General features: G+C 72.7%; 55 protein-coding genes (2 of these 55 cut by a window edge). 13 read left to right on the forward strand and 42 right to left on the reverse strand.

Features of this window, described 5'->3' with window-relative positions; genetic code table 11:
- The 4 genes from ACZ7BZ_RS18995 to ACZ7BZ_RS19010 all read right to left on the reverse strand — a co-directional run.
- Positions 1 to 561, reverse strand: partial view of a DUF2510 domain-containing protein gene (locus tag ACZ7BZ_RS18995; RefSeq protein WP_470359271.1) — the 5' end (the start) only. It extends 609 nt beyond the left edge of the window; only the first 561 of its 1,170 coding nucleotides appear in the window; the start codon lies at positions 559 to 561; its stop codon lies beyond the left edge, outside the window.
- Between the two features lie 120 nt (positions 562 to 681).
- A complete protein-coding gene (locus tag ACZ7BZ_RS19000; protein ID WP_470359272.1) occupies positions 682 to 1,470 on the reverse strand; it encodes a 3-oxoacyl-ACP reductase in 789 nt (262 codons plus the stop codon).
- Positions 1,471 to 1,474: 4 nt separating this feature from the next.
- Complete coding sequence (locus ACZ7BZ_RS19005; RefSeq protein ID WP_470359273.1) at positions 1,475 to 2,842, reverse strand: aldehyde dehydrogenase family protein; 1,368 nt, start codon at positions 2,840 to 2,842, stop codon at positions 1,475 to 1,477.
- A gap of 3 nt (positions 2,843 to 2,845) precedes the next feature.
- Positions 2,846 to 4,246, reverse strand: a complete 1,401-nt coding sequence (locus tag ACZ7BZ_RS19010) for a glutamine synthetase family protein (protein WP_470359274.1) — start codon at positions 4,244 to 4,246, stop codon at positions 2,846 to 2,848.
- Positions 4,247 to 4,412: 166 nt separating this feature from the next.
- Between ACZ7BZ_RS19010 and ACZ7BZ_RS19015 the strand changes: the two genes are divergently transcribed.
- From ACZ7BZ_RS19015 to ACZ7BZ_RS19030, 4 genes are all read left to right on the forward strand, one after another.
- Positions 4,413 to 5,141, forward strand: a complete 729-nt coding sequence (locus tag ACZ7BZ_RS19015; RefSeq protein WP_380456504.1) for a gamma-glutamyl-gamma-aminobutyrate hydrolase family protein — start codon at positions 4,413 to 4,415, stop codon at positions 5,139 to 5,141.
- A 542-nt stretch (positions 5,142 to 5,683) separates the two neighbouring features.
- Positions 5,684 to 6,763, forward strand: coding sequence for a cation diffusion facilitator family transporter (locus ACZ7BZ_RS19020; RefSeq protein WP_470359275.1), 1,080 nt, complete (start codon positions 5,684 to 5,686; stop codon positions 6,761 to 6,763).
- 56 nt (positions 6,764 to 6,819) lie between these two features.
- A complete protein-coding gene (locus ACZ7BZ_RS19025) occupies positions 6,820 to 7,731 on the forward strand; it encodes a 5'-3' exonuclease (protein ID WP_470359322.1) in 912 nt (303 codons plus the stop codon).
- 106 nt (positions 7,732 to 7,837) lie between these two features.
- Positions 7,838 to 8,212 carry a peptidoglycan-binding domain-containing protein gene (locus ACZ7BZ_RS19030; protein WP_380456527.1) on the forward strand — a complete coding sequence of 125 codons (375 nt, stop codon included), beginning with the start codon at positions 7,838 to 7,840 and terminating at the stop codon, positions 8,210 to 8,212.
- Between the two features lie 70 nt (positions 8,213 to 8,282).
- Here ACZ7BZ_RS19030 and ACZ7BZ_RS19035 read toward each other — a convergent pair whose 3' ends face one another.
- On the reverse strand, positions 8,283 to 11,138 hold the full coding sequence (locus tag ACZ7BZ_RS19035; protein WP_470359323.1) for a DEAD/DEAH box helicase: 2,856 nt from the start codon (positions 11,136 to 11,138) through the stop codon (positions 8,283 to 8,285).
- Positions 11,139 to 11,381: 243 nt separating this feature from the next.
- Here ACZ7BZ_RS19035 and ACZ7BZ_RS19040 point away from each other — a divergent pair, with 243 nt between their 5' ends.
- Entirely contained in the window at positions 11,382 to 11,756 is a 375-nt protein-coding gene (locus tag ACZ7BZ_RS19040) for a hypothetical protein (protein WP_470359276.1), read from the forward strand.
- A gap of 51 nt (positions 11,757 to 11,807) precedes the next feature.
- Positions 11,808 to 12,161 carry an ArsR/SmtB family transcription factor gene (locus ACZ7BZ_RS19045; RefSeq protein ID WP_470359277.1) on the forward strand — a complete coding sequence of 118 codons (354 nt, stop codon included), beginning with the start codon at positions 11,808 to 11,810 and terminating at the stop codon, positions 12,159 to 12,161.
- Here the strand turns inward: ACZ7BZ_RS19045 and ACZ7BZ_RS19050 are convergent.
- The gene (locus ACZ7BZ_RS19050) at positions 12,158 to 13,330 is read right to left on the reverse strand and encodes an aminotransferase class V-fold PLP-dependent enzyme (protein ID WP_470359278.1); all 1,173 of its coding nucleotides are present in this window, start codon (positions 13,328 to 13,330) and stop codon (positions 12,158 to 12,160) included. The two genes, ACZ7BZ_RS19045 and ACZ7BZ_RS19050, sit on opposite strands and share 4 nt — an antisense overlap.
- 200 nt (positions 13,331 to 13,530) lie before the next feature.
- Here ACZ7BZ_RS19050 and ACZ7BZ_RS19055 point away from each other — a divergent pair, with 200 nt between their 5' ends.
- Positions 13,531 to 13,908 (forward strand): YrdB family protein, encoded by a 378-nt coding sequence (locus tag ACZ7BZ_RS19055; RefSeq protein WP_470359279.1) that lies wholly within the window; start codon positions 13,531 to 13,533, stop codon positions 13,906 to 13,908.
- 152 nt (positions 13,909 to 14,060) lie between these two features.
- A complete protein-coding gene (soxR, locus tag ACZ7BZ_RS19060) occupies positions 14,061 to 14,522 on the forward strand; it encodes a redox-sensitive transcriptional activator SoxR (protein WP_470359280.1) in 462 nt (153 codons plus the stop codon).
- A 105-nt stretch (positions 14,523 to 14,627) separates the two neighbouring features.
- Here soxR and ACZ7BZ_RS19065 read toward each other — a convergent pair whose 3' ends face one another.
- Genes ACZ7BZ_RS19065 through ACZ7BZ_RS19085 form a run of 5 tightly spaced genes read right to left on the reverse strand, consistent with a single transcriptional unit; the run spans position 14,628 to position 20,311 of the window.
- Entirely contained in the window at positions 14,628 to 15,617 is a 990-nt protein-coding gene (locus ACZ7BZ_RS19065) for an ABC transporter ATP-binding protein (RefSeq protein WP_380456537.1), read from the reverse strand.
- On the reverse strand, positions 15,617 to 16,624 hold the full coding sequence (locus ACZ7BZ_RS19070) for an ABC transporter ATP-binding protein (RefSeq protein WP_470359281.1): 1,008 nt from the start codon (positions 16,622 to 16,624) through the stop codon (positions 15,617 to 15,619). The genes ACZ7BZ_RS19065 and ACZ7BZ_RS19070 overlap by 1 nt, the downstream gene beginning before the upstream one ends.
- Positions 16,624 to 17,610 carry an ABC transporter permease gene (locus ACZ7BZ_RS19075; protein WP_470359282.1) on the reverse strand — a complete coding sequence of 329 codons (987 nt, stop codon included), beginning with the start codon at positions 17,608 to 17,610 and terminating at the stop codon, positions 16,624 to 16,626. The genes ACZ7BZ_RS19070 and ACZ7BZ_RS19075 overlap by 1 nt, the downstream gene beginning before the upstream one ends.
- Positions 17,607 to 18,557: an ABC transporter permease gene (locus ACZ7BZ_RS19080; protein WP_465744527.1), complete on the reverse strand. Its 951-nt coding sequence runs from the start codon at positions 18,555 to 18,557 to the stop codon at positions 17,607 to 17,609. The genes ACZ7BZ_RS19075 and ACZ7BZ_RS19080 overlap by 4 nt, the downstream gene beginning before the upstream one ends.
- Before the next feature lie 2 nt (positions 18,558 to 18,559).
- Positions 18,560 to 20,311: an ABC transporter substrate-binding protein gene (locus ACZ7BZ_RS19085; protein ID WP_470359283.1), complete on the reverse strand. Its 1,752-nt coding sequence runs from the start codon at positions 20,309 to 20,311 to the stop codon at positions 18,560 to 18,562.
- Between the two features lie 174 nt (positions 20,312 to 20,485).
- On the opposite strand from ACZ7BZ_RS19085, the gene ACZ7BZ_RS19090 reads away from it, so the two are divergent.
- Positions 20,486 to 21,937: an aminopeptidase P family protein gene (locus ACZ7BZ_RS19090; RefSeq protein WP_470359284.1), complete on the forward strand. Its 1,452-nt coding sequence runs from the start codon at positions 20,486 to 20,488 to the stop codon at positions 21,935 to 21,937.
- A gap of 1 nt (position 21,938) precedes the next feature.
- On the opposite strand, the gene ACZ7BZ_RS19095 is transcribed toward ACZ7BZ_RS19090, so the two are convergent.
- The 3 genes from ACZ7BZ_RS19095 to ACZ7BZ_RS19105 form a co-directional block, all read right to left on the reverse strand.
- A complete protein-coding gene (locus ACZ7BZ_RS19095; RefSeq protein WP_470359285.1) occupies positions 21,939 to 22,991 on the reverse strand; it encodes a nitronate monooxygenase in 1,053 nt (350 codons plus the stop codon).
- A 67-nt stretch (positions 22,992 to 23,058) separates the two neighbouring features.
- Positions 23,059 to 23,685, reverse strand: coding sequence for a response regulator transcription factor (locus ACZ7BZ_RS19100; RefSeq protein WP_350507111.1), 627 nt, complete (start codon positions 23,683 to 23,685; stop codon positions 23,059 to 23,061).
- On the reverse strand, positions 23,682 to 24,887 hold the full coding sequence (locus ACZ7BZ_RS19105) for a sensor histidine kinase (protein ID WP_470359286.1): 1,206 nt from the start codon (positions 24,885 to 24,887) through the stop codon (positions 23,682 to 23,684). Before ACZ7BZ_RS19105 ends, ACZ7BZ_RS19100 begins: the two co-directional genes overlap by 4 nt.
- 219 nt (positions 24,888 to 25,106) lie before the next feature.
- Between ACZ7BZ_RS19105 and ACZ7BZ_RS19110 the strand changes: the two genes are divergently transcribed.
- On the forward strand, positions 25,107 to 26,183 hold the full coding sequence (locus ACZ7BZ_RS19110) for an ABC transporter permease (RefSeq protein ID WP_470359287.1): 1,077 nt from the start codon (positions 25,107 to 25,109) through the stop codon (positions 26,181 to 26,183).
- A complete protein-coding gene (locus tag ACZ7BZ_RS19115; protein ID WP_470359288.1) occupies positions 26,180 to 26,863 on the forward strand; it encodes an ABC transporter ATP-binding protein in 684 nt (227 codons plus the stop codon). The genes ACZ7BZ_RS19110 and ACZ7BZ_RS19115 overlap by 4 nt, the downstream gene beginning before the upstream one ends.
- Before the next feature lies 1 nt (position 26,864).
- On the opposite strand, the gene ACZ7BZ_RS19120 is transcribed toward ACZ7BZ_RS19115, so the two are convergent.
- The 25 genes from ACZ7BZ_RS19120 to arc all read right to left on the reverse strand — a co-directional run bounded on the left by ACZ7BZ_RS19120 (position 26,865) and on the right by arc (position 51,633).
- Complete coding sequence (locus ACZ7BZ_RS19120; protein WP_470359289.1) at positions 26,865 to 27,074, reverse strand: Uma2 family endonuclease; 210 nt, start codon at positions 27,072 to 27,074, stop codon at positions 26,865 to 26,867.
- 222 nt (positions 27,075 to 27,296) lie between these two features.
- Positions 27,297 to 28,001 carry a GntR family transcriptional regulator gene (locus ACZ7BZ_RS19125; protein WP_470359290.1) on the reverse strand — a complete coding sequence of 235 codons (705 nt, stop codon included), beginning with the start codon at positions 27,999 to 28,001 and terminating at the stop codon, positions 27,297 to 27,299.
- A gap of 160 nt (positions 28,002 to 28,161) precedes the next feature.
- A complete protein-coding gene (locus tag ACZ7BZ_RS19130; protein WP_470359291.1) occupies positions 28,162 to 29,121 on the reverse strand; it encodes an ornithine cyclodeaminase family protein in 960 nt (319 codons plus the stop codon).
- A complete protein-coding gene (locus tag ACZ7BZ_RS19135; protein WP_470359292.1) occupies positions 29,118 to 30,155 on the reverse strand; it encodes a proline racemase family protein in 1,038 nt (345 codons plus the stop codon). The genes ACZ7BZ_RS19130 and ACZ7BZ_RS19135 overlap by 4 nt, the downstream gene beginning before the upstream one ends.
- On the reverse strand, positions 30,155 to 31,519 hold the full coding sequence (locus tag ACZ7BZ_RS19140; RefSeq protein WP_470359324.1) for an aldehyde dehydrogenase family protein: 1,365 nt from the start codon (positions 31,517 to 31,519) through the stop codon (positions 30,155 to 30,157). The genes ACZ7BZ_RS19135 and ACZ7BZ_RS19140 overlap by 1 nt, the downstream gene beginning before the upstream one ends.
- Positions 31,520 to 31,567: 48 nt before the next feature.
- Entirely contained in the window at positions 31,568 to 32,572 is a 1,005-nt protein-coding gene (locus ACZ7BZ_RS19145) for a proline racemase family protein (RefSeq protein WP_470359293.1), read from the reverse strand.
- Between the two features lie 132 nt (positions 32,573 to 32,704).
- A complete protein-coding gene (locus ACZ7BZ_RS19150) occupies positions 32,705 to 33,640 on the reverse strand; it encodes a dihydrodipicolinate synthase family protein (RefSeq protein WP_470359294.1) in 936 nt (311 codons plus the stop codon).
- Positions 33,641 to 33,694: 54 nt separating this feature from the next.
- On the reverse strand, positions 33,695 to 35,131 hold the full coding sequence (locus ACZ7BZ_RS19155) for an FAD/NAD(P)-dependent oxidoreductase (RefSeq protein WP_470359295.1): 1,437 nt from the start codon (positions 35,129 to 35,131) through the stop codon (positions 33,695 to 33,697).
- An 88-nt stretch (positions 35,132 to 35,219) separates the two neighbouring features.
- Positions 35,220 to 35,540 carry a (2Fe-2S)-binding protein gene (locus ACZ7BZ_RS19160; RefSeq protein WP_470359296.1) on the reverse strand — a complete coding sequence of 107 codons (321 nt, stop codon included), beginning with the start codon at positions 35,538 to 35,540 and terminating at the stop codon, positions 35,220 to 35,222.
- A 34-nt stretch (positions 35,541 to 35,574) separates the two neighbouring features.
- Complete coding sequence (locus ACZ7BZ_RS19165; protein WP_470359325.1) at positions 35,575 to 36,732, reverse strand: NAD(P)/FAD-dependent oxidoreductase; 1,158 nt, start codon at positions 36,730 to 36,732, stop codon at positions 35,575 to 35,577.
- Positions 36,733 to 36,853: 121 nt separating this feature from the next.
- On the reverse strand, positions 36,854 to 37,747 hold the full coding sequence (tatC, locus tag ACZ7BZ_RS19170; RefSeq protein WP_470359326.1) for a twin-arginine translocase subunit TatC: 894 nt from the start codon (positions 37,745 to 37,747) through the stop codon (positions 36,854 to 36,856).
- Positions 37,748 to 37,940: 193 nt separating this feature from the next.
- On the reverse strand, positions 37,941 to 38,243 hold the full coding sequence (gene tatA / locus ACZ7BZ_RS19175; RefSeq protein ID WP_380456570.1) for a Sec-independent protein translocase subunit TatA: 303 nt from the start codon (positions 38,241 to 38,243) through the stop codon (positions 37,941 to 37,943).
- Between the two features lie 248 nt (positions 38,244 to 38,491).
- Positions 38,492 to 38,668, reverse strand: a complete 177-nt coding sequence (locus ACZ7BZ_RS19180; RefSeq protein ID WP_465744495.1) for a hypothetical protein — start codon at positions 38,666 to 38,668, stop codon at positions 38,492 to 38,494.
- Positions 38,669 to 38,716: 48 nt separating this feature from the next.
- On the reverse strand, positions 38,717 to 38,923 hold the full coding sequence (locus tag ACZ7BZ_RS19185; protein WP_380456574.1) for a hypothetical protein: 207 nt from the start codon (positions 38,921 to 38,923) through the stop codon (positions 38,717 to 38,719).
- Positions 38,924 to 38,950: 27 nt separating this feature from the next.
- Positions 38,951 to 39,907 (reverse strand): helix-turn-helix transcriptional regulator, encoded by a 957-nt coding sequence (locus ACZ7BZ_RS19190; RefSeq protein WP_316520336.1) that lies wholly within the window; start codon positions 39,905 to 39,907, stop codon positions 38,951 to 38,953.
- A 64-nt stretch (positions 39,908 to 39,971) separates the two neighbouring features.
- Positions 39,972 to 40,946, reverse strand: coding sequence for a helix-turn-helix transcriptional regulator (locus tag ACZ7BZ_RS19195; protein ID WP_380456576.1), 975 nt, complete (start codon positions 40,944 to 40,946; stop codon positions 39,972 to 39,974).
- A gap of 271 nt (positions 40,947 to 41,217) precedes the next feature.
- A complete protein-coding gene (locus ACZ7BZ_RS19200; protein ID WP_470359297.1) occupies positions 41,218 to 41,601 on the reverse strand; it encodes an FKBP-type peptidyl-prolyl cis-trans isomerase in 384 nt (127 codons plus the stop codon).
- 176 nt (positions 41,602 to 41,777) lie between these two features.
- On the reverse strand, positions 41,778 to 43,097 hold the full coding sequence (locus ACZ7BZ_RS19205) for an FKBP-type peptidyl-prolyl cis-trans isomerase (protein WP_380456580.1): 1,320 nt from the start codon (positions 43,095 to 43,097) through the stop codon (positions 41,778 to 41,780).
- Positions 43,098 to 43,314: 217 nt separating this feature from the next.
- On the reverse strand, positions 43,315 to 44,304 hold the full coding sequence (locus ACZ7BZ_RS19210) for an FKBP-type peptidyl-prolyl cis-trans isomerase (protein ID WP_470359298.1): 990 nt from the start codon (positions 44,302 to 44,304) through the stop codon (positions 43,315 to 43,317).
- 143 nt (positions 44,305 to 44,447) lie between these two features.
- Entirely contained in the window at positions 44,448 to 45,809 is a 1,362-nt protein-coding gene (pafA, locus tag ACZ7BZ_RS19215) for a Pup--protein ligase (RefSeq protein WP_380456583.1), read from the reverse strand.
- Positions 45,810 to 45,926: 117 nt separating this feature from the next.
- Positions 45,927 to 46,688 carry a proteasome subunit alpha gene (prcA, locus tag ACZ7BZ_RS19220; RefSeq protein WP_380456585.1) on the reverse strand — a complete coding sequence of 254 codons (762 nt, stop codon included), beginning with the start codon at positions 46,686 to 46,688 and terminating at the stop codon, positions 45,927 to 45,929.
- Positions 46,689 to 46,719: 31 nt separating this feature from the next.
- Positions 46,720 to 47,562 (reverse strand): proteasome subunit beta, encoded by an 843-nt coding sequence (gene prcB, locus ACZ7BZ_RS19225; protein WP_380456587.1) that lies wholly within the window; start codon positions 47,560 to 47,562, stop codon positions 46,720 to 46,722.
- 162 nt (positions 47,563 to 47,724) lie between these two features.
- Positions 47,725 to 47,943, reverse strand: a complete 219-nt coding sequence (locus ACZ7BZ_RS19230) for a ubiquitin-like protein Pup (RefSeq protein ID WP_470359299.1) — start codon at positions 47,941 to 47,943, stop codon at positions 47,725 to 47,727.
- Positions 47,944 to 48,126: 183 nt separating this feature from the next.
- Entirely contained in the window at positions 48,127 to 49,638 is a 1,512-nt protein-coding gene (dop, locus tag ACZ7BZ_RS19235) for a depupylase/deamidase Dop (protein WP_470359300.1), read from the reverse strand.
- A gap of 228 nt (positions 49,639 to 49,866) precedes the next feature.
- Positions 49,867 to 51,633 carry a proteasome ATPase gene (gene arc, locus ACZ7BZ_RS19240; protein ID WP_380456591.1) on the reverse strand — a complete coding sequence of 589 codons (1,767 nt, stop codon included), beginning with the start codon at positions 51,631 to 51,633 and terminating at the stop codon, positions 49,867 to 49,869.
- Between the two features lie 284 nt (positions 51,634 to 51,917).
- On the opposite strand from arc, the gene ACZ7BZ_RS19245 reads away from it, so the two are divergent.
- Positions 51,918 to 52,223, forward strand: a complete 306-nt coding sequence (locus ACZ7BZ_RS19245; protein WP_380456593.1) for a ferredoxin — start codon at positions 51,918 to 51,920, stop codon at positions 52,221 to 52,223.
- 4 nt (positions 52,224 to 52,227) lie between these two features.
- Here ACZ7BZ_RS19245 and ACZ7BZ_RS19250 read toward each other — a convergent pair whose 3' ends face one another.
- From ACZ7BZ_RS19250 to ACZ7BZ_RS19260, 3 genes are all read right to left on the reverse strand, one after another.
- Positions 52,228 to 52,842, reverse strand: a complete 615-nt coding sequence (locus ACZ7BZ_RS19250; RefSeq protein WP_470359301.1) for a hypothetical protein — start codon at positions 52,840 to 52,842, stop codon at positions 52,228 to 52,230.
- Between the two features lie 208 nt (positions 52,843 to 53,050).
- Positions 53,051 to 54,010, reverse strand: coding sequence for a tRNA (adenine-N1)-methyltransferase (locus tag ACZ7BZ_RS19255; protein WP_470359302.1), 960 nt, complete (start codon positions 54,008 to 54,010; stop codon positions 53,051 to 53,053).
- A gap of 48 nt (positions 54,011 to 54,058) precedes the next feature.
- Positions 54,059 to 55,270 (reverse strand): site-2 protease family protein, encoded by a 1,212-nt coding sequence (locus ACZ7BZ_RS19260; RefSeq protein ID WP_470359303.1) that lies wholly within the window; start codon positions 55,268 to 55,270, stop codon positions 54,059 to 54,061.
- Positions 55,271 to 55,499: 229 nt separating this feature from the next.
- Between ACZ7BZ_RS19260 and ACZ7BZ_RS19265 the strand changes: the two genes are divergently transcribed.
- Positions 55,500 to 55,577 carry the beginning of a RecB family exonuclease gene (locus tag ACZ7BZ_RS19265; RefSeq protein ID WP_470359304.1) on the forward strand. 843 nt of this gene lie beyond the right edge of the window, so 78 of the gene's 921 nt are visible here — the first part of the coding sequence; the start codon lies at positions 55,500 to 55,502; the stop codon falls past the right edge of the window.

Here is a 55,577-nt window from a genome sequence, read left to right on the forward strand (position 1 = left end):
GGCACCCGGCTTGGACTTCCCGCTGCCCTTGCCGCTGCCGCCACCGCTGCCGTTGCCGCCACCGCCGTTGCCACCGTTGCCGTCACCGAGGCCGGGGAAGCCGAACAGCCCCCCGTCCCCGTTCGGGGCCGGCTGGGCGCGGGCGGCGCTGCGCTGCGCCCGGTTGTCGCCGTGGCCGTCCATCGCCAGGTAGGTGATCCCCGAGCCCGCGCCCAGGCCGAGCACGGCGGCGACCACGGTGGCCACGACCAGCTTGGACGGCTTGCGCCGGGCCTTGCCGGGCGGCTCGGCGGGGGCGCCGTAGGCGGTGCCGAAGGGCGGCGGCTCCGGGTAGCGGACCGTCGGCCCGCTCTCCAGCACCTCGCCCTCCAGCACGGTGGGACGGTCCGCCGCTCCCGGCCCCGGAGCCGCGGCGGCCGGGGGCTCCGGCTGCGGGGCGTCCGAGGGTGCGGGCCGGGTGTCGGCCGTCCAGCCCTTGCCGTCCCACCAGCGCTGCGGTCTCGGGTCGCTGGTGGTGTCCTTCGGGTCCGGGTACCACCCGGCGGGAATCTGCTCACTCACAGCAAAGAATCTAAAGGTAGCCGGATAAACGCGAAATCAGCGCAGCCGGGAATTCCGGAGGTTTTCGATGAGATTACGGTGAGAAGCCCCACCGGACCGGCCGGACCGGCGCTCCGGGCCCTACAGCGGGGTGACGTACGCCCCGGAGATGCCGCCGTCCACCAGGAACTCGCTCGCGGTGACGAACGAGGAGTCGTCGCTGGCCAGGAAGGCCACCGCGGCGGCGATCTCCTCGGCCCGGGCGAACCGACCGAGCGGGATGTGCACCAGCCGGCGGGCCGCCCGCTCCGGGTCCGCGGCGAACAGCTCGCGCAGCAGCGGGGTGTCCACCGGCCCGGGCGACAGCGCGTTCACCCGGATCCCCTCCCGGGCGAACTGCACGCCCAGCTCCCGGGACATCGCCAGCACCCCGCCCTTGGAGGCGGTGTACGAGATCTGCGAGGTGGCGGCGCCCATCCGGGCCACGAAGCTGGCGGTGTTGATGATCGAGCCGCGCCCGTGCCGGCGCATGTACGGCAGCGCGGCCTTGCAGCAGAGGTAGACCGAGGTCAGGTTGACCTCCTGGACCTTGCGCCAGGCGTCCAGCCCGGTGGTCAGGATCGAGTCGTCCTCCGGCGGCGAGATGCCCGCGTTGTTGAAGGCGACGTCCACGCTGCCGTAGGTCTCGTACGCCTCGTCGAACAGCGCCTCGACCATGTACGGGTCGGTGACGTCGGTGTGCACGAACAGCCCGCCGACCTCCTTGGCGGCCGCCCGCCCGGTCTGCTCGTCCAGGTCCGCGCAGACCACCTCGGCGCCCTCGGAGGCGAGCCGGCGGGCGGCGGCCAGGCCGATCCCGCTGCCCGCGCCGGTGACCACGGCGGTACGGCCGACCAGCCGGCGGCAGACGGTGGCGTCCTGCTCGGGCATGGATTCACTCCTCGCTGTGGATGAAGACGTTCTTGGTCTCGGTGAAGTGGCGCAGCGCGTCCGGCCCCAGCTCGCGGCCCACCCCCGAATCGCCGAAGCCGCCGAAGGGCGTCCAGTAGCGCACCGAGGAGTGCGAGTTGACGGACAGGTTGCCCGCCCGCACGCCCCGGGCCAGGCGCAGCGCCCGGCCGACGTCCCTGGTCCAGATCGAGCCGGAGAGGCCGTAGCGGGTGGCGTTGGCCAGGCGCAGCGCGTCGGTCTCGTCGGTGAACGGCAGGACGGCGGCGACCGGGCCGAAGATCTCCTCGGTGACCGCCGGGACCTCCGGGTCGGCGGGCGCCAGCAGCGTCGGCGGGTACCAGTAGCCGGGCCCGTCGGGCACCTCGCCGCGGGCCAGCACGGGCAGGTCGGGGGTCACGTAGGAGGTGACCCGGCGGACCTGGGCGGCCGAGATCAGCGGGCCGAGCTGGGTGGCCGGGTCGGTGGGGTCGCCGGTGCGCAGCGCCTCGACGGCGGGCACCAGCAGCGCCAGGAAGTCGTCGTAGACCTCGCGCTGGACCAGGATCCGGCTGCGGGCGCAGCAGTCCTGGCCGCTGTTGTCGGCGAAGGACATCGGGTCGGCGGCGCGGGCGAGGTCGGCGTCGGCGAAGACGACGCTGGGGCTCTTGCCGCCGAGCTCCAGGGTGACCCGTTTGGCCCGGGCCGCGCAGCGGGCGGCGACCTCCTTGCCGACCACGGTCGACCCGGTGAACACGATCTTGCGCACCGCCGGGTGGTCCACCAGCGCCCGCCCGGTGGTGCCGCCGGCCCCCGGGACGACCTGGAGCAGCCCCTCGGGAAGCCCTGCGGCCAGGGCCAGTTCGGCCAGCCGCAGCGCGGTCAGCGGGGTCGCCTCGGCGGGCTTGAGGAGCACCGCGTTGCCGGCCGCCAGGGCCGGGGCGAAGCCCCAGGCGGCGATCGGCATCGGGAAGTTCCACGGCGCGATCACCCCGACCACGCCGATCGGCTCGTGGACGGTCACGTCCAGGCCGCCGGCCACCGGGATCTGCCGGCCGGTCAGCCGCTCCACGCCCCCGGCCGCGTACTCCAGGAGGTCCCGGACGTTGCCGGCCTCCCAGCGGGCGTTGCCCACGGTGTGCCCGGCCTCGCTCACCTCCAGCGCGGCCAGCTCCGGGACGTGCACCTCGACCTGGTCGGCGAACCGGCGCAGCAGCCGGGCCCGGTCACCGGGCGCCAGCGCCGCCCAGCCCGACTGGGCCTTCAGAGCCCGCTGGACCGCCGCGTCCAACTGCTCGGCGGTGGTGTCCGGGACGGTGGCGAGCAGCTCGCCGGTGGCGGGGTCGCGGACGGTGCTCGTACTGGGCTCGGTCACGGATCACATCCGTTCGAAGGATCGGTAGCGCTCCCAGTCGGTGACGGCGCCGTCGTAGGCGGCCTGCTCGACCCGGGCCATGTTCAGGTAGTGCTCGACCACGTCGTCCCCGAAGGCCGTCCGGGCCAGTTCGCTCTCCGCCCACAACCCGGCCGCCTCGCGCAGCGATCCGGGCACCCGGGCGTACTCCTCCACCGCGTAGGCGTTGCCCAGGCAGGGCGTCGGCAGGTCCAGCTTGCGCTGGATCCCGTGCAGGCCGGCCGCGATCATCCCGGCCACCGCGAGGTACGGGTTGACGTCCCCGCCGGGCACCCGGTTCTCCATCCGCAGCCCCGGACCGTGCCCCACCACGCGGTAGGCGCAGGTGCGGTTGTCCCGGCCCCAGGCGACGGCCGTCGGGGCGAAGGAGCCCGGGCGGTAGCGCTTGTAGGAGTTGATGTTCGGCGCGTACAGCACGCTGAACTCGCGCAGCGCGACGAGCTGCCCGGCCAGGAAGTGCCGCATGGTGTCGGTCATCCGGCCGTCCCGGTCGGCGAAGGCGGGCGCGCCGACCGCGTCGCGCAGCGACAGGTGGATGTGGCAGCTGTTGCCCTCGCGCTCGTCGTACTTGGCCATGAAGGTGAGCGCGCAGCCCTGTTGGGCGGCGATCTCCTTGGCTCCGGTCTTGTAGACGCTGTGCTGGTCGCAGGTGGTGAGGGCGTCCGCGTAGCGGAACGCGATCTCGTGCTGGCCCAGGTTGCACTCGCCCTTGGCGGACTCCACGGTCAGCCCGGCGCCCGCCATCTCATTGCGGATCCGGGAGAGCAGCGGCTCGACCCGGGCGGTGCCCAGCATCGAGTAGTCCACGTTGTAGAGGTTCGCCGGGGTCAGCCCGCGGTAACCGCCCAGCCAGGCCTGCTCGTAGGTGTCGCGGAAGACCAGGAACTCCAGCTCGGTGCCGATGTCCGCGGTCAGCCCGTACTCGGCGAGCCGGGCGATCTGGCGGCGCAGCAACTGGCGCGGGGCCGCGTCCACCGGGTGGCCGCCGTGCCGGGCCAGGTCGGCGGTGACCTGGGCGGTGCCGGGCTGCCAGGGGGTCAGCCGCAGGGTGGCGAGGTCGGGGCGCATCGCGAAGTCGCCGTAGCCGGTGGCCCAGGAGGAGAAGGCGTAGCCGTCCACCGTGTTCAGGTCGACGTCCACGGCCAGCAGGTAGTCGCAGGCCTCGGCGCCGTGCTCCGCCACCTCGTCGAGGAAGAACCGGGCGGCGAACCGTTTGCCCTGCAGTCTGCCCTGCATGTCGGTGAAGGAGAGCGCGACGGTGTGCACCTCGCCCGCGTCCACCAGGACGCGCAGCTCGTCCAGGGTCAGTGGCGGCCGGGGCCGCGAACCCGCCGGGGCGTTCTCGGGCATGGCGTTCTCGGGCATGCCGGAACCCTTCTCCTCGATCACTCTTCGATCACTCTTCGAGATCGAGCGGTCACAGCGAACCGTACGGCCTGCGGCTCACGGCGCGGAAGAGGGCGGGCGCGTGTGGCGCGCCGGGACGCGTGGTTGACGAGGTACCGGACGGTACGGGAGGAGAATGCCCGCCATGGATCGCAGGCCTTTCATCGGCGTCAGCACCTACCTGGTGGACGCGAGTTGGAGCGACTGGCGCGGCCGTCGCGTCGCCCTGGTGCCGGAGCGGTACACCGCGTACGTGCAGAACTCCGGCGGCATCGCCGTCCTCCTGCCGCCCGACGCCCCCGACCGCGCACCCGAGGTGCTCGCCCGGCTCGACGCCCTCGTCATCGCCGGCGGCCCGGACATCGACCCGGCCTACTACGGGGAGCCCGCCCACCCGTTGACGGACGTCGACTCCCCGGAACGCGACGCCTGGGAAGTCGCCCTGCTGCGCGGCGCCCTGGCGGCCGGCATGCCGGTGCTGGGGATCTGCCGGGGGATGCAGGTGCTCAACGTGGTGTGCGGCGGGACGCTCATCCAACACCTCCCGGACGTGGTGGAGATGGACGTCCACGCGGGCTCGCCGGGGTGCTACGGCGCCCATGTCGTCCGGCCGGTGCCGGGCACCCTGGTCGGCGGCCTGCTCCCGGAGAGCGAGTTGGAGGTGCCGACCTTCCACCACCAGGCCGTCGACCGCCTCGGCACCGGCCTGCGCGTCAGCGCCCTCGCCCCGGACGGGACGGTGGAGGCGGTCGAGGGCCCCGGCTTCATGGTTGGCGTCCAGTGGCACCCCGAACAGGGCACCGACCTCCGCCTCATGCAGGCCCTCGTCCGCGCGGCCACGGCCGCCTCGCTGGACGCGGTCGCGCTGGGCTGAAAGTGCGACAACCACGTCGACCCCGGCGGTGCTACCACCACCCCGGGGGTCGGCACCAGGAGCGATGCCTCCCGATGCGCGTCCAACGTACCCACGACGCACGTCAGTTCACCGTGCTGCCGCAACAACGGCCCAGCGTCCCCCTCGACTCGTGGCAGATCCGACGATGTCGCTGGACGCAGCCGGGTCGCATCACCTCGTGATCGGCCACCAGCACGAAAGGGGAGGCGACGGGTGGGGGACTCAGGGGGCGGCCGGGACCGGGAGCGGGAGAGGAAGCGGGCGGCGGCGGTGAGGAGGGTGGGGAGCATGCGGGTGGCGTGGGTGGCGTAGCCGTGCGGGGAGGGGTGGTGGCCGATCCAGCGGGCCGGGGCACGGACACCCCGCCCGCCACCCCTCCCGCCACCCGTCCGGACCACCACCGGACGGCAACGACAACGGTCACCAGTTCAGCCTTTGGATCTTTGTCGATTCTGCGGTTCACTTCGAGTGCGGGCGATCGCACCCCGTCACCCCCACCCGTACGTCCAGAGAGGACTTCGATGGCCGGGCACGAGCATTCCCACGATGATCATGCGCATGACCACCAGAACTCACAGGGCCACGGCCACGGAGGTCACGGCAGCCACGCGCACGGCCACGGGGGCCACGGCGGGCACTCCCACGGCGTCGCCGCCGACGCCGACCGCCGCTGGTTGGTCAGCGCCCTCACCCTGATCGTCGTCTTCATGGCCGGCGAGGTCGTGGTCGGCTTCGCCGCCCAGTCGCTGGCCCTGATCTCCGACGCGGCGCACATGCTCACCGACGCCGCCTCGATCGTGCTGGCCCTGATCGCCATGCGGCTCTCCGCCCGCCCGGCCCGTGGCGGCTACACCTACGGGCTCAAGCGCGCCGAGATCCTCTCCGCACAGGCCAACGGCGTCACCCTGCTCGTCCTGTCCGCCTGGCTGGGCTACGAGGCGGTCACCCGGCTGATCACACCGCCGGACGTCACCGGCTCGCTGGTACTGATCACCGCGCTGATCGGCATCGTGGTCAACCTGGCCGCCACCTGGTGCATGTCGAAGGCCAACCGCAGCTCGCTGAACGTCGAGGGCGCCTTCCAGCACGTGCTCACCGACCTGTACGCGTTCATCGCCACCGCCGTGGCCGGCCTGATCGTGCTGACCACGGGCTTCGTCCGCGCCGACGCGATCGCCTCGCTGATCGTGGTCGCCCTGATGCTCAAGGCGGGCATCGGCCTGGTCCGGGACTCCGGGCGGATCTTCCTGGAGGCCGCCCCGGCCGGGATCGACCCGGACGCGGTGGCCGACCGGCTGGTCACCGAGCCGCTGGTCGAGGAGATCCACGACCTGCACATCTGGGAGATCACCTCCAACCAGCCCGCCCTGTCGGCGCACATCCTGGTCACCCCCGGCGGCGACTGCCACGCCGTCCGGCGCGAACTCCAGCGCCGGCTCTCGACGGAGTACGGCATCACCCACAGCACCCTCCAGGTCGACCACGTCGGCGAGGACGAGGCGGGCGCCCTGCTGCAGATCGCCGGCCCCGGCGAGTCGCCCGCCGAGCACTGCGCCGACGCCCACGGCCCGGTCCACCGTGCCGGGCCGCACGAGCACTGAGCCCGCTGTTGTCCTCACGGTGCGGCATGATCTGAGTCGTGACCGCACCGCGACTGATGCTCCTCGACTCCGCCAGCCTGTACTTCCGGGCCTACTACGGCGTACCGGACACCCTGCGCTCGCCGCAGGGTGAGCCGGTCAACGCCGTCCGCGGCCTGCTGGACTTCATCGCCCGGCTGGTCCACGACCACCGGCCCGACGAACTCGTCGCCTGCATGGACGCCGACTGGCGCCCCCAGTGGCGGGTGGACCTCATCCCCTCCTACAAGACCCACCGGGTCGCCGAGGAGCCGGCCGCGGCCGAGGCCGGCGAGGAGGAGGTGCCGGACACCCTCGCCCCGCAGGTCCCCGTGATCGAGCAGGTGCTGGACGCCCTCGGCATCGCCCGGATCGGCTCCCCCGGCTACGAGGCCGACGACGTCATCGGCACCCTCACCGCCCGCGCCAAGGGCCCGGTGCAGATCGTCACCGGTGACCGGGATCTCTTCCAACTCGTCGACGACGCACGGCAGATCACCGTGCTCTATCCGGTCAAGGGCATGGGCAACCTGCAGGTCACCGACGACGCGCTGCTGCTGGAGAAGTACGGCGTGCGCGGCGCCCAGTACGCCGACATGGCGGCCCTGCGCGGCGACCCGTCCGACGGCCTGCCCGGCGTCAAGGGCGTCGGCGAGAAGACCGCCGCCCAGCTGATCAACGAGTACGGCGACCTCCCCGCCATCCGCGCCGCCGCCCTCGACCTCGGCTCCGGACTCACCCCGGCCCGCCGCCGCAACATCGTCGAGGGCGCCGCCTACCTGGACGTAGCCCCCAAGGTCGTCCGCGTCGCCGACGACGCCCCCCTCCCCGCCTTCGACCCGGCCCTCCCCCACGAGCCCCTCGACCCGATGACCCTCGAACACCTCGCCACCCGCTGGGGCCTCGGCACCTCCCTGGACCGCGTCCTGGAGGCCCTCGCCACCCACTGACCCCACTCCCCGCCGGTCGGTCGCCGGCCCCCCGGCGGCCTGTCGGTGGGCGGCCGTATAGTTCGGGGAACTGATGATCAGTTCTGTTCCGAAATCGGGGGTCTCCTTGAACAGCATCTCCATCAAGCGGCGCGGCGCGTTCGTGCTCGCGGCCGCCGCCCTGGCCACGGTCGGGGTCGCGGGTACGGCCCAGGCCGTGCCCAACTCCGGCTCGCTGTGGGTCGGCTACGGCAAGAGCAACACCTACGCCAGCGTCAAGTGTGTCCAGCTGATATCCAACAGCCTGCAGTACCAGACCGGTTACCACACGGTCACGGTGGACGGCGCGTTCGGACCGGACACCTACGGGGCGGTCGTCGCCCTCCAGAAGTGGGCGCACCTGGACCCTGACGGCGTCGTCGGCCCGAGGACGGGCGACGTCATGATCGAGGCGACCAAGGACTACTACGGCTGCTACTCCTACCTGCCCACGCTCAAGTAGGGGCCGGCGCACAGCACGACAGGGGCCCGCACGTTCGCTTCGAACGTGCGGGCCCCTTCGGGTACCCGGCTCAGCCCACCGAGGAGTAGGCGATGATGCCGCGGCGCAGGCCGTCGACGGCCTTGCGGGCGGTCTTGCGGAGTTCGGCGTCCCCGCCGGCCGCGTCCTGGATCTGGCCGAGGACGTCGATCAGCTGCTTGGTCCAGCGGACGAAGTCGCCGGCCGGCATGTCGGCGTCGCGCAGGACCTGGTCGAGGCTGTGGCCGAGGGCCCAGCGGTAGGCGGCCCAGGCGAAGCCGAGGTCGGGTTCGCGCTGGCCGACGCCCTCGGCGGTGTTGATCCGGTGCTGCTCCTCCAGGGCGTCCAGATGGCCCCAGATCCGGACCATCTTGCCGAGTGCGTCCTTGGCCGCACCCTCCGGCACCCGGGGCGCACCGGCGTCGTCGGACTGGCGCGACTCGTAAACCAACGCCGAAGCGCAAGCGGCGAGTTCGGCGGCGGCGAGGCCGCTCCAGACGCCCTCGCGGATGCACTCGGAGGCGAGCAGGTCGAGTTCGCCGTAGAGCCGGCCGAGCCGCTTGCCGTCGTCGGTGACGGTGTCGCCCTGGAGGTAGCCGAGGTCGGTGAGCAGGCCGCAGACCCGGTCGAAGGTGCGGGCGATGGTGTGGGTGCGGGAGCGCATCCGGCGTTCGAGCAGTTCGGTGTCGCGGTGCAGCCGGTGGTAGCGCTCGGCCCAGCGGGCGTGGTCCTCGCGGTCGGAGCAGCCGTGGCACGGGTGCTGGCGCAGTTCGATGCGCAGCCGGGTGATCTCCGGGTCGTCGGCGGCGGCCGCGCGGCCGCGCCGGAACCGCTCGGGTTCGAGGTGGCCGGCCTTGGTGCGCAGGGCGGAGGCGAGGTCGCGGCGGGACTGGGGGCTGCGCGGGTTGAAGGACTTGGGGATACGCACCCGCTCGACGGCGACGACGGGGTACGGGAAGTCGATCATCGCGAGCCGCTTGACCTGCCGTTCGGCGGTGAGCACCACCGGGCGCGGGCCGTCCTGGTAGTCGGGGTGGCGCGGGCCGCCCCGGCCGGAGCGGCTGACCGGCGGCAGGCCCGGGTCGAGGACCAGGGCGAGGCCGGCGAACTTGCCGGTGGGGACGTGGATGACGTCGCCCGGCTTGAGCTGCTCGATGGACTCGACGGCGGCGGCACGGCGCTGGCTGGTGCCCTCGCGGGCCAGTTCGTTCTCGCGGTCCTTGAGCCGGCGGCGCAGCTCCATGTACTCGTCGAAGTCGCCGAGGTGGCAGGTCATCGACTCGCGGTAGCCGTCCAGCCCCTCCTCGTTGCGCTGCACCTGGCGGGCGATGCCGACGACCGAGCGGTCCGCCTGGAACTGGGCGAAGGAGGTCTCCAGCAGTTCGCGGGAGCGGTGCCGGCCGAACTGGGAGACCAGGTTGACGGCCATGTTGTACGAGGGCCGGAACGAGGACTTCAGCGGGTACGTACGGGTGCCGGCCAGGCCGGCCAGCGCCTCCGGGTCGAGGCCGCGCTGCCAGAGCACCACGGCGTGGCCCTCGACGTCGATGCCGCGCCGCCCGGCCCGACCGGTGAGCTGGGTGTACTCGCCGGGGGTGATGTCGGCGTGGGTCTCGCCGTTCCACTTGACCAGCTTCTCCATGACCACCGAGCGGGCGGGCATGTTGATGCCGAGCGCCAGGGTCTCGGTCGCGAAGACGGCCTTGACCAGGCCCTTCACGAAGAGCTCCTCGACGACCTCCTTGAACCGGGGCAGCATCCCGGCGTGGTGGGCGGCGATGCCGCGCTCCAGCCCGTCCAACCACTCGAAGTAGCCGAGGACGTGCAGGTCCTCGTCGGGGATGTCGGCGCAGCGCTCCTCGACGACGGCCCGCACCAGGGCGCGGTCGGAGTCCTTGTTGAGCCGCAGCCCGGAGCTGAGGCACTGCTGGACGGCGGCCTCGCAGCCGGCCCGGCTGAAGATGAAGGTGATCGCGGGCAGCAGGCCCTCGGCGTCGAGGCGGTCGATGACGTCGACCCGGCCCGGGGTCCAGACCCGGCCGGGGCGGCCGTTGGGCATGGAGCGGCCCCGGCCGCGGCCGAAGCGGTCCCGCGGGTTGCGGTCGAGCTCGGAGCGGGCGAGCCGGACGAGTTCGGGGTTGACCAGCTTGCCGGGGTGGCGCGGCCCCGCCTTGGGGCGGCCGTCCCGGTCGGGGTCGGCGAACAGGTCGTACATCCGGTTGCCGGCCATCACGTGCTGCCACAGCGGCACCGGGCGGGTCTCGGAGACGATGACCTTGGTGCCGCCGCGGACGGTGTCCAGCCAGTCGCCGAACTCCTCGGCGTTGGAGACGGTCGCGGAGAGCGAGACGAGGGTGACCGACTCGGGCAGGTGGATGATGACCTCCTCCCAGACGGCGCCGCGGAAGCGGTCGGCGAGGTAGTGCACCTCGTCCATGACGACGTAGCCGAGGCCGTCGAGGGTGCTGGAGCCCGCGTAGAGCATGTTGCGCAGCACCTCGGTGGTCATGACCACCACGGGGGCGTCGCCGTTGACGGTGTTGTCGCCGGTGAGCAGGCCGACCTTGGCGGCACCGTAGCGCTTGACCAGGTCCCCGTACTTCTGGTTGGAGAGCGCCTTGATCGGCGTGGTGTAGAAGCACTTCCGGCCGGCCTGGAGGGCCAGGTGCACGGCGAACTCGCCGACGATGGTCTTCCCAGAACCGGTGGGGGCGGCGACCAGGACCCCTGAGCCGGCCTCCAGCGTCTCGCAGGCCTCCAGCTGGAAGTCGTCCAGCGGGAAGTCGTAGAGCTGCTGGAAGCCGTACAGGGCGGTGGCCTGCTCCTGGGCCCGGCGACGGCTGGCCGCGTACGCCTCGGCGGGGCTGAGCTCCTGGTCGTCCTGGGGCTCTGGATCGGGGGTGTTCATCGCCGTCCGGGTGTGGTTGGTGTGATCTCGCATCTCAGCGAGAGGTTACCCGGGTGGAGTGACATCGATAGCACCGTTTTCCGTGCGAGGAGATCACTCCTCTCCCACATCCATAGTTGCAAATGTCTTCAAGCGATCAGGAGTGGATCAGATCCGGACGTCTGCGGTCATCCGCGGTGGAGTGCGGGAGTTGCTGCCTACCTTCGGGAGCCACAGCCACCAACTCACGGGAGGACCGCCACGATGGCGAACCTGGAGACGTCCCTCAAGGACGCCATGTCGATCGACGGCGCGATCGGCGTCGCCCTGGTCGACTACGGCAGCGGCATGGCCCTCGGCACCCTCGGCGACGGCGGCGAGTTGGACCTCAACGTCGCCGCGGCCGGGAACACCGACGTGGTCCGCGCCAAGATGCGGGCGATGGAGGCGCTCAACCTGCTCGACAACGAGATCGAGGACATCCTGATCACGCTGACCCACCAGTACCACATGGTCCGGCCGATCACGACGCCCAGCGGGCGCGGGCTGTTCCTCTTCCTGGTGCTCCACCGCAGCCGGTCCAACCTGGCGATGGCCCGCCACCGGCTCAAGCAGATCGAGCTCTCGCTGGAGATCTGAGCCCGCCACCACGGGGACCGACACGGGGACGACACAGGAAAGGGGGGCCGCGTGACGGTAGCCGTCTACCAGGCCAAGGCCGAGTTGTTCCGGATGCTCGGCCATCCCGTCCGGATCCGGGTGCTGGAGCTGCTCCAGGCCGGACCGACACCCGTCCGCTGCCTGCTCGCCGAGCTGGAGGTCGAGCCCTCCAGCCTGTCCCAGCAGCTCGCGGTGCTGCGCCGGTCCGGCATCGTCACCGCCACCCGGGACGGCAGCACGGTGGTCTACGCGCTGGCCGGCGGCGACGTCGCCGACCTGCTGCGAGCAGCCCGGCGGATCCTCACCGGGCTGCTCGCCGACCGGGACGGGCTGCTCGCAGAGCTGCGCGCGGCGGGCGACCACGGTCCGCCGGACGGGGCCTAGTCCTTCAGCAGCTCCACCAGCCCCTCCGCCAGCCGCTCGTAGTCCGCCGCCCGGTTGTACAGCTGGCCGCTGACCCGCAACACCCCGCCGTCGGGCCCCGGCCGGACCGCGACCCGGACGCGGTGCCGCCGCCACAGCTCGGCCACCAGCGCGCGGGACGACGTGTCGGAGTCGGCCCGGCCCTCCGGCAGCCGCACGGTGCGCATCCACACTCCGGGCGTCGCGGGCAGCGGCCGCAGGCCCACCCGCTCGACCAGCACCCGCTGGCCGTACGCGGCGAGCGCGGCATTGTGCGCGGCGACCGCCCGGTGGCCCAGCTCGCGCAGCAGCTCGAAGCCGGCCGGGGCGGCCAGCCACGGGGTGTAGTCGCCGGTGCCGCGCCACTCGACGTTGGCCGGGAAGCCCCGGTGGTGCTCCCAGGACAGCGCGAGCGGGCGCACCCGGGCCGTCCACTCGGGGCGGACGGACAGCACACCGGTAGCGCGCGGGGCGAAGGCCCACTTGTGCAGGTTGCCGAACCAGAAGTCGGCGCCGGGGTCGACCGGTTCGGCCAGCATGCCGGGCGCGTGGGCGCCGTCCACCAGGGTGGTCACCCCGCGCCCGCGCAGCTCGGCGACCAGCTCCGGGGAGGCCACGGTCCGGGCGGTGAGCGAGGTGATCCGGTCCAGGACGGCGACGGTGGTGCGCCCGTCCACGGCCGCGAGCACCGCCTCCCGGACGGCCCGCTCGTCCGGGGCGTCCAGCGGCACCTCGGCCACCACCAGTTCGGCGCCGGTCTCGGCTGCCCGGCGGGTGACGGCCTCGGTGACGGCGCCGTAGCCGTGGTCGGTGACCAGGACCCGGTCACCGGGGGCGAACGGGATGCTGTCCAGGGCTATCGCCACCGCCTCGGTCACGTTGGCGACCAGCGCCAGCCGCTCCGGGTCGGTGGCCAGCTCGGCGGCGATCCGTTCGCGGGCCCCGGCGACCCGGGCGGGCAGGTCGGCGAAGAAGAGGTCCGGGTCCAGCTCCTGTTCCGTCCGCAGCGCCTCCTGCACCCGCTGCACCGGCAGCGGCACGGCACCGTACGAGCCGTGGTTGAGGTGCGCGGCCTGCGGCGAGACGCTGAACAGGCCCTCGGCGGCGAGCAGTGGGGCCGGGGGTTCGGCGGTGCTCAGGTCATCGACCACGGCGGTACTCCCTCTCGTGATGGTGATGGTGATGGCTGATGGCGCTGGTGATGTGTGACATTTCATGGCCAGGCTACGGTTCGACCCCCGTCCCGCACACGGCTTCGGGCCGATCCGTTGAGTTCCCGGGCGCCGGACTGGGAAACTCCGCGTGACCGCCGCCCGACCCCGGGCGGCACCGCGAACGGGGAGAGCACGGGATGAAGATCGCAAGACCGGGACCGGTCGGCCAGCGGCAGTGGACCCCGCTGACCGCGACCAACGCGGGGCTGGCCTTCGGGCTGGAGCTCGCCCTGCTCGCCTCGCTCTGCTACTGGGGGTTCAAGGCCGGCTCCAGCCTGGCCACCCGACTGCTGCTGGGCCTCGGCGCCCCGGCCTTGGCGGCCACCTTCTGGGGCCTGTTCCTGGCCGCCGGCGGGCCGAAGTTCCGCCAGCCGCTCGGCGTGGAGATCGTGCTCAAGCTGCTCGCCCTGCTCACCGGGGCGCTCGCGCTGCACGCCGGCGGGCGGACCACCCTGGCGGTGGTCTACGCGGTGCTGGTCGTGATCAGCGTGACGGTGGAGTACACCGTGCACTGACCCCGGACGGACCGGCCCGAGGCCCCGAGTCCGGCGCCTGCGGTGGTCAACTGGGCTGACCGGCAACGGTCCTGGCGGTCCGACGGCAGAGGATCCGGTCACGTCCGATAATCTAGGACTTCAACAGAGCTTGAAGTCAAGGAGTGGTGGCCATGGCCGGAACCGCACCCGTCGACCTGCTCAGCGTCGGCGAGGTGGCCCGGCGCGCCGGGATCGCCACCTCCGCGGTGCGCTTCTACGAGGAGCAGGGCCTGATCTCCTCCGAGCGCTCGGCGGGCAACCAGCGCCGCTACCGGCGGCACGTGCTGCGCCGGATCTCGCTCATCCTGGTCGCCAAACGGCTCGGCATCCCGCTCTCCGAGGTCGCCGAGGTGTTCACCGGCCTGCCCGAGGACCGGATGGCGGGCAAGCACGACTGGGAGCGGATCTCCCGCCGCTGGGCCGAGCAACTACGCGCCCGCCGGACGGAGTTGGAGCACCTGGAGGACGAACTCACCGGATGCATCGGCTGCGGCTGCGTGTCGCTGCGCCGTTGCCGGGTGCTCAACCCGGGCGACGAACTCGCCACCGAGGGGCCCGGGCCCCGGCTGCTGCTGCCCGCCGAGGAGCAGTAGCAGAACAGGAGCGAGCGGAGCAGCAGCGGTGGTACCCGGTCGGACGCGGCCCTCGTGAGGTTCCCCGCCGCGCCCGACCGGGGGCTCGTGGTGCGACCGGCGGGATCAGCCGGAGGACTCCTGGGCCGGGAAGTGGCAGGCCGCCTGCCGCCCGCCGGTGCCGACCACCTCCAGCAGCGGCCGCTCCGTCCGGCAGCGCGCCTGCGCCTTGGGGCAGCGCGGGTGGAAGCCGCAGCCGGTGGGCGGGTCGGCCGGGCTCGGCGGGTCGCCGAGCAGCACGATCCGCTCCCGGGCCCGCTCGGCCGCCGGGTCCGGGAGCGGGACGGCGGACAGCAGCGCCCGGGTGTAGGGGTGCGCCGGACTGCCGTACACCTCGGCCTTGTCGCCGATCTCCACGATCCGGCCCAGGTACATCACCGCGACCCGGTCGCAGACCCGCTTGACCACCGAGAGGTCGTGCGCGATGAACACGTACGCCAGGCCCAGCTCCCGCTGCAACTGCTCCATCAGGTTGACCACTTGGGCCTGGACGGAGACGTCGAGCGCGGAGACCGGCTCGTCCGCGATCACCAGCTTCGGCGAGGTGGCCAGCGACCGGGCGATCCCGATGCGCTGCGCCTGGCCGCCGGAGAACTCGTGCGGGTAGCGGTCGAGGTGCTCGGGGATCAGCCCGACCAGCTCCATCAGCTCGGCCGCCCGGCCGCGCGCCGCCGCGGCGGACGCGCCCTGCACCAGCAGCGGCTCGGAGATGATCCGGGCCACCGTCTGCCGGGGGTTGAGCGAGGAGTACGGGTCCTGGAAGACCATCTGCAGGTGCCGCCGGTGCGGCCGCAGCCGGGCCTGGGAGAGGCCGCCGATCTCGGTGCCGTCGAAGGTGACGGTGCCCGAGGTGGGGTCGAGCAGCCGGACGATCATCCGTCCGGTGGTGGACTTGCCGCAGCCGGACTCGCCGACCAGGCCCAGGGTCTCGCCCGCGCCGAGGTCGAAGCTCACTCCGTCCACCGCCCGCACCGGCGCCCCGGGCCGGCCGGTGCGGCTGCGCCGCCCGGCGAAGGTCTTCACCAAGTCCCGTACGGACAGCAGTGGTTCCGCCATCAGACGGCTCCTTCCGGCACCAGTGGCAGGTGGCAGGCGGCCCGGTGACCGGCCGTGGCCGGACCGAGCGGGCCGAGCGAGGGGCGCTCGGCCAGGCAGCGGGCGTGCTCCTCGGCCGGCGCGGTGCCGGTGCGGGCGCAGCGCGGGGCGAAGGAACAGCCGGGGGCGGGGACGAGCAGCGACGGCGGGCTGCCGGGGATGGCCCGCAGCGGGGCGTCGTCGGTGTCGTCCAGGCGCGGCAGCGAGTCCAGCAGGCCGCGGGTGTACGGGTGCGCCGGTGCGGCGAACAGCCGTTCCACCGGGGCCTGTTCGGCCGCCCGGCCGCCGTACATGACCAGCACCTCGTGGGCGACCCGGGCGACCACCCCCAGGTCGTGGGTGATCAGCACGACGCCGAGACCGCGCTCCTGCTGGATCCGGGCGATCAGGTCGAGGATCTGCGCCTGGACGGTGACGTCCAGTGCGGTGGTGGGCTCGTCGGCGATCAGCAGGTCGGGTTCGCAGGCGAGCGCCATGGCGATCATGACGCGCTGGCGCATGCCGCCGGAGAACTGGTGCGGGTACTCGTCGACCCGGCGGGCCGGTTCCGGGATGCCGACCTCGGCGAGCATCTCGACGGCCCTGGCCCGGCCGGCCTTGCGGCCCGCCCGGAAGTGCACCCGGTAGTGCTCGGCGATCTGTTCGCCGACGGTGTAGAAGGGGTGCAGGCTGGACAGCGGGTCCTGGAAGACCATCGCGATCCGTCGGCCCCGGACGGTGCCCAACTCCCGCTCCCCCAGGCCGTTCAGCTCCTGCCCGTCGAGCCGGATCGAGCCGGTGACGGCGGCTCCCCGGTGCAGGCCCATGACGGCCAGCGAGGTGACGGACTTGCCGCTGCCGGACTCGCCGACCAGCCCGAGGGTGCGCCCGGCCGCGACGGTGAAGGAGATGCCGTCCACGGCCCGGACGGTGCCGCGCGGGGTGTCGAAGGAGACCCCGAGGTCCTCGACCTCCAGCAGTCCGGTCATCAGTACCTCACTCTCGGGTCGACGTACGCGTAGAGCACGTCGACCAGCAGGTTGGCCGCGACGATGAAGAAGGCCGCGAGCAGGGTGACGCCGAGGATCACGGGCTGGTCGGAGCGGGCCAGTCCGTCGTAGAACAGCCGGCCGACACCGGGCAGTCCGAAGATCGACTCGGTGATGACGGCACCGGCCAGCAGCCCGCCGAGGTCCATCCCGAAGATGGTCAGGATCGGCGTCGTCGCGGAGCGCAGGCCGTGCTTGACGGTCACCGTGCGGGCCGGAAGCCCCTTGGCGCGGGCGGTGCGGATGTACGGCTCGGCCATCGCTTCGATCATCGAGTTGCGACTCTGCCGGGCGTACATGGCCGCGTACAGCAGGGCCAGCGCGATCCACGGCAGCAGCAGGTTGGACGCCCAGGCCACGGGGTTCTCGGTGAACGCGTGGTACGAGGGGTAGGGCAGCAGCCCGGCCGTCCTGACCACGCCCCAGATCAGCATGATCGAGGTGAAGTAGACCGGCAGCGAGGCCGCCCCGACCGAGAGCACCATCAGGGTCCGGTCGGTGAGGCCGCCCTTGCGCAACGCCGAGGTGACGCCCGCGCCGAGGCCCAGGAGCAGCCAGAGCACGGCCGCGCCGATGGCCAGCGAGATCGACACCGGCAGCCGGTCGGTGAGGAGGTCCCAGACCGGCAGCCCGTACTCGTAGGAGTAGCCGAGGCAGGGGAAGCCGCAGTGCACGGCGCTGGGGCCGGTGCCGTAGTCGCGGCCGGCGAAGATCCCGGTCAGGTAGGCGGTGAACTGCTCCCAGACAGGCTTGTCCAGGCCCATCGCCGCCTTGACGTCGGCGAGCCGCTCGGGGCTGCAGGTCTTGCCGCAGGCGGCCGCGGCCGGGTCGTTGGGCAGCAGGTAGAAGATGGTGAAGGTGATGGCGCAGATGGCGAGCAGGATGCCCGCCACGCCGAGCAGTCGGCGGCCGAGGTAGAGGATCACGACCGGGCTCCCCGGGGGTCGAGGATGTCGCGCAGGGCGTCCCCGAGCAGGGTGAACGCGAGCACGGCGAGGAACAGGAACGCCGTCGGGATGAGGAAGTACGTCGGGTCGGTCTCGTAGTGGACGATGCTCTCGGCGATCATCTGCCCCCAGGACGGGGTCGGCGGGCGGACGCCCACGCCGAGGTAGCTGAGCGCGGCCTCGGTGGCGATCATGCCGGGGATCAGCAGCGTGGTGTACGCGATGACCGGGCCGGAGACGTTCGGCAGGATCTCCCGGGTGAGGATGCGCCAGGAGCGGGCGCCGCCGACCCGGGCGGCCTCGACGTACTCGCGGTGCTTGAGCGAGAGGGTCTGGCCGCGCACCACCCGGGCGATGCCGGGCCAGGTGAACAGACCGATGACCAGGGTGATCAGCAGGATCCGGTTGACGTCCTTGGCCACCGACATCATCGCGATCATGAAGATCAGCGAGGGGAAGGACATCGTGAGGTCCATCAGCCGGGACAGCACGGCGTCCGTCCGGCCGCCGAAGTAGCCCGCCGCGACGCCGGCCAGGGTGCCGGTGACCACGACGACCGCGGTCGCGCTGAACGCGATCAGCAGCGACACCTGGCCGCCGTGCAGCACCCGGGCGAACAGGTCGCGGCCGGTGATCGGCTCGACGCCCAGCCAGTGCCGGGTGCTGATGCCGCCGAAGTCGCCCCTGGGCATGCCGCCCAGGTAGGCATCCACGGCGCGCTTGTCGAACTCCTCGGGGGACCAGCCGCCGAGCGAGCTGAGCGGGCCGGCCAGCGCGGCCGCCAGGACCAGCACGCCGACCGTGATCAGGCCGAACCGGGCCGATCCGCGGGCCCACAGCTGCTGCCCCACCCGGCGCCAGGGCCCGCCTCCGGCGGCTTCCGCGGGGCCCGCCGCCACGGCGACGGGTTCAGTGGTGACGGTCATCCTCAGCCCTTGCCCTTGGCCGGGTCCTTGAGGCCGACCACGGCCAGGTCGATCATCCCGGCGTAGCCCGAACTGCCGAACGCGCCCGCCACGTTGGTACCGACCATCAGCGGGCGGCGCTGCCACATCAGCGGGACGGCCGGGGCCTTCTTCAGCAGTTCCTCGTCCAACTGCTGCCAGGCCTTGTTGGCCTCGTTGACGTCCGACATCGCCGCGATCCGGTCCATCTCGTCCATCGTGGCCTGGTCCCGGAACTGGCTGAAGTTGCCCTGGTTGCCCTTCTCCTTGATGGTGCGTCCGTCGAACAGGAACGGCAGGAAGGTCGCGGCGGACGGGTAGTCCGGGCACCAGCCGTTGATGGTCAGCTCGGGAGCGTTCTTGGTGTCGCCGAGGGTGTCGGTGAAGGCGGACGGGTCCACGGTGTTGACGGTGACCTGGACGCCGACCTTGCCCAGCGACTGCTGGATCGCCTCGGCCCGGGTCTTGTCGCCGAGCGAGACGGTCAGCCCGACCTTCAGGTCGGTCTTGCCCGCGTCCTTGAGCAGGGCCTTGGCCTTCTCCGGATCGCCGGCCGCCGGGATCTTCAGCGGGTCCGCCTTGGCCCCGCCGGTCAGCGAGGGCGGGAGGTAGGAGGTCGCCACGTCGGCCATCGCCGGACCGCCGAAGGCCGTCACCTGGGCCTCGCGGTCGACCGCCCACATCATCGCCTCGCGCACCTTCGGGTCGTCGAAGGGCGCCTTGGCGGTGTTCAGGTACAGCATGTCGGTGCAGCCGGTCTGTTCGGCCGCCATCCGGGCCTTGACGTCCGCCTTGGGAAGCACCTTGGCGACCGACTCGTGCTGCATCCAGGGCATGTTGATGGCGTTGGCGTCGGCGTCCTCGCTGGCGATGATCCGGTCGTCCGCCTGGCCGCCCTTGATGCCCTCGGTGACCACGATCCGGTCCGGGTAGGCCTTGCGGACGGTGTCGGTGGCCTGGTCCCAGCTGGTGTTGCGGACCAGCACCAGCTGCTTGCCCCGGTCGTAGCTCTCGATCTTGTACGGGCCGGAGGAGAACGGCCGGGAGTCGTACTGGGTGCCCTTCTCCTGGGACTGCGGCACCGGGGAGAAGGTCGGCAGGGTGACGGTGTCGGAGAACTCGGCGACCGGGCGCTTGAGGTGGAAGACGATCGTCTTCGCGTCCGGGGTCTCGATGCTCGCCAGGTGCTCGCCGGTGAGCGGGCCCTTGTACTTCTCGCCGCCGGCCAGGTACTGGATCGCGTAGTCCGGTCCGCCGGTGAGGTCCGGGGAGAAGGAGCGCTCCACGTTGTACTTGATGTCGGCGGCCAGGATCGGGCTGCCGTCCTCGTACTTGAGGCCGTCCTTGAGCGTGAAGGTCCAGGTCTTGCCGCCGTCCGAGGACTTGCCCAGGTCGGTGGCGAGGTCCGGGACGATCTCGCTGCCGGCCGCGCCCGGCTCGGCCTTGAAGGTGGTCAGGGTGCGGTAGAGCAGCCGGGTGCCGAAGTCCATGTGCGGGACGGTCCAGTTGCGGGCCGGGTCGAGGTGGGCGAAGTCCTGGTTGGTCAGGACGGTGAGCGTGCCGCCCTTGACCGGGGTGCCGCCGATGACCGAGCCGCTCGCGGCGCCCGGCCCCTTGGCACTGCCGGGGGCCGCGTCGGCGCCGCTGTCGCTCTTGTCGTTCTTGCAGGCCCCGAGGCCGAGGGTGAGGGTCGCCGCGAGGGCGGCGGCGAGAAGGGCATGGGTGCGCCTGGTCATGTGGCAACTCCGCTGTGGGGGGCCTGCTTTGGTCTGCGGGGCCGGCTCTGGCCGCACCACCGTGTGACCCGTAACATAGTAATGTGAAATTGCACTGCACAAGAGGTGGCGCCCTCCGTTACCCAGCTGTGTCCCACCACCCCCAGCAGCCCGACCCCGCCTAGGAGTTCACCGGTGACCCACCCCCAGCCCGGCCCCGCCACCGGGAGCCACGACCTCCCGGTCTCCCCCGCCCTGGACGCCTTCATGGCCACCGCCTGGGCCGCCACCCCGCTCCCCGCCGACCGGCGCGTCCCCGGCTACGACCGGTTCGCCGGCCGCCGCGCCCGGCTCTCCGCCGCGTTCCCCGGCGAACGGCTGATCGTCCCCGCCGGGCGGCTCAAGGTCCGCTGCAACGACCTCGACCACCGCTTCCGCCCGCACAGCGCCTACGCCTGGCTCACCGGACTCACCGGCGAGGACCAGGCCGACCACGTCCTCGTCCTCGAACCCACCGGCCCCGAAGGCCACGAACCGGTCCTCCACGTCCGCCCCCGGTCCCCGCGCAGCGGCGGCGAGTTCTACCGCGACCGCCGCTACGGCGAGTTCTGGGTCGGGCGCCGCCCCGACCTCGACGAGACCACCCGGCTCACCGGCGTGCGCACCGAACACCTCGACGACCTCGGCAAGTCGCTCACCGGGCCACAGCCGCCCACCCGGGTGCTGGCCGGCACCGACCCGGTCGTCGACCAGGCCACCGGGCACCGTACGGCATCCGCCGCCGACCACGAACTCGCCGCCGTGCTCTCCGAGTTGCGCCTGATCAAGGACGACTGGGAGGTCCAGCAGCTGCAACTCGCCGTCGACCACACCGTCAGCGGCTTCGAGGACGTCGTCCGCGCCCTGCCCACCGCCCTGCGCCACCACCGCGGCGAACGCTGGATCGAAGGCGTCTTCGACCTGCGCGCCCGCGCCGAGGGCAACGGCCCCAGCTACACCACCATCGCCGCCTCCGGCGCCCACGCCTGCGTACTCCACTGGATCCGCAACGACGGCGCCCTCGACCCCAACGCCCTGCTGCTGCTCGACGCCGGCGTCGAGACCGACACCCTCTACGCCGCCGACATCACCCGCACCCTCCCGCTCAGCGGCACCTTCACCCCGGTCCAGCGGCAGGCCTACGAACTCGTCCTCGCCGCCCAGAGCGCCGGCATCGCCGCCCTGCGCCCCGGTGCCCGCTTCCGCGACTTCCACCACGCCGCCATGCGGGTCATCGCCGAAGGCCTCGCCGACTGGGGCGTCCTGCGCGTCCCCGCCGACCAGGCCCTCGCCGAGGACAACGGCCTCCACCGCCGCTACACCCTCTGCGGCAGCGGCCACATGCTCGGCCTCGACTACCACGACTGCGCCAAGGCCCGCGCCGACCGCTACGTCGACGGCACCCTGGAGGCCGGCATGGTCCTCACCGTCGAACCCGGCCTCTACCTCCAGCCCGACGACGAAACCCTCCCCCTCGAACTCCGCGGCCTCGGCATCCGCATCGAGGACGACCTCGTCATCACCGAGGACGGCGCCCACCTGATGTCCGGCGCCCTCCCCCGCACCGTCCCCGCCATCGAGTCCTGGATGTCCCAGCTGCTGAGCTGAGTCAGACCCCCCGCGCGCTCCGCCACAGGTCCGTGACGATGGCCTCCGCCGGGCCCGTACGGGCCCGTCGGTGGGCGGTGCCCGCCCAGAGGTGCATGGCGTCGGTGTCGGCCCGGCGGGTGGCGGCGGCGCGCAGCGGGGCGGTGAGGTGGTGGACCTCGGGGTAGGCGGGCGGGGCGTACGGGCCGTAGCGGTCGATGAAGGCGTTGCGCAGGCCGCGGGCGGGGCGGCCGGTGAAGGCGCGGGTGACGACGGTCTCCGGCAGTTCGGTGAGCGCGGCCCGGTGGGCGGCGGAGGCGCCGGACTCGTCGGCGCGCAGCAGCGCCGTCCCCAGCTGCACCGCGGCGGCCCCGGCCCGCAGCGCCGCCGCGATCGCCGGGCCGTCGCCCAGCCCGCCGGCGGCGATCAGCGGCAGCACGGTCACCGCCCGTACGGCGGGCAGCAGTTCGAGCAGCGGCAGCTCTCCGGGCGGGTCCGTCACCCGATGGGTGCCGCGGTGCCCGCCGGCCTCCGGGCCCTGCACGCACAGGGCGTCCATCCCGGTCTCCTGCGCCGCCCGCGCCTCCGCCGGCGTGGTGACGGTGGCGACCTGCCGCGTCCCCACCGCCCGCAGTGCCGCCGCTTCCTCGGCCGCCGGCAGCCCGAAGGTGTACGAGACGACCGGCACCGGGTCGGCGAGCAGCGCGGCGAGCTTGGCCTCCCAGTCGTCCCGGTCCGGCCCGATCTCCTCCGGCAGCTCCACCGTCCACCGCTCGGCCTCCGGCCGCAGCCGGTCCCGGTAGGCGGCGACGGCGGCCGGATCCGCGGGCGGGGCCGGCACGAAGAGGTTCACCCCGTACGGCCGGCCGGTCGACTTCCGTACCTCGGCGATCTGTTCGCCCATCGCGGCGGCACTCCGGTACCCCGCGGCGAGGAACCCAAGCCCGCCGGCCCGGTTCACCGCCGCCACCAGCTCCGGCGTCGAGGCGCCGCCCGCCATCGGGGCACCGATCACCGGAACGGCGAGTTCGGTGAGTTCGGCGAGTTCGTTGAGTTCGGAGAGACGCGCGGCCATCGGGGGCTCCTCACTCCGCCACGGGCACGGAACACTGCTACGGGTACGGAACTCCCTCACCCTACGCTCAGCGGATCAGCCCGCGCCCGCGCGCCTCCCGCACCGCCGCCGTCCGAGAATCGACCCCCAACTTGGTGTAGATGTGCACCAGATGGGACTTCACCGTGGCCTGGCTCAGGTGCAGCCGCTGACTGACCTGCTGGTTGGTCAGCCCGTCCGCGACCAGCCCCAGCACCTCGGTCTCCCGGGCGCTGAGCGCCGCCGCAGGCGTCCGCATCCGCTCCAGCAGCCGGTCGGCGACGCTCGGCGCCAGCGCGCTGCGCCCCGCCGCGGCGGCCCGGACGGCCTGGGCGAGTTCCTCCGGCGGCGCGTCCTTCAGCAGGTACCCGGTGGCACCGGCTTCCAGGGCCGGGAGGGTGTCCGCGTCGCTGTCGTAGGTGGTGACCACCAGCACCCGCGGCGCGCCCGCCCGGGCGGTGATCGCGGCGGTGGCCTGGGCCCCGTTCATGGCCGAGCCGGGCCCGAACTGGAGGTCCATCAGCACCACGTCCACGCCTGGTTCCGCCGCCAGTTCGACGGCCCGCTCGGCGGTCGCCGCCTCGGCCACGATGGCGAAGTCGGGTTCGCTCTCCAGCACCGCCCGCAGCCCGGCCCGCACCACCGGGTGGTCGTCGGCGATCAGCAGCCGGATCACGGGCCGGCCTCCGGGGTGACGGGCAGTTGCACCGCGAGGGCCGTCCCCTCGCCGGGTGCGGACTCCACCGTGAAGCTGCCGCCGAGCGCGCGGGCCCGGGCCCGCATCGAGGGCAGTCCGAAGCCGCCGTCCGCGCCGGTGCGGCCGGCCACCGCCGCCGGGTCGAACCCGGTCCCGTCGTCGAACACGTCCAACGCCACCTCGCCTTCCATGTAGCTGAGTGTCACCTCGGCGCGCGAGGCCTTCGCGTGCCGCACGGTGTTGCCGAGCGCCGACTGGGCGATCCGCAGCAGCGCCACCTCCTGGGCGACCGGCAACCGTAGGGGGTCCCCGGAGACGTGCAGGTGGACGGGCAGTCCGCTGTGCGCGGTGGTGGTCGCACAGAGCCGATCCAGCGCGACCGGCAGCGAATCGCCGTCCAGCGCGGGCGGGGTGAGCGCGCGGACGAACCGCCGGGCCTCGTCCAGGTTGTCCTGGGCGGCCTGGCGCGCCTGCTCCACGTACCCGGCGGCGGCCTCGGTGCGCTCGGGCAGCGCCCGCTGGGCCGCGCGCAGCAGCAGCTGGATGGAGCTGAGGCTCTGGGCGAGGGTGTCGTGGATCTCCCGGGCGAGCCGCTCCCGCTCGGCGAGGACCCCGGCCGCGTGGTGGGCGGCGGCGAGGTCGGCGCGGGCGGCGGTCAGTTCGTCGATCAGCCGGCGCCGTTCCTCGCTCTCCCGGTACAGCGCCTGGTAGCCGAGCACGGTGGCGGTGGCGACGGCCGCGCCGAGCGCGGGCCCGATCGAGGCGGCGAGGTTGAAGGAGTGCTGGTGCCAGGACCACGCGGCGATCGCCCCGAGCGCGGTGAGGGCGACGGCCGTCAGCCCGCCGCGCCGCCCGAGCAGGTGCAGTTCCAGGAAGTACAGCGGGAAGGCCAGCCACACCCCGTCCTGGGTGGCGACCAGCACGCCCGCCCAGGTGACGCCGAGCAGCGCCAGCCAGAGCGCCGCGCCCCGGCGGGAGCGGTGGACGGCGGCCAGCTTCGGCCCGACGGCGTACACGGCGGCCATCGCGGTGGCCGCGGCGGCGACGGCCGCCGGGTCCCCGCCCCGGTCGACGAAGGCGGCCCGGGCCACCGCGAGGGCGAGCAGGCCCGCCACGAGCAGGTGCAGGCAGAGCCGGAGGACGCGGGCGACGGGTGTGGTTCTGGATCGTTCGGTCGCCATCCCTCCAGCTTAAGTTCCGCCTCCCGGGCCCGGCATCAATCAAAAGGTTGAACTCCGCTTCTGCCCTTTGATGCCCAGGATGCAATCCCGGGCGCGATGCCCCGGCCACCCCGTTTCGGGGAGCGTGGCAACGTCACCGGCTCCGCTGCCGGCGGCAACGTCACCGGCCCCGCTGCCGGTGGCAACGTCCCCAGTCCCGCTGCCGCAGGAAGGCCCACCGTGTTCGTCGCCTGGAGGGATCTCAGGTTCGCCAAGGGGCGGTTCGCCCTGATGGGAACCGTCATCGTGCTGATCACCGTCCTGGTCGGCCTGCTGTCCGGACTGACCGCCGGACTCGGCCGGCAGAACATCTCCGCGATCACCGGCCTGCCCGCCGACCACCTGGTGTTCTCCAAGCCCGCCGACGGGCAGGAGCTGAACTTCACCGACTCCCAGCTCACCCCCGACCAGTGGCAGGCCTGGACGCGCGAGCCCGGCGTCACCTCCGCCCAGCCGCTCGGCATCACCACCACCAAGGCCGCCGCCGGCACTCGCACCGCCGCACTCTCCGCCTTCGGCGTCCCGGACGGCTCCGACCTGGCCCCGCAGGGCGACCGGATCGCCCCCGGCCGGGCCGTGCTGTCCACCACCGCCGCCGAGAAGCTCGGCAACCTCACCCCCGGCGCCGACTTCACCGTGGCCGGGCACCGGCTCACCGTCGCCGCCGTCGCCGGCGACGCCGCGTACAGCCACACCCCGGTGATCTGGACCAGCCTCGACGACTGGCAGCAGTTCGCCCCCGGCGGCGCCGGCCACGCCACCGTCATCGCCCTGCACACCGGCAAGGGCGCCGACCTCGCCGCCGCCGACACCCGCCACGGCACCGTGACCCGAACCCGCGACGACGCCCTCGCCGCGATCGGCTCCTACACCTCCGAGAACGGCTCGCTCCAGCTGATGCGCGGCTTCCTGTTCGCCATCTCCGCCCTGGTGATCGGCGCCTTCTTCACCGTCTGGACGATCCAACGCAGCGGCGACATCGCGGTGTTGAAGGCCCTCGGCGCCTCCACCCGCTACCTGCTGCGGGACGCCCTCGGCCAGGCCGTACTGCTGCTGGTGCTCGGTACGGCCGTCGGCACCGCGATCGCCTCCGGCTTCGGCGCGCTGCTCGGCTCCGCCGTCCCCTTCGTCCTGGACGCCCCGACCGTCCTGCTGCCCGCCGTCGTCATGATCGCCCTCGGCGCGATCGGCGCGGCCCTGTCCATCCGCCGGATCACCTCCGTCGACCCGCTGACCGCCCTGGGGAGCGCCCGATGAGTCTCCACCTCGACCGCATCACCTTGACCTACCCGGACGGTGACGGCCGGCTGACCGCCCTGGACGATGTCTCGCTGACCGTCCCCAAGGGCTCCATCACCGCCGTGGTCGGCCCCTCCGGCTCCGGCAAGTCCAGCCTGCTGGCGGTGGCCGCCACCCTGATCAGCCCGGACTCCGGCCGGGTCGTCGTCGACGGCACCGACACCGCCGGCCTCGGCCGCGCCGAACTCACCGCCCTGCGCCGCACCAGGATCGGCATCGTCTTCCAGCAGCCCAACCTGCTGCCCTCGCTCACTGCCGCCGAACAGCTCCAGGTGATGGCCCACCTGGACGGCCGCTCCCCCCGCGAGGCCCACACCCGCGCCCTGGAACTCCTCGCCGCCGTCGGCCTCCGCGACCAGGCCGCCCGCCGCCCCCACCAGCTCTCCGGCGGCCAGCGCCAACGCGTCAACATCGCCCGCGCCCTGATGAACGACCCCACGGTGCTGCTCGTCGACGAGCCCACCAGCGCCCTCGACCACGAACGCGGCGCAGCGGTCCTGGACTTGATCACCGACCTGACCCACCGCCGCGCCACGGCCACCGTCCTGGTCACCCACGACCGCACCCACCTGACGGCCGTCGACCAGGTCGCCGAGGTCCACGACGGCCGCCTGACCCTGCCGACGGTGGTGGCCTGAACTACTTCTTCGCCGCGAGCACGTCGTCCACCGAAAGCGTCACCGACGCCCCGATCGACTCGGGCAGCGTCAACGACTGCCCAGGATGGTGGACGGCGTGCACTCGGTACTCTCCGTCCTTGGGGTCGGTCAGCACCATCACCCGCTGGTTCGTCCGGTCCACGATGACGTAGACCGGCACCCCTGCCTCGGCGTACAGCGGCGGCTTCACCTTCAGATCATCTGACCTCCGAGAATCTCGACCCGGTGCCCCACGAGTCGATCGGAGATCAGCTCTGCAGCCTCGAGCAACGTCATCTGCCCGAAGGGTTCTTCCACTGCGGCGGCGGACATGGAGTTCCTCCTGACTGCCGACGTCGAGATCATCATCGTAAGAACGCGAGCGCCTCCCAGCACCCGATCCCCATCCTTCACCCGAACGGGTGGTTTAGCCCTACCGGGCCCGCAGCCGCAGACCCGGGCGCTCCGCCGCCTCGTCCTGGCCCGCCCACAGCGAGCGGACGTGGCTGAGGTGCCGGGTCATGCAGGCCTCCGCCGCCTCGGCGTCGCCGGAGAGCATCAGGTCCAGCAACTCCACGTGCTCCTCCGCCGAGGAGACCAGCTGCCCCTGCTCGTCCAGCCGGGTCAGCCCGTACAGCCGGGAGCGCTTGCGCAGGTCCCCGACCACGTCGACCAGCCGCGCGTTGCCGGCCAGCCCCAGCAGGTCGAGGTGGAACTGCCGGTCCGCCTCCAGGTAGCCGATGAGGTCGTGCTTGCGGGCGGCCGCGACGATCGCCTCGGCCTGCGGGCGCAGCCGTTCCAGCTGGTCCTTGGTCGCCGCGCGGGTGACCCGGCCGACGGTCGGGACCTCGATCAGGGCGCGGATCTCGGTGTAGTCGTCGAGGTCGCGCTCGGTGAGTTCGGTGACCCGGAAACCCTTGTTGCGGACGGCCTCGACCAGTCCCTCCCGGGCGAGGTCGAGCATGGCCTCGCGCACCGGGGTCGCGGAGACGCCGAAGTCGGCGGCGAGGGCGGGTGCGGAGTAGACGACGCCGGGGCGCAGTTCGCCGGAGATCAGGGCCGCCCGGAGCGCGTGGGCGACCTGGTCGCGGAGCCGCTCCTGCACGGAGATCAGGGTGCGGGACGTGAGCTCGGCCATGGTGTTCCTCCGGGTGGGTGCAGAACACCAGCGTACAATGTCACGTTACGTTGAGCGTGCAACAGTCCGCGATTCAAACACCCCGACGCTCATGGTGACAGCGGCCGTCGACCGTGACAACGGCCGACGGCACACGATTCCACGGCTCCACCACCGCCGCCTAGGGCCGCCGGGCCCGCGAGGCCCGGTACACCTCCGCCGCCACTGCCAGGTCCTCCCAGCCCATCCCGACGCTCTTGAAGAACCGCGGCCGCCCGTCCGGCACCAGCGCGTCGCCGCGCACCAGCTCGGCCAGGTTCCACACCTGCCGCCGCCCGAGCGCACCCGCCAGCAACAGGTCGCCGGCCTCCCGGGCCGCCACCGACCGGGCCTCCACGTACAGTTCGGCCCGCCCGACCAGCACCTCGTCCACTTCCCGCGCGTCCGGCTCGTGCGAGCCGACCGCCGCGACGGCCGCGTGATCGGGCACCAGCACCCCGTCGAACAGCGGGGTGCGCGCGGTGGTGCAGCAGACCACCAGATCGGCCTCGGCCACCGCCTCCGGCGCCCCCACCGCGCCCGCCAGCCCGAGCCCGCGCCCGTACGCCGCCAGCGCGGCGGCCCGCCCGGCGTCTCGCGCCACCACCGTGACCCGCCGGAGCGACTTCAGCGCCGGGACGGCCAGCAGCGCGTCCAGGTGCCCGTAGGCCTGCGGGCCGGAGCCGAACACCACCAGGTGCTCGGCCTCCGGCGCCGCGAGCCGCGCCAGCGCCGCCGCCGTCACGGCGGGCGTGCGCAGAGCGGTGAGGGCCGCGCCGTCCAGCAGCGCCAGTGGCTGGAGCGTCGGCCCGTCCAGCAGCAGGTAGCTGCCGGTGATCCGGGGCAGTCCGCGCGCCGGGTTGGCCGGCGCCACCCCGGCGATCTTGACGCCCGTGAAGGTCCCGGTGGCGGCCGGCATCAGCAGCAGTTCCCCCGCCGGCACCGGTACGGCCGACCGGGCGGGCGCCGCCTCCGGGTCGAACCCGTCCAGCAGCACCCGCTCGATCGCCCGCACCGCGTCGGCGGGCCCGACTCCGCCGACTCCCGGCACGGCGTACTGGAGCGGCTCAACCGCCGCGCCGGGGAGCTCATCACCACTCACAGCAGGAACCCCGCCCCCAGCTCGTCGCCCGGTTCCAGGAGGAACCGGTGCTCCCCGGTGCGGTACGCCGTGCCGCTGACCTCGGTGACCACGCCCGCGCCCAGCGGGTCGCCGCCCGCGAGCACCTGCCCGGTGAACCGGGTGCCGATGATCGACTCGTGCCGCAGCGGCTCCCCGGGGGCGAGCCGCCCCTCGGCGGCGAGTACGGCGAGCCGGGCGGAGGTGCCGGAGCCGCAGGGCGAGCGGTCGATCTGCCCGTCCGCGAACACCACCACGTTCCGCTGGCTCAGCACGCCGTCCGGAGAGGGGAGTTCGTCGTACAGCACGACCCCGTACACCCCGGACAGCCGCGGGTCGGTGGGGTGCGCGACCGCCTCCGAGTCCGCCAGCAGCGCCCTGATCTCCCGCCCCGCGGCGACGAGTTCGGGCAGCTGCCCGGTCTCGACCGCGAGCCCGAGCGCGGCGGCGGGCACCGAGGCGTAGCAGGCCCCGGAGTGCGCCACGGCGACCTCGACCACCCCGCGCGAGGTGTTCAGCGGCAGCTTCAGCGCGCTGACCCGGCTGGGTACATTGCGGAAGGTGACGCCGGTGGTGCGCCCGCCGGCCCGGTGCACCAACGCGGTGACCCGCCCTGAGGGCACGTCGATCCGCACCCGCGCCACACCGTCCGAGGGCGCCGGCACCAACCCGGAGTCCACCGCCCAGGCGCCGAGCGCGATGGTGCCGTGCCCGCAGGCGGTCGAGTAGCCGTCCTTGTGCCAGAACAGCACGCCCAGGTGCGCCTCGTCGTCGTCCGGCGGCACCAGGAACCCGCCGTACATCCCGGCGTGCCCGCGCGGCTCCCGGGCGAGCAGCCGCCGGATGTCGTCCAGCGCCCCGGGCCGGGGCGCGGTGGCACTGCCGCCCGCGCCGATCGCGATGGCCCGCCGCTCGGCGACGCTGTCGCCGGGGATCGGGGGCGCCCCGCCGAGCACGATCCGGAACGGCTCGCCGGCCGTGTGGTAGTCGACGGCGTCGACGGTGCGGAGGTCCATCAGGCACCTCCGCCCGGCAGCACGCTGATGGTCCGGCTCGCGGTGTAGAACTCCAGTGCGGCGCGGCCCTGTTCGCGCTCGCCGTGGCTCGCGCCCTTGGTCCCGCCGAAGGGCAGGTGGAAGTCGACGCCGCTGGAGGGCGCGTTGACCCGGATCATGCCCGCGTCGAGGCGCTCGGCGGCGGCCAGTGCCGCGTCCAGGCTGCGGGTGTGCACCGAGGTGGCGAGGCTGTGCGGGGTGTCGTTGGCGAGCGCGATGGCCTCGTCCAGGTCGGCGGCCGCGTGCAGCACCGCGATCGGGCCGAAGAACTCCTCACTGGCCAGCGGGTGTTCGGCCGGTACGTCGGTGAGCAGGGTCGGCTCGACGTACCAGCCGGTCCGCTCGGGGGCACGTCCGCCGGTGAGCACCGTCGCCCCGGCCGCCACCGCCGAGTCGACGGCGAGGGTGAGCCGCTCCCGCGCGGCGGCGTTGACCACCGGCCCACATACCGAATCGTCCATCCCCGCAAGGGCCTTGACCAGCGCCTCGCGCAGCGGCTGGTACGCCGCACCCACCGCGATCACCCGGCTGGTGGCGGTGCACTTCTGCCCGGCGTATCCGGCGATCGCGGCCGCGAGGTGCCCGGCGGCCAGGTCGATGTCCGCGTCCGGGAGGACCAACGCCGCGTTCAGTCCGCCGAGTTCGGCCTGCACCGGCACCCCGCGCCCGGTGGCGGCCCGCACCACCGCCCGGCCGACCCCGGTGGAGCCGGTGAAGGACACCACGTCGGCCTCGTCGACCAGTGCCTGCCCCTCCTCGGCCCCGCCGGGCAGCACGGTGAGCACGTCGGCGGGCAGGCCCGCCAGCTCGGCCAGCCGCAGCGCACAGGCCGTCGCCTCGGGCGCGGGCTTGAGCACGGCCGTGTTGCCGACCGCCAGTGCCGGCGCCGCCTTCCAACTCGGGATCGCCAGCGGGAAGTTCCACGGCGCGATCAGCCCGGCGACCCCGTACGGGCGGCGCCGGGTGAGCAGCAGCCCCGGTCCGGCGGCGGTCTCGTGCACCGCGCCGGACGGCTCGTACGGCGCCTGCGCGTAGTAGCGCCAGATCGCCGCCGTCCGGGCGACCTCCCCCCGCGCCTCGGCGAGCGGCTTGCCGACCTCCCGCACGATCAGCGCGGCCAGTTCCTCCGCGTGCGCCTCGACCGCCTCGGCGATCCGGCCCAGCGCGGCCGACCGGGCGCCCGCCCCCGCCGCGAGCCAGCCGCCCTGGGCGGCCCGGGCCCGCCCGACGGCGGCCCGTACGGCCTCGGCGCCGGGCTCCTCGACGGCGACCACCAGGTCGGCCGGGTCAGCGGGGTTGTACGAGGTGATGGTCACGACTGGCAGCCCTTCGAAAGCAGGTTGGACACGACGCGTCAGCGCAGGAACGACGCCTCAGAGCAGGAAGCCCGCCGGGAACGGGTCGTCCGGGTCGAGGAAGTACTGTGCGGTGCCGGTGACCCAGGCCCGCCCGGTGACGGTGGGCACCACCGCGGGCCGCCCGGCGACCTCGGTCTCCTCGACCAGCCGCCCGGTGAAGGTGGTCCCGATGAAGGAGTCGTTGCGGAAGTCCCGCCCGATCGGCAGCTCGCCGCGCGCGTGCAGCTGCGCCATCCGGGCCGACGTGCCGGTGCCGCAGGGCGAGCGGTCGAACCAGCCGGGGTGGATGGCCATCGCGTGCCGGGAGTGCTCGGCGGTGGAGCCGGGGGCGAGCAGCTGGACGTGGTGGCAGCCGTGGATGGACGGGTCCTCCGGGTGCACCGGCCGGTCGGCGCCCGCGTTGACGGCGTCCATCAGGGCCAGGCCGGCATCCAGGATCTCCTGCTTGCGCTCGCGCTCGAACGGCAGCCCGAACTCGGCGAGCGGCAGGATGGCGTAGAAGTTGCCGCCGTACGCGAGGTCGTAGCCGATGGTGCCGTACCCGGGCACCTCGATCTTGCGGTCCAGCGCGACGGAGTACGAGGCCACGTTGCGGATGGTGACGGACTTGGCGGCGCCGCCCTCGACCCGCACCTCGGCGACCACCAGGCCGGCGGGGGTGTCCAGCCGGACCGTCGTCACCGGCTCGACCACCGGCACCATCCCGGTCTCGACCAGGACGGTGGCGACGCCGATGGTCCCGTGCCCGCACATCGGCAGCAGCCCGGAGACCTCGATGTAGAGCACCCCGAAGTCGGCGTCCGGCCGGGTGGGCGGCTGCAGGACGGCGCCGCTCATCGCGGCGTGCCCGCGCGGCTCGTACATCAGCAGGGTGCGGAAGTGGTCCAGGTGCTGCTGGAAGTACACCCGGCGTTCGGCCATGGTGGCGCCGGGGATGACGCCGAAGCCTCCGGTGATCACCCGGGTGGGCATGCCCTCGGTGTGCGAGTCGACGGCGTGGAACACGTGACGGCTCCGCATGGCCTCACAACTCCCTCTGAGAAAAGGTCGATCGAGGCCGGCTGACCCCGCAGCCGGCCGACTGGACACGCCCTGGGCAAGGCCCTGGGCCCTGGACAGGGCCTCGGCGAGGCCCTGGGACCCGGGCGGGGCCTAGGCGAGGCCCTCGGCCAGGGCCTTCTCGGTGGCCGCGCGCACCGCCGCCTCGATCTCCGGCTCCAGCGGCAAGCGCGGCGCGCGGACCGGCCCGCCGGGGCGCCCGGCGATGTCCATGGAGAGCTTGATGGCCTGGACGAACTCGGTCTTGGAGTCCCAACGCAGCAGCGAGTGCAGCGACTTGTACAGCGGCAGCGCGGTCTCCAGGTCCAGCGCGACGGCCGCGTCGTAGAGCGCCACCGAGGCCTCCGGCAGCGCGTTGGGGTACCCGGCGATCCAGCCGACCGCGCCGGCCAGCGCCAGCTCCAGCAGCACGTCGTCGGCGCCGATCAGCAGGTCCAACCCCGGTGCCAGCTCGGCGAGTTCGTACGCACGCCGGACGTCCCCGCTGAACTCCTTGACCGCCACGATCGAGCCCTCGGCGTGCAGCCGGGCGAGCAGCGCGGGCACCAGGTCGACCTTGGTGTCGATCGGATTGTTGTACGCGACGATCGGCAGGCCCGCCTTGGCGACCTCGGCGTAGTGCGCCCGCACCGAGTCGTGGTCGGCCCGGTAGGCGTTGGGCGGAAGCAGCAGGACGGAGCCGGCCCCGGCCTCGGCGGCCTGCTCGGCCCAGCGGCGGGACTCGGCACTGCCGTACGCGGCGACCCCGGGCATGACCCGGGAGCCGTCACCGGCCGCCTCGATCGCCACCTCGACGACCCGGGCGCGCTCCTCGGCGGTGAGCGTCTGGTACTCGCCCAGCGATCCGTTGGGGACGACACCGTCGCAGCCGGACTCGATCAGCCAGCGGACGTGCTCGGCGTAGGCGTCGTAGTCGACGGAGAGGTCCGGGCGCAGCGGGATCGTGGTGGCGACCATGATGCCGCGCCAGGGACGGGTGGTGTCACGGGGGGTGATGGACACGGTACGCTCCTTGGTGAGGTGTGACATTTTATTAGAGGAAGAGGGTCGGCGACAAGAGTCCCCGGCCCCCACGTTCGTCGGCTATCTCTCGGGCGCGGTCCCGGCACCGGGCTCAGCAGACGCGGCAGACGCCTCGGGCGCACCGGGCGCAGCGGAGGCGGCGGGGGCGGAGTCAGGGACCCCCGCCGCCAGCTGCGAGAGCGGCACCGGGCAGGCCAACGGCCGCCGGTCCGCCCCCGGCTCCCCCGAGCCGGACAGACAGGCCACGGCCGGACCGCACATCCGCCCCTGGCACCAGCCCATCCCCGCCCGGGTGAGCAGCTTGACGGTGCGGGGGTCGCCCGCGCCGAGCTCCTCCACCGCCTCCCGCATCCGGGAGACCGGCACCTCCTCGCACCGGCACACGTCGGTGTCCGGCCGCAGCCACCCGGTCCAGCCGGGCCCCGGCCGGTGCGCGGCGGCCATCAGCCCGGCGAAGGCCCGCAGCCGCGCCCGGCGGCGCAGCAGCGCGCGCCCGGGCGGCACCCCGGCGATCGCGTGCGCGGCCAGCTCGCCCTCGGCGAGCGCGAGGTCGGCCCCGCCGACGCCGTTGGTCTCCCCCGCGGACCACAGGCCGGGGACGGTGGTGCGCAGCCGGGCGTCGACCCGCAGCGCTACCGCGCCGTCCGGCCCGGCAAGGGTCTCCGCGCCGAGCTCGGTGGCCAGGTCGATCTGCGGCAGCAGTCCGTGGCCGACGGCGAGCGCGTCGCAGGCGATCCGCCGTTCGGTGCCGGGCAGCGGCCGCCAGGAGGCGTCCAGCCGGGCCACGGTGACTCCGGTGACCCGCTCGTCCCCGTGCGCCTCCACGACGGCGCTGCGCGGCCGTAGCCGTACGCCGTGCCGCAGCAGCGCGCCGCCGTGCCCGGCGCCCTCGACCAGCTTGGCGGGGACGGCCGCCAGCACGCCGGGGCGCCGGGCGTACCCGAGGTAGCCGCTCGCCTCGACCACCGCCGGGACGTGCGCCCCGGCGCCGACCAGCGAGGAGGCGGCCGCGAGCAGCAGCGGCCCGCTGCCGGCCACCACGATCCGCCGCCCGGGCAGCACCAGCCCGGCCTTGAGCATGGCCTGAGCCCCGCCCGCGGTGACCACCCCGGGCAGGGTCCAGCCCGGGAACGGCAGCTGCCGCTCGTACGCCCCGGTTGCGAGCAGCACCGTCCGGGCCCGGACGGTGGCCCGGTCGGCGGCCTGCGGCCCGCGGGTGACGTGCACGGCGAAGCCGTCCGCGGTGCGTTCCAGCGCCCACACCTGGTGGCCGCCGCGGAACTCGGCCCGGGGCTGCCCGGCGAGCCGCGCGGCCAGCCCTGTGTACACCGGCCAGTGGTGGTGCAGCCGGTCCGGCCGGGTGGCGCCGAGTCCGGGCGCCGGGTGCCGGTAGTACTGCCCACCGGTCCGCTCCGCGCCGTCCAGCAGGGCGCAGCGCAGCCCGAGGTCGGCGGCCGTGACGGCGGCGGCCAACCCGGCGGGTCCGGCCCCCACCACGACGAGGTCGTACGGCCCGGACGGCCCCAAAGGCCCGCCCGACCCAGCTGGCCCGCCCGACTCGGACGGCCCGTACGGCTCAGACGGCTCAGACGGCAAGGTCGGCACGGCCGTGACCCTCCTGGGTGGTGACGACGGTCCCGGGCTCCGCGGGCAGCAGGCACAGCCGCTGGTTGGCCCGGCCGTCCACAGTGGCCAGGCAGTCGAAGCAGGCGCCGATGCCGCAGAACGCGCCGCGCGGGCGCCCGCCGTTCCGGGTGGTGCGCCAGGCGAGCACGCCGTCGGCCCAGAGCGCGGCGGCGATCGACTGTCCGGGCAGGGCCCGGACGGGCCGCCCGTCGAACTCGATGTGGTGGCCGGGCCCGGGCTCGGCCCCGACCAGCCCGGCGGGGGTGCGGCGACGCGTCACCGGCTTCTCCAATCCAGAGGTCCAGAACAAGGTCTCACCCCGCCGGGAACCGGTCCGCCCGGAACGGCGCGAGGTCCAGCTCCGGCCGTTTCCCGGCCAGTTGCGCGGCGATCAGCAGCCCGGTGCCGGGCGCCAGCCCGATGCCGGCACCCTCGTGCCCGCAGGCGTGGTACAGCCCCGGCGCCCGGGGGTCCTCCCCGATGGCCGGAAGGTGGTCCGGCAGGTACGGGCGGAAGCCCCGGTAGGTGCGCAGCACGGTGACGTCCGCGAGCACCGGGAACAGCTCCGCGGCCTGGACGGCGAGCCGGCGCAGCACCTCCTGGGAGAGGGTGCGGTCGAAGCCGACCCGCTCCCGGCTGGCGCCGATCAGCACCGGCCCGCCCGGGGTGCCCTCGACCACGGCGGAGGTCTGCAGCCCGGCCGAGCCGCTGGCCACGTCGGCCACGTAGTCGGCGGCGTAGACCTTGTGCCGGACGACCCTCGGCAGCGGCTCGGTGACCAGGACGAAGCCGCGCCGGGGCAGCACCGGCAGGTGCACGCCCGCCAGCGCGGCCAGCTCGCCGCCCCAGGTGCCCGCGGCGTTGACCACGGCGGGCGCGGCCAGCCGGCGCCGGGCGGTCCGGACGCCGCGCACCGCGCCGTCCGGGCCGCGGTCCACCGCCGCCACCTCCTCCCCGGTGTACAGCTCGGCGCCCATCCGGCGGGCCTCGCGCAGCAGGTGGGCGGCGGCGAGCGCGGGCTGCACCTGGGCGTCCTGCGGGTAGTGGTAGCCGCCGGCGAGCCCGGGGGCGAGGTGCGGTTCCAGCTCGCGCAGCCGCTCGGGCGGCACCTCCGCGGCGCTCACCCCGGCCGCGGCCTGTCCGGCGGCGAAGGCCCGCAGCGCCTGCTGCCCGGCCTCGGTCGAGGCGACCACCACGCCGCCCTTGGGCTCGTACTCGACGGCCGGCCCGAGTTCCTCGGCGAGTTCGTTCCAGAGCCGGGTGCTGAGCAGGGCGAGGTCGAGTTCGGGCCCGGGTTCCTTGTCGGAGACCAGCAGGTTGCCCTCGCCCGCGCCGGTGGTGCCCCCGGCGACCGGCCCGCGGTCGACCACGGCGACGGCGAGTCCGGCGCGGGAGGCGTAGTACGCGCAGGCGGCGCCGACGACTCCGGCGCCGACCACGACGACGTCCAGTGGAGGTGTCCAGGTCTTCAGCACGTCAGTAATATGTCACATTCCATCAACCCTGCCAAGAGCCCACCAGGGCCGGAGCAGCGCAAAGCCCCGGCCACCGCACACAGCGGGGGCCGGGGCCGGCAGGCTCAACGCGTCGGGCTCAGGTGATGTCGTCCATCTGCTCCCGGCGCGCCGTCGGCACCGGCGCGGCGCCGGCCGCCGGGGCCGCCGAGGCGTCGACCGTCTCCGCACCCGCCACCGGCCGCACCGTGAGGTCGACCTGCGAGGCCTCCTCGTCGTCCAGGTCGGCGTCCGGGTTGTTCCGGCGCCTGCGCCGGTCGTTCATGATCGCGATGCCCACCGCGAGGAAGTACAGCGCCCAGATCGGCGCGGCCAGCGCCAGCATGCTCAGCGGGTCGGCGCTCGGCGTGGCGAAGGCCGCGAACACCGTGATGCCCATGACCATGCCGCGCCACCAGCCCAGCAGCCGCTTGCCGGTGACCATCCCGACCTGGTTCAGCATCACCAGCAGCAGCGGAAACTCGAAGGCCAGGCCGAAGACCAGCACCATCCGGGTCGCGATGTCGAAGTAGTCCTCGGGCGGCAGGATCGGCGTGGTGCCGTTCGGCGTGAACGAGATCAGCACCTCGACCGTGGTCGGCAGCGTCAGGATCGCCACGGCCACACCGGCCAGGAACAGCGGCGCCCCGCAGAGCATGAAGATGACGGCGTACTTCTTCTCGTGCTTGTGCAGACCGGGCGCCACGAAGGCCCACACCTGGTAGAGCCAGATCGGCACGGTGCCGACCACGCCGGCGGTCAGCGAGACCTTGAGCATCCAGGTGAAACCGGCGGTCAGGCCGATGTTGGAGACCTGGGCACACCTGCCGTGGAACTGCCCGGAGGTCTCCGGGGTGCACTGCGGCAGCGGCTCCAGCAGGAAGTGCTCGATCCGCTTGTGGTAGATCGCCGCGATGATGGTGATCACCACGATCGCCAGGACCGACTTGACCACGCGGTTGCGCAGTTCCCGCAGGTGATCGGCGAGGGCCATCCGCCCCTCAGGATCCTTGGACGCCTTCTGCGGCGCCTTGGAGAGCTTGCTCAACCCCGGTCCTCAACTCGTGCGTCGAGGCCCGCCGGTCGACGGGCCTCCGTGGTCACGCGCGTCACGCGCACCGTGTACGTCGGGTACGACGCCCGCACCGCACACCACGGATGCGTCGCGTACGTCACGGCTGCCGCGCTCAGTGGGGGCGCTCGCCCCCGGGCGTCCCCTGCCCCGCGCCGGGCTCGGCCACCGGCCGGGCCGTCGCCGAGGCGCCCGGAGCGGACTGGACGGTCCTGGCCGTCGGCTGCGCCGTGACCTGCGGCTGGGCGGGCGGCGCGCTCCCGTCCGGCTCGTCGTCCGAGCGCATCGCCTTGGCCTCGCTCTTCAGGATCCGCAGCGACTGCCCCAACGAGCGCGCCAGCTCGGGCAGCCGCTTGGCCCCGAACAGCACGATGGCAACCACCACGACCACCACGATCGCGGTCATCGAGAAGCGCATGCGCCGACCACCTTCAGCATCCGCGGCCCGCCAGGCCGCCCGCCGCGGATGGTAACCGCTGCGGATGACGCCCCGACGAAGGCCGCCCGAACAGGACAGCGGCCCCCGGTTCGCCGTTCAAGGAGCCACTTGAGAGCGTAACCCGCCGCCACCTCCACGCAGCAGTCCCCGTACCACCCGGTGCCCCGGCCGTGCCGATGCTCCGACCGGATCACCCCCGCGGAAGAGCGGCCCGGGGCCGCGCGGCCCTACCGCCCGGGAACGGCCTCGGCCAGCTCCCCCGCCGCCTCGGCCAGCGCCCGGGAGGCCGTGTCCACGCCCTTGGCGAGCGCCCGCACGTCCAGCCAGAGCCGGATCGCGAGGACCCCGAGGACCAGCAGGCCCGCGGTGGCGAGCAGGACGGCGGCGACGAGCATCCAGGACATGCGCCCCACCCTATACGGGGGCCGCCACGCTCTACGGGGCCACCGCGGTCAGCCCTCCGCCGGGATGAGCCGCATGGTGCGCACCCCCGCAGCGGTGAGCGCCTCGACGATCTTCTCCCCGGCCTGCTTGCGCACCGCCGCCCCGCACAGTGGGCAGCCGAAGCTGTAGTGCGCCTGCGCCGGGGTCCGGCCGAGGGTCAGCCGGAACTCCTCGGCCGGGAGTTCGACCTTCTCCCGGCACTGCGAGCAGTACACCTTGAATCTCGTCCCGGGCTCCACCGCTCAGACCTGCCCCTCCCCGTAGGCGGCCAGCGCCTCCCGCGCGGCCGAGCGCGCCTGCTCCGCCAGCTCGGGCGGCGAGACGATCCGGCCGTCGCGCCCCAACCGCAGCGCCAGCGGGCGCAGCTGGGAGGGGTCGGCGCTGCGCAGGGTGATCCGCAGCCCGCCGTCCGGCAGTTCCTCGGCCCGGTCGTGGGTGTAGTACTCGGCGACCCAGCGGCCGCCGGAAGAGACCTCCACCACCACCTCCGGGTCGTCCGCCGCCGGGTTGACCAGCCCGCCGCTGAGGTCGCGCGGCTCGCGCCGGGGCGGGTCGGCCGGGACGTCCAGGACGCGGATCTCGGCGACCCGGTCCAGCCGGAACATCCGGTGGTCCTCCGAGGTGCGGCACCAGGCTTCCAGGTACGTGTGCCCCTCGGTGAGCAGCCGGATCGGGTCGACCTCGCGCTCGGTCATCCCGCCGCGCCCGTGCGAGTAGTAGCGCAGCCAGAGCCGGCGGCCCTCACTGAGCGCGCGGTCGATGTCGGCGAACACGTGGCTCTCGGCCTCGAAGGTGACCCCGACCCGGGCGCTGCCCTCGGCGCTCTCCCCCGCGGCGTTCTCGATCTTGGCGACGGCCCGGGTGAGCGCCTCCCGGTCCCCGGCCCGCAGGCCCGGCAGTCCGGCTACCGCCCGGGCGGCGACCAGCAGCGCGGTGGCCTCGTCGGCGGCGAGGCGCAGCGGCTGGGCGACGTCGTCGACGTTGTGCCACCAGATCCGCTCGCCGTCGGTGTCGATGTCCAGCAGGTCGCCGCCGCGGAAGCTGGTGCCGCACATCGGCAGCACGTTGAGGTCCCCGATCAGCTCGCGCTCGCTGATCCCGAACGCCCGGGCCACCTCGGCGACCTCGGCCCCGGGCCGCTCGCGCAGATAGGTGACCAGCGACAGCATCCGCCGGGTCTGGTCGATGGCGTTGCTCATGCGTCCACCTCGTCACACTCGGCGGGCGCTGCGCACAGGCCGCGCCTTCCGATGGTTCGCTCACTCACGCGCCCGCTCCTTCAAGCCCCGCGACCGCCCGCAGCCGGTCGACCACATCCGCCCGCAGCTCCTCCGGCCCGAGCACCAGCACGTCCGGCCCGAACTCCGCCAGGTCGGCGCCCAGCCCGTTGCCGTACGGGATCTCCAGCTCGTCCCAGGCCTCGTCGACCCGGGTGCTGCCCAGCGCCTTGGTGCGCAGCGGGAAGCCGGCGCCCCGGCGGACCCGGACGGTCGCGGTGGCGGTGGCCCCCTCACCGGCGAACTTGGCCACGGTGGCCCGGACGTCCACGTGCTCGGGCACGGTGCCGAGGAAGGCCCCGCCCTTGGCCCTCACCTTGCCGGTGATCCGGCTGAGCCGGAACACCCGGGCGTCGCCGCGGTCCCGGTCGTACCCGGCCAGGTACCAGTGCCCGCGCCAGCACTCCAGCGCCCACGGCTCGACGCTGCGCTGCTCGACGGCGGCGGCGCCGGCCTTGCGGTACTCGAAGGTGACCGGGCGGCGGTCCCGGGCGGCGGTGAGCAGCGGCTCGAACGCGGCCTCCCGGGCGGGAATGCGCGGCTCCAGGGCGGTCCGGCCCTCGGCCTCGGTGAACGGCACCCCGGCCGCGCGCAGCTTCTGGAGCGCGCCGCTGGCCGCGCCGGACATCTTGGCCTGCTGCCAGACCCTGGCGGCCAGGGTCAGCGCGGCGGCCTCCTCGGCGTCCAGCGCGATCTCCGGCAGCCGGTTGCGGTCGGGGCGGGCGAGGTAGCCGAGCTCGCCGTCCAGCGTGCTCTCGTCGACGTCGATCACCAGGCCGAGCTCGCGCAGGTCGTCCTTGTCCCGCTCGAACATCCGGTTGAAGGCGTCCTCGCTGCTGTTCTGCCAGGCTTCCCGGTACGCCTCGATGGATTCCCGCAGCTCCTTCTTGGAGAGCGGACGTCTGGTGTTCATCAGGCACAGGGCGAGATTCATCAGCCGCTCTGCCTTGGCGATCGCCATCGCTGACCCTTCCGGTGTGCCGCGCCGCGCGCGGGGTGCGCCAACCGGGCGATCCCCACCCGGCGGGACCGACCGTACCGGTAGCGGTACGCACTGCAAAAGCCGCGTCCCGCGCCCGCTCCCCACCGGGTGGCGTCCGGGCCCGGAAACGACCTCGGGCCGGGCCCCCGAAGGGGTCCGGCCCGAGGTCAGCGCAGGCCCGAGGTCAGCGCGGGCCCGAGGTCAGCGCGGGCCCAGAAGGCCGACGCGGGCTCAAACGGCCGGCGCAGGCTCAGACGGCCAGCAGGTCGACCACGAAGATCAGGGTCGAGTGCGCCGGGATCGCCGGGGTCGGCGACTGGGCACCGTACGCCAGGTGCGACGGAATGGTCAGCTCACGACGGCCGCCGACCTTCATGCCGACGACACCCTTGTCCCAGCCCTTGATGACCCGGCCGCCGCCCAGCGGGAAGCGGAACTCGTTGGGGCTCCGGTTCCAGCTCGCGTCGAACTCCTCGCCGGTCTCGAAGGTCACGCCGACGTAGCGGACGCTGACGTTCTGGCCCGGCTTGGCCTCCTCGCCGTCACCGACGACGATGTCACGGATCTGCAGCTCGGTCGGGGCGTCGCCGATCGGGAAGTCGATCTCGGGCTTCTCGTTCAGGTTCACAGCCATGGTCCCTCTTCTCACGTTCGCAATTCCACACACGACCAAGCGGCGGGCGCCCGCACCCGGTCCACCCGGGCGGAGAGCCCGGGAGCACCACCGTACGGGCGCCCGCCGCCCGTCGGGACACGGCCACGCGGCCGGTCCCGAAGGTCACACGCCCACCATTGTCACCCGAAAGTGGATCAGCCCTGACCGGCGTCCAGGATGTCCACCACGAAGACCAGGGTCGAGCCGGGCGGAATGTCGCCCTGGCCCTTGTCCCCGTAGCCCAGCGAGGCCGGGATCACCAGCTCGACCCGGCTGCCGACGGTCTGGCCCGCCAGCCCCTGGTCCCAGCCCTGGATGACCTGGCCGCCGCCGACCGGGAAGGAGAACGCCTGGCCCTTGCTGAGCGAGGAGTCGAAGACCTTGCCGTCCTTGGCGAGCGCGCCGGTGTACTGGACGACGACCTTCTCGCCCTTCTCCACGGCCGGCCCGGTGCCCTTGATCAGCACGTGGGTCTTCAGCTCGGTCGGGTCCTTGGCGCCGGCCACCGGGGTGATGTCGGCCGGCTTCTTGCCGTTGTCCTTGACCTGCGGGAAGTCCGCCGGCGGCGGGGTGACGGTTCCGCTCACCACCGCGTCGGGCGCGTTGGCGTTGCGGATGTCGATCACGAAGATCAGGTTGTCCTTGGGACCGATCGACATGTCCGGCTTGCCCTGGGAGCCGAAGCCCGCCGCCGGCGGGGCCACCACCAGCAGTCGGCTGCCGGCCTTCTTCCCCATCACGGCCTGGTCCAGGGCCGGGATCAGCGCGTCGGTGCCGGCCTGGAAGATCTGCGGCTTGCCCTTGTCGTCGTACGAGCTCGGGATGTCCTTGCCGGTGTTCCAGTCCTTGGCGGTGTAGTCCACCGAGGTCCAGCTGTTCTTGTCCACCTTGGGGCCGGAGCCCTCGGACAGCACCTTCACCACGAAGGAGCCGTCGGAGGCCTCGCCCGGCACCTGGATCTCGGCCTTCTTGCCGAAGTCACCGGTGACGGTCGGCAGCACCTTGGCGCTGTCCTTGATCGGCGGCACCGGCTCGGCGGTCGGCGTGGGCGGCGCGGACTTCGTCGCGTCCGGCTGGGCCGCCGCGGAGGTGTCCTTGGAGGAGTCCTTGTTCACCATGTACAGCGTCACGCCGCTGCCGACCAGTAGCAGGGCGATCACCGTGCCGAGGATCACGCCGAGCTTGCCCACCCCGGGCGGGTTCTCGTCGTACCCGGCCTCCGAGTTGTCGGTCTTGCGCACATTGCTGGCGAAGATCTGCGGGGCGTCGTCGTCGTCCGTCCTGGTCCCCGTCACGCGCGGCTTCTCGCCGGGCTGCGCCCAGCCGGCCTGCTGCGCGAGGATCGCCGGGGGGACGACGATCGACTCGCGGTCCGACGCGACCGGTCCGCCGGGACGGGAGGCGGTCGGGTCACCCGCAGAGTCGTCGTTCGCCGCGGTGCCGGCCCCGCCCGGGCTCGGCGTCTTCTCAGTCATGACTCCCCATCCATCTCGCCACGAGGTCTTCCAGGTCTGCGCCCGGCGTGGTGAGCGCCGGCCTGTCGCCGTACCCGTCCGCCCCGGACCCCGGCGCCGGGCGGCGCCTGCCACAGTGCGAGGGCAGTATGACAGCTCAGGATGAGGGCGGACGCTTCGTTGTACGAGCGTCCGCCCAAGCGTACGGAATTCTCCCGGCGACTTCCTAGAGCGCCCGCTAGACCGCTTCGAGAATGTCGATCACGAAGACCAGCGTGGAGTTCGGCGGCACCGAGCCCTGCGCCTGGTCCTTGTACCCCAGCGCCGGCGGCACCACCAGCAGCACCCGGCTGCCCACGTTCTGCCCGACCAGCCCCTTGTCCCAGCCCTCGATCACGCTGCCGGTACCGATCTGCACGGCCTGGGCGCCGCCGTGGGTCCAGGAGGCGTCGAACTGCTGGCCGTTGCTCCACAGCACCCCGGTGTACTGCACCACCAGGGTCTGCCCGGTCTTGACCTGCTTGCCCTCGCCCTTGATCAGCACGGCCTGCTGGAGGTCGGTGGGCGCGGCCTGCCCGGCCGGGACGGTGATCCCCACCGGCGCCTTGCCGTTGTCCTTGACCTGCGGCAGGGTCGCGGCCGGCTGGGTCATGGCCCCGGTCAGCGTGGAGTCCTGCGGCAGCGCCTCCACGATGTCCAGCACGAACACCACGGTGTCGCCCTTGTTGACGCCCAGCTGAGTGGAGCCCTGCTCCCCGAAGGCCGCCGCCGGTGGGGCCACCACCAGCAGCCGGGTGCCGACCTTCTTGTCGATCACGGTCTGGTCCAGCGCCGGCACCAGTTGCCCGCTGCCCGCCTGGTAGAGCTGCGGCTTGCCGTTGTCGTCGTACGAGCTGGGCAGGTCCTTGCCGGTGGTCCAGTCCTTCGCCGTGTAGTTGACGGTCACCCAGTCGCCCTTGTTGACCGTCGACCGCTCCCCGTCGGTCACCGTGTTCACCACGAACTGGCCGCTGGGCTGCTGGCCCTCCGGGATGGTGATGGTGGCCTTGCTGCCGAAACCGCCCCCCGAGAGCGTGGGCATCGGGGACGCCTCGCTGACCGGCGCCGGCACGGTCGGAGCGGCACTCGCGGTGGACGGCGTCGCCGGGCCGGCCGCCTTGGGCGAACTGCTGCAGGCGACCGCCAGCAGCAGCGGCAGGGTGAGAAGCAAACCGGCGGTGCGGCGCACGGTGGTCCTAACTGTCGGTCGAGTCGGCTCCCCCGAATCGACGGACAGCGTATGCCCGGCACGCGTCCGGCCCCGGTAGACACCACCGGGGCCGGCTCCAGCGCATCGATCACGGCGCGTGGCTCACGGCGCACGCGGCACGGTCACATGCCCGCGATCAACTTCTCCACCCGCTCGTCCACCGAACGGAACGGGTCCTTGCACAGGACGGTGCGCTGCGCCTGGTCGTTCAGCTTCAGGTGCACCCAGTCCACCGTGAAGTCCCGGCGCTGCTCCTGCGCCCGACGGATGAAGTCCCCGCGCAGCCGGGCCCGGGTGGTCTGCGGCGGGATCGACTTGGCCTCGAAGGTCTTGAGGTCGGTGGTCACCCGCTTCGCCTGGCCCTTGCCCTGGAGCAGGTAGAACAGGCCGCGGCGGCGGTGGATGTCGTGGTACGCGAGGTCGATCTGGGCCACCCGCGGGTTGGACATGCTCATCTGGTTCTTCTCGCGGTAGCGCTCGATGAGCTTGTACTTCATGATCCAGTCGATCTCGGTGGCCACCCCGTCCAGCCGCTCGGTGCGGACGGCCTCCAGGGTGCGGCCCCACAGGTCGAGCACCTGGGCGATGGTCCCGGTGTTGATGCCCTTGCGGTCGGCGAACTCCAGGGCCTTGGTGTAGTACTCCTCCTGGATGTCCAGCGCGCTGGCCTCCCGGCCGTTGGCCAGCCGCACCTGGTGGGTGCCGGTGAGGTCGTGGCTGACCTCGCGGATCGCCCGGATCGGGTTCTCCAGGGTGAGGTCGCGCATCACCACGCCGGCCTCGATCAGCCGCAGCACCAGGTCGGTGGAGCCCACCTTGAGCAGGGTGGTGGTCTCGGACATGTTGGAGTCGCCGACGATCACGTGCAGCCGGCGGTAGCGCTCGGCGTCCGCGTGCGGCTCGTCCCGGGTGTTGATGATCGGGCGGGAGCGGGTGGTGGCGGAGCTGACGCCCTCCCAGATGTGCTCGGCCCGCTGGCTGACGCAGTACACCGCGCCGCGCGGGGTCTGCAGCACCTTGCCCGCTCCGCAGATCAGCTGGCGGGTCACCAGGAAGGGGATGAGCACGTCGGCCAGCCGGGAGAACTCGCCGTGCCGGGCCACCAGGTAGTTCTCGTGGCAGCCGTAGGAGTTGCCGGCCGAGTCGGTGTTGTTCTTGAAGAGGTAGACGTCCCCCGCGATGCCCTCCTCGTGCAGCCGCCGTTCGGCGTCCACCAGGAGTCCTTCGAGGATCCGCTCGCCCGCCTTGTCGTGCGTGACCAGCTCGGTCACGTCGTCGCACTCGGGGGTGGCGTACTCGGGGTGGGAGCCGACGTCGAGGTAGAGCCGGGCGCCGTTGCGCAGGAAGACGTTGCTGCTGCGGCCCCAGGAGACGACCCGGCGGAACAGGTACCGCGCGACCTCGTCCGGCGACAGCCGCCGCTGCCCGCGGAACGTACAGGTCACGCCGTACTCGTTCTCCAGCCCGAAAATCCGGCGGTCCATGAGCACTCCTTTTCTCGTCGGAGCTGTCCGAAACCGCCTCCACGACGACTGGGCCGTCGCAGGGGCACCGGAGTCCCGTACGCCGGCGGTCCGGCCGCCGTACGGGACTCCGCAGTACTACTCGTCCGACGAACCGCCGCCCGCCGGGTTCTCCTCGTCGTCCGCTTCGGCGGACTGGTCCCCGTCGAGCAGCCGACTGAGCTGGTTGCCCAGGATCCGCTTGAACTTGCGCTGCTGGAACCGCTGGCGGTCGAGGACCGCGACCTCCAGCTGTTCCGGGGTGAGGGCGCGCGGGCTGCCCCCGTTGGGGTCGCGGGCGAGCGAGTCGACCGCGACCTTCACCGCCTCGGTGAGACTCAGGCCGACGCGGTGGCGCTGGCCCAGGTAGTTGCCGATCGAGTCGGCGTTGCCGCCGACCACGACGTAGTTCTTCTCGTCGACGACCGAGCCGTCCGGGGTGAGCCGGTAGATCTGGTCGTTGTCCGCGGTGCGGCCGACCTCGGCGACGATCAGTTCGACCTCGTACGGCTTCTCGCCGACCGAGGAGAAGATGGTGCCCAGGGTCTGGGCGTACACGTTGGCCAGGCCGCGGGCGGTGACGTCGGCCCGGTCGTAGGAGTAGCCGCGCAGGTCGGCGTAGCGGACGCCGCCGATGCGCAGGTTCTCGAACTCGTTGTAGCGGCCGACCGCCGCGAAGGCGATCTTGTCGTAGATCTCGGAGACCTTGTGGAGCGCCCGGGAGGTGTTCTCGGCGACGAAGACGATGCCGTCGGCGTAGGTGAGCACGACCACGCTGCGGCCGCGCGCGATGCCCTTGCGGGCGTACTCCGCGCGGTCCGCCATGGCCTGCTGGGGCGAGACGTAGAACGGTGTCGACACCGGCGGTCGTCCCTTTCCTGTGAGGTGATGGCTAGATCAGCGGGGCCTGCGGGCCGTTGGGCCGGGCCAGGCGCTCGTCCGTGATGGCGACCACGATCTGCGTGACCTCCGCCTCGGTGAGCCGGCGGAAGCCGTCCTCGGTGATCAGCGAGACGATCGGGAAGATCTTGCGGGCCAGGTCCGGTCCGCCGGTGGCGGAGTCGTCGTCCGCCGCGTCGTAGAGCGCCTGGACGACCAGGGTGGCGGCCTGGTCGGCCGTCAGGTCGTCGCGGTAGAGCTTCTTCATCGAGCCGCGGGCGTAGACCGAGCCCGAGCCGGTGGCGGCGAAGCCGCGCTCCTCGGACCGCCCGCCGGTGACGTCGTAGTTGAAGATCCGGCCGCGGCCGAGGTCCAGGTCGTAGCCGGCGAAGATCGGCACCACCGCGAGGCCCTGCATGGCCATGCCCAGGTTGCCCCGGATCATCGTGGTGAGCCGGTTGGCCTTGCCCTCCAGGGAGAGCGTGGCGCCCTCGATCTTCTCGTAGTGCTCCAGCTCCAGCTGGAACAGCCGGACCATCTCGATCGCGAGGCCGGCGGTGCCGGCGATGCCGACCGCGCTGTACTCGTCGGCCGGGAACACCTTCTCCATGTCGCGCTGGGCGATCACGTTGCCCATGGTCGCACGGCGGTCACCGGCGATCACCACACCGCCGTCGAAGACCGCGGCCACGATCGTGGTCCCGTGCGGGGCCTCGACCACGGCCCCCTCGGGCAGCCCACGGCGGCTGGGGATCAGCTCCGGCTGGTGCTCGGCCAGGAAGTCGAGGAACGAGGACGACCCGGGGGTCAGGAAGGCAGCCGGTAGACGCCCGGTGCCACGAGTGTTGGCTTCCACACGATTCCTTCCAGGTAGCTTGAAGCGCGCATTGCCCGCACCCTACCCGCCGACGATCAACGTCCACGCGTGGAGGGGCCGGTGCCGGGACGGCCGGGCGGCCGCTGCCGCCCGACCGTCCCGGACGGTCGCGACCGTGAATTCCCGATTACCGGGGACGGGCTATTGCCCACCCTTCTGCACGAATCCCCGGACGAAATCCTCGGCGTTCGACTCGAGCACTTCGTCGATTTCGTCCAGCACCGCGTCGACGTCGTCGCCCAGCTTTTCCTGGCGCTCCTTGAGGTCGTCGGAATTCTGGCTTTCCGCGACCTGCTCCTCGACCTCCTCGGAGGAACGGTTTGCCCGCTGCTGGCCGCCGCCGGTGTCCTTGCTCGCCATTTCCCTCACCCCGCTCGAATCGTCTGGCACGGTTTGGTCGGTCGGTCGTTGCCGGTTGGCACCGACCCTATACACAAGGTGCGACTGCCGCTCCCGGTTTGGCGGTGGCGCTTCCTGTCCAACACCCGCTGCCACCCCGGATGATTCCCATTCGGCGGACGTTCACCCGTGGTGATCGAAAAGTTACCCGCCGGACAGGACCCGCAACAGGTCCTCCGCCGTGCGGCAGCGGTCCAGCAGCTCCTTGACGTGGTTGCGGGTGCCGCGCAGCGGCTCCAGCGTGGGCACCCGCTGCAACGAGTCCCGGCCCGGCAGGTCGAAGATGACCGAGTCCCAGGAGGCCGCCGCGACGTGGTCCGCGTACTGCTCCAGGCAGCGCCCGCGGAAGTACGCCCGGGTGTCCTCCGGGGGCTTGGTGACGGCCCGCTCGACCTCCTCCTCGGTCAGCAGCCGCTCGAACCTGCCGCGGGCCACCAGGCGGTTGTAGAGGCCCTTCTCGGCCCGTACGTCGCTGTACTGGAGGTCGACCAGGTGCAGCCGCGGGTTGGCCCAGTCCAGGGCGTCCCGGCTGCGGTAGCCCTCCAGGATCTCCCGCTTGGCGATCCAGTCCAGCTGCTTGGAGAGCGACATCGGGTCGCGCTCCAGCCGCCCCAGCACGTCCTCCCAGCGGGCCAGCACGTCCACGGTCTGCTCGTCGGCGTCGGTGCCGAAGCGGTCCTCGACGTACTTGTGGGCCAGTTCGAAGTACTCCAGCTGCAGTTGGACGGCGGTGAGCTTGCGCCCGTTGCGCAGGGTGATCAGGTGCTTGAGGGTCGGGTCGTGGGAGACCCGGTGCAGGGTGCGCACCGGCTGGTCGACGGCGAGGTCGGAGGCGATGAAGGAGTCCTCGATCATCGACAGGACCAGTGCGGTGGTGCCCAGCTTGAGGTAGGTGGAGATCTCGGAGAGGTTGGCGTCCCCGATGATCACGTGCAGCCGGCGGTACTTCTCGGCGTCGGCGTGCGGTTCGTCCCGGGTGTTGATGATCGGGCGCTTGAGGGTGGTCTCCAGGCCGACCTCGACCTCGAAGTAGTCCGCCCGCTGGCTGATCTGGAAGCCGTTCGCCGAGCCGTCCTGGCCGATGCCGACCCGGCCGGCGCCGGTGACCACCTGGCGGGAGACGAAGAACGGGGTGAGGTGGCGGACGATGTCGGCGAACGGCGTCGCCCGCTTCATCAGGTAGTTCTCGTGGGTGCCGTAGGAGGCGCCCTTGTTGTCGGTATTGTTCTTGTACAGGTGGATGTTCTGCCCGTTGGGCAGCTCCAGCGCCCGTTGCGCGGCGGCGGCCATGATCCGCTCGCCGGCCTTGTCCCAGAGCACGGCGTCGCGCGGGTTGGTCACCTCGGGCGAGCTGTACTCGGGGTGCGCGTGGTCCACGTAGAACCGGGCCCCGTTGGTCAGGATGACGTTGGCGAGACCGATGTCCTCGTCGGTCAGCTGGCTGGCGTCCGCCACCTCGCGCGCGAGGTCGAAGCCCCGCGCGTCGCGCAGCGGGTTCTCCTCCTCGAAGTCCCAGCGGGCCCGCCGTGCCCGGTGCATCGCCGCCGCGTAGGCGTTGACGATCTGGGACGAGGTGAGCATGGCGTTGGCGTTGGGGTGCCCGGGCACGGAGATCCCGTACTCGGTCTCGATTCCCATCACGCGCCGTACGGTCATGCGGCCCTCCTTGCCCGGTGCGCCGCCCCCGACGGGCGGAACACTCTGACGTACCGCTGAACAACACCGGCGCCGGACAGCTGCCCGCGGACGGTGGGTCGAGCCTATTTCCGTGCCGACCGGCAGGCCCCCCGAGACGCGCCGTCCGGCTGCGGGGCCGCGAGGCGCCACAGCCGGACGGTGTGCGTACAGCTCCGGGGACCGCTGGCGGCCCGGACAACCGCGTGCTTACAGGTACTGCCCCGTGTTGGCGACAGTGTCGATCGAGCGGCCGGACTCGGCGCCCTGCTTGCCGGTGACCAGCGTGCGGATGAAGACGATCCGCTCGCCCTTCTTGCCGGAGATGCGGGCCCAGTCGTCCGGGTTGGTGGTGTTCGGCAGGTCCTCGTTCTCCTTGAACTCGTCCACGCAGGCGGCGAGCAGGTGGGAGACGCGCAGACCGCGCTGACCGTGGTCGAGGAAGTCCTTGATGGCCATCTTCTTCGCGCGGTCGACGATGTTCTGGATCATGGCGCCGGAGTTGAAGTCCTTGAAGAACAGGACCTCCTTGTCACCGTTGGCGTAGGTGACCTCCAGGAAGCGGTTCTCCTCGGTCTCCGAGTACATCCGCTCCACGACCGACTGGATCATCGCCGCCACCGTGGCCCCGACGGAGCCGTCGTGCTCCTTGAGGTCGTCCGGGTGGAACGGCAGCGAGTCCTTGAGGTACTTGGAGAAGATGTCCTTCGCGGCCTCGGCGTCCGGGCGCTCGATCTTGATCTTGACGTCCAGCCGGCCGGGCCGCAGGATCGCCGGGTCGATCATGTCCTCGCGGTTCGAGGCGCCGATGACGATGACGTTCTCCAGTCCCTCCACGCCGTCGATCTCGGCGAGCAGCTGCGGGACGATGGTGTTCTCCACGTCCGAGCTGACACCGGAACCGCGGGTGCGGAACAGCGACTCCATCTCGTCGAAGAAGACGATGACGGGCGTGCCCTCGCTCGCCTTCTCCCGGGCCCGCTGGAAGACCAGGCGGATCTGCCGCTCGGTCTCGCCCACGTACTTGTTGAGCAGCTCGGGGCCCTTGATGTTGAGGAAGTAGCTCTTCCCCTGGGGGCGGCCGGTGACCTCGGCGACCTTCTTGGCCAGCGAGTTGGCGACCGCCTTGGCGATCAGCGTCTTGCCGCAGCCGGGCGGGCCGTAGAGCAGCACGCCCTTGGGCGGGCGCAGCTCGTACTCCTTGAAGAGGTCGGCGTGCAGGTACGGCAGTTCGACCGCGTCGCGGATCTGCTCGATCTGGTTGCTCAGACCGCCGATCTGCCGGTAGTCGATGTCCGGGACCTCCTCGAGGACCAGCTCCTCGACCTCGGACTTCGGCACCACCTCGTACACGTAGCCGGAGCGGGGCTCCAGCAGCAGGGCGTCCCCCGCCCGGATGTTGACCTCGCGCAGCGGTTCGGCGAGGCGCACCACGCGCTCCTCGTCGGTGTGGCCGACGACCAGGGCGCGTTCGCCGTCCTCGAGGATCTCCTTGAGGGTGACGATTTCGCCGATGCGCTCGAAGGCCATCGCGTCCACGATGTTGAGGGCCTCGTTGAGCATCACCTCCTGGCCGCGCCGCAGTTCGTCGAGGGCGACGTTCGGGCTGACGTTCACACGGAGCTTGCGACCGCCGGTGAAGATGTCGGCGGTACCGTCCTCGTTCGCCACGAGGAAGGTGCCGAAACCGGCCGGGGGCTGTGCCAGCCGGTCCACTTCCTCCTTGAGGGCCACGATCTGGTCGCGGGCCTCGCGCAGGGTGGAGGCGAGTCGTTCGTTCTGGGCGGTCACGCCGGCCAGGTTGGTCTGGAGCTCGACGATCCGCTCTTCGAGGATTCTCGAATTGCGCGGCGAGTCGGCGAGCTTGCGGCGCAGTACGGCGATTTCCTGCTCAAGGTACGAGACCTGAGCGGCCTCGTCGGAACCACGAGCGGGCCTGCCGGTGCTGCGGTTGTAGTCGTCATCGTGGGCTGCCACGGTCCTCACCTCCTCCGGGGAGCTGGACGCTTCCAGACCCTACCTGGGACCAGGGGTCCGTAAACCCCTAGATCAAGAAAGATGGAACGGGCGTGTCCGATCTTCGCCCCAGCGTGCTTCCCCTCTGCTAAGGGGATACCCACCGCTCACCACCCAAAGCGGGCCAGATGTATCGTCGAGCGAAGCGATATCCGATCGCGACCGCGGTGCTGGGTCCGATCGTTGTACGAATGGCGGGATTGCTCCAGGAATAGGGGCGACCCGGGACAGAAACGGCAGGGGACATGTCGGTGACGGAGCAGACCGCGGCAGCGACCGAGGAGCTGGAGGTGTGGATCGACCAGGATCTGTGCACCGGCGACGGCATCTGCGTCCAGTACGCGCCAGAGGTCTTCGAGCTGGACATCGACGGACTCGCGTACGTGAAGGGCGACGACGACGAACTGCGCCAGCAGCCCGGGGAGACCGCCCCGGTGCCGCTGACGCTCCTTCAGGACGTGGTGGACTCGGCCAAGGAGTGCCCCGGCGACTGCATCCACGTGCGCCGGGTCGCCGACCGCGTCGAGGTGTACGGGCCGGACGCCGAATAGCGGTTCAGCTCCGGCCGGCCGGGGCGACGGACTGGGAACGCACCCAGCCGCCGCCCTTGTGCGTCCAGGTGAGGTCCAGTGAGACGTCCGGCCGGAAGCGCGGCACGTCGTCGCTCGAATACCCCTGCGCGTGGCCGGTGATGGCGCCGTCGGAGCGCACCGCGAGCCGGTTCAGGGTGAGGTTCTCGCGGTCGGCGAGCAGGGTGGCGACCACCGCCGGGCGCCCGTCCGGGCCGAAGCCGAGCAGGTAGACGGAGTCCGGCGGGGTGCCGGTGTCGGTGGCGCAGTGCGCGGCGACGACCGTACCGGGGTGGCCCTCACCCAGTTCGGCGGGCACGGTGAGCACCGTCTTGACCGGGAACGGGCCGCAGTCCATGGGCAGTTGGGCCTTGGCCGGATCGGGGGCGGCGCTCGCGGCGAGCGCCTTGGGGGTGCCGCCGCGGGCCGGCAGCGGGGTGCCGGTCGCCGGGGAGGCGGCGAGTGCGGCGGCCACCACCGCGCCGCAGCCGGCCAGGGCGAGGGCCCAGTGCCAGGGGGCGGTGCGTGCGTGGCCGGGCCGGGTGAGGCCCTGCGGTGTCTGCTGTCCAGCCGTCGCCGTCGTCCCGACCGCGGTCTCCACCAGGCGTCCCCTCCAGAGCTCCAGGAGCTGGTCTGCGTGTGAGCGAGCATCGTCCCACACCCGTGGGAGGCGGCGAACGGCCGGGGAGCCGGACCCGGAGGCGAGCCGGCGTCAAACGGCCGGGGAGCCGAAGGGCGCGCCGACGGCGAACGGCGAAGGGGTGGTGCGAGCTGTTCGCTCGCACCACCCCTTCGGTACGGGTCCGGGCTCAGCCCAGGTCGGGCTGGTCCGCGTCGTTGTCACGGGCGGCCTTGCGGGCCGCGGCGCGCTCCTGCAGCGACGGCTCGGGCGCCCCGCTGTCGTAGTCCTCGCCGTAGGCGCCCTTGGCCGGGCGGCGGCGGCGCAGCGGCGGCTCGACGCCGTCCGCCAGACGGCGGGCGGTGAGCAGGAAGCCGGTGTGGCCGATCATCCGGTGGTCCGGGCGGACGGCCAGGCCCTCCAGGTGCCAGGTGCGGACCATGGTCTCCCAGGCCTGCGGCTCGGTGAAGGTGCCGTGGTCGCGCAGCGCCTCGACGGTCTTGGACATCTGCGTGGTGGTGGCCACGTAGCAGCAGATGAGGCCGCCGGGGACGAGCGCCTCGGAGGCGACGTCCAGGCACTCCCAGGGCGCCAGCATGTCGAGGATCACGCGGTCGACGTCGGTCTCGACCAGGTTGTCCTGGAGGTCGCCGACGGTCAGCTTCCACGCCGGGTGCGAGCCGCCGAAGTAGCGCTCGACATTGCTCCGGGCGATGTCCGCGAAGTCCTGCCGGCGCTCGTAGGAGGCCAGCATGCCCTGCTCTCCGACGGCGCGCAGCAGGTACATGCTGAGCGCGCCCGAGCCCACACCCGCCTCGATCACCCGGGCACCGGCGAAGATGTCGGCCATGGCCAGGATCTGCCCCGCGTCCTTGGGGTAGATCACGGCCGCGCCACGCGGCATGGAGAGGACGTAGTCGGGGAGCAGGGGGCGCAGCGCGAGGTACGGGACGTTCCCCGTGGTGCGCACGACCGTGCCTTCAGGAGCGCCGATCAGCTCGTCGTGCGGGAACGCACCCTTGTGGGTGTGGAACTGGTTCCCGGCCTGGAGCGTGAACGTGTAGTGGCGACCCTTGGGGTCGGTCAGCTGGACCTGGTCCCCGACCTGGAAGGGCCCGCGTCGGCGGGCGGCACCGGTCGGTTCGGACATGCGGCCAATCCTAAGGGAAGCGGAGCGTCCCGCCTCACCAGGCCCTGGTCACCGGCCGGACACCGCGGCGGTGAGGCGCTGTTCGATGTCGGTGAGGGCGGCCACGCCGTACACCCGGCCGTCCGCCTCGACCACCAGGTACTCCCCCGCCGGGGTGGCCTGGATGGCCCGCAGCAGGGCCTCGCCACCGAGGTCGGCGTCCAGCCGCAGCCCCGGTTCGAGGTCGCGGGCGAGCGGGCCGACGGCCACCCAGGGGCGGCGGTGCTCCGGTACGGCCCGTACCGCGGACTCCCGGACGATGCCGATCGGGTCCCCCCGGCCGTCCACCACCACGACCGCGCCGGCCTGGGCCTCGTGAGCCCGGCGCATCGCCTCGCCGAGCGGGGTGTCGGCGGTGACCTCGACGGTGCGGCGGGCGAGGTCGCGCAGCCGCAGTTCGGGCAGCGCCGCCTTGAGCCGGGCGTTGCGCAGGCTCCCGGTGGCGCCGTTCCAGATGATCGCCGCCAGCACGGCGGCCAGCACCGCGTCCACCAGGGTGTCGGTGGTGCTGAGTTCGGCGCCGCGCGAGGCGCTGAGCAGGGGCAGGCCGAACAGCACCACGACCGCCAGTGCCCGGCCGATCCAGGCCGCCGCCACCGTGCCGGTCATCGCCCTGCCGGTGATGGCCCAGACCACGGCGCGCAGCATCCGCCCGCCGTCCAGCGGCAGGCCGGGCAGCAGGTTGAAAGCGGCGACCACCAGGTTGGAGACCATCAGGCCGGTCAGCAGCACCCCGGGCACGCTGGACAGTTCGACGGCGCGCAGCGCGAGGTAGAAGACCCCGCCGAGCACCAGCGACAGCAACGGGCCGACGAAGGCCAGCCAGAACTCCCGCCAGGGGCTGTCGGCCTCGTTCTCGATCTCGGAGACGCCGCCGAAGAACTGCAGCTGGATCCGCCGCACCCCGAGCTTGTAACGCAGCGCGACCAAGGTGTGGGCGAGTTCGTGCACCAGCACGGAGGCGTAGAAGGCCACCGCGAAGAAGAAGGCCAGCAGGTATCGCACGCCACTGCCGAGTTCGGGCAGGACGTCGGCGAGCTGCCCGCCGAACACCCAGGTGATCAGGGCGGCGATGACGAACCAGGACGGGGTGACGTAGACGGGCACGCCGAAGGGGCGCCCCATCAGGAGACCGCCGCCGCGCTCCGGCGGCTGCCCGCCCGGGCGGTCGCCGTCCTGCGGTGGCTGGTCGGAGGTCTGCTGCCCCCTGGTGTCACTCACCGTGATCCCTTCGGTCGTCCGCCCGTCGTGCCCCCGGTGCGCCCACGCTACGTGATCGCGGCCTCTCGGTGCCGCGCGCCCCTCTGTCAGCTTCATACCCACTGCACCGGCCGCGGACCGGCCCCGGACCTCGGACCGGCCCCGGCCGGGGAAAGGCCTGGGCGCTGGGAAGCCTGGGCGGCAGCACCGTGGCAGCGGGATGACAGCAAAGGGCAATAGGGTCGTAGCCATGCAGCAGACCGACACCAGCAGCGCCGCCGCGGCTCCGGCGCGCCCGGCGGCGCCCCCGACCGGGCTGTCCCCGTCC

The organism is Kitasatospora sp. NPDC036934, from assembly GCF_055608425.1.

Excerpts from the sequence above, each read along its gene's own strand:
- ACZ7BZ_RS19035 (WP_470359323.1), bottom strand. The coding sequence starts at position 11,138 with ATGAACACCCCCGATCCAGAGCCCCAGGACGACCAGGAGCTCAGCCCC.
- ACZ7BZ_RS19095 (WP_470359285.1), bottom strand. The coding sequence starts at position 22,991 with ATGGCCGCGCGTCTCTCCGAACTCAACGAACTCGCCGAACTCACCGAA.
- pafA (WP_380456583.1), bottom strand. The coding sequence starts at position 45,809 with ATGGACCGCCGGATTTTCGGGCTGGAGAACGAGTACGGCGTGACCTGT.
- ACZ7BZ_RS19025 (WP_470359322.1), top strand. The coding sequence starts at position 6,820 with ATGCTCCTCGACTCCGCCAGCCTGTACTTCCGGGCCTACTACGGCGTA.
- ACZ7BZ_RS19190 (WP_316520336.1), bottom strand. The coding sequence starts at position 39,907 with ATGAGCAACGCCATCGACCAGACCCGGCGGATGCTGTCGCTGGTCACC.
- ACZ7BZ_RS19150 (WP_470359294.1), bottom strand. The coding sequence starts at position 33,640 with ATGTCACACCTCACCAAGGAGCGTACCGTGTCCATCACCCCCCGTGAC.
- ACZ7BZ_RS19085 (WP_470359283.1), bottom strand. The coding sequence starts at position 20,311 with ATGACCAGGCGCACCCATGCCCTTCTCGCCGCCGCCCTCGCGGCGACC.
- ACZ7BZ_RS19135 (WP_470359292.1), bottom strand. The coding sequence starts at position 30,155 with ATGGACCTCCGCACCGTCGACGCCGTCGACTACCACACGGCCGGCGAG.
- ACZ7BZ_RS19080 (WP_465744527.1), bottom strand. The coding sequence starts at position 18,557 with ATGACCGTCACCACTGAACCCGTCGCCGTGGCGGCGGGCCCCGCGGAA.
- ACZ7BZ_RS19245 (WP_380456593.1), top strand. The coding sequence starts at position 51,918 with ATGTCGGTGACGGAGCAGACCGCGGCAGCGACCGAGGAGCTGGAGGTG.
- ACZ7BZ_RS19040 (WP_470359276.1), top strand. The coding sequence starts at position 11,382 with ATGGCGAACCTGGAGACGTCCCTCAAGGACGCCATGTCGATCGACGGC.
- ACZ7BZ_RS19055 (WP_470359279.1), top strand. The coding sequence starts at position 13,531 with ATGAAGATCGCAAGACCGGGACCGGTCGGCCAGCGGCAGTGGACCCCG.
- ACZ7BZ_RS19015 (WP_380456504.1), top strand. The coding sequence starts at position 4,413 with ATGGATCGCAGGCCTTTCATCGGCGTCAGCACCTACCTGGTGGACGCG.
- ACZ7BZ_RS19115 (WP_470359288.1), top strand. The coding sequence starts at position 26,180 with ATGAGTCTCCACCTCGACCGCATCACCTTGACCTACCCGGACGGTGAC.
- ACZ7BZ_RS19010 (WP_470359274.1), bottom strand. The coding sequence starts at position 4,246 with ATGCCCGAGAACGCCATGCCCGAGAACGCCCCGGCGGGTTCGCGGCCC.
- ACZ7BZ_RS19125 (WP_470359290.1), bottom strand. The coding sequence starts at position 28,001 with ATGGCCGAGCTCACGTCCCGCACCCTGATCTCCGTGCAGGAGCGGCTC.
- ACZ7BZ_RS19070 (WP_470359281.1), bottom strand. The coding sequence starts at position 16,624 with ATGACCGGACTGCTGGAGGTCGAGGACCTCGGGGTCTCCTTCGACACC.
- ACZ7BZ_RS19255 (WP_470359302.1), bottom strand. The coding sequence starts at position 54,010 with ATGTCCGAACCGACCGGTGCCGCCCGCCGACGCGGGCCCTTCCAGGTC.
- ACZ7BZ_RS19020 (WP_470359275.1), top strand. The coding sequence starts at position 5,684 with ATGGCCGGGCACGAGCATTCCCACGATGATCATGCGCATGACCACCAG.
- ACZ7BZ_RS19230 (WP_470359299.1), bottom strand. The coding sequence starts at position 47,943 with ATGGCGAGCAAGGACACCGGCGGCGGCCAGCAGCGGGCAAACCGTTCC.
- ACZ7BZ_RS19105 (WP_470359286.1), bottom strand. The coding sequence starts at position 24,887 with ATGGCGACCGAACGATCCAGAACCACACCCGTCGCCCGCGTCCTCCGG.
- ACZ7BZ_RS19180 (WP_465744495.1), bottom strand. The coding sequence starts at position 38,668 with ATGTCCTGGATGCTCGTCGCCGCCGTCCTGCTCGCCACCGCGGGCCTG.
- dop (WP_470359300.1), bottom strand. The coding sequence starts at position 49,638 with ATGACCGTACGGCGCGTGATGGGAATCGAGACCGAGTACGGGATCTCC.
- ACZ7BZ_RS19065 (WP_380456537.1), bottom strand. The coding sequence starts at position 15,617 with ATGGCGGAACCACTGCTGTCCGTACGGGACTTGGTGAAGACCTTCGCC.
- ACZ7BZ_RS19195 (WP_380456576.1), bottom strand. The coding sequence starts at position 40,946 with ATGGCGATCGCCAAGGCAGAGCGGCTGATGAATCTCGCCCTGTGCCTG.
- ACZ7BZ_RS19200 (WP_470359297.1), bottom strand. The coding sequence starts at position 41,601 with ATGGCTGTGAACCTGAACGAGAAGCCCGAGATCGACTTCCCGATCGGC.
- soxR (WP_470359280.1), top strand. The coding sequence starts at position 14,061 with ATGGCCGGAACCGCACCCGTCGACCTGCTCAGCGTCGGCGAGGTGGCC.
- tatA (WP_380456570.1), bottom strand. The coding sequence starts at position 38,243 with ATGCGCTTCTCGATGACCGCGATCGTGGTGGTCGTGGTGGTTGCCATC.
- ACZ7BZ_RS19205 (WP_380456580.1), bottom strand. The coding sequence starts at position 43,097 with ATGACTGAGAAGACGCCGAGCCCGGGCGGGGCCGGCACCGCGGCGAAC.
- ACZ7BZ_RS19145 (WP_470359293.1), bottom strand. The coding sequence starts at position 32,572 with ATGCGGAGCCGTCACGTGTTCCACGCCGTCGACTCGCACACCGAGGGC.
- tatC (WP_470359326.1), bottom strand. The coding sequence starts at position 37,747 with ATGGCCCTCGCCGATCACCTGCGGGAACTGCGCAACCGCGTGGTCAAG.
- ACZ7BZ_RS19000 (WP_470359272.1), bottom strand. The coding sequence starts at position 1,470 with ATGCCCGAGCAGGACGCCACCGTCTGCCGCCGGCTGGTCGGCCGTACC.